47 protein-coding genes (2 of these 47 cut by a window edge) are annotated in these 57,671 nt (G+C 39.7%); 10 read left to right on the top strand and 37 right to left on the bottom strand.

Going from position 1 to position 57,671, the window contains the following annotated elements; all coding sequences use genetic code 11:
* The 17 genes from IM797_RS08875 to IM797_RS08795 form a co-directional block, all read right to left on the bottom strand.
* A protein-coding gene (locus tag IM797_RS08875; protein ID WP_194126765.1) for an OmpA family protein crosses the window boundary here: on the bottom strand, nt 1-737 show its 5' portion. Its footprint begins 2,053 nt before the window's first position; 737 of the gene's 2,790 nt are visible here — the first part of the coding sequence; the start codon lies at nt 735-737; its stop codon lies off the left edge, out of view.
* Nucleotides 738-740: 3 nt separating this feature from the next.
* On the bottom strand, nt 741-1,220 hold the full coding sequence (locus IM797_RS08870; protein WP_194126764.1) for a DUF4280 domain-containing protein: 480 nt from the start codon (nt 1,218-1,220) through the stop codon (nt 741-743).
* A gap of 7 nt (nt 1,221-1,227) precedes the next feature.
* Nucleotides 1,228-2,184 (bottom strand): hypothetical protein, encoded by a 957-nt coding sequence (locus tag IM797_RS08865; protein ID WP_194126763.1) that lies wholly within the window; start codon nt 2,182-2,184, stop codon nt 1,228-1,230.
* A gap of 39 nt (nt 2,185-2,223) precedes the next feature.
* Nucleotides 2,224-2,793, bottom strand: coding sequence for a hypothetical protein (locus IM797_RS08860; RefSeq protein ID WP_194126762.1), 570 nt, complete (start codon nt 2,791-2,793; stop codon nt 2,224-2,226).
* 137 nt (nt 2,794-2,930) lie between these two features.
* Nucleotides 2,931-4,187 (bottom strand): hypothetical protein, encoded by a 1,257-nt coding sequence (locus IM797_RS08855; protein ID WP_194126761.1) that lies wholly within the window; start codon nt 4,185-4,187, stop codon nt 2,931-2,933.
* A 3-nt stretch (nt 4,188-4,190) separates the two neighbouring features.
* Entirely contained in the window at nt 4,191-4,361 is a 171-nt protein-coding gene (locus IM797_RS08850) for a hypothetical protein (protein WP_194126760.1), read from the bottom strand.
* Between the two features lie 2 nt (nt 4,362-4,363).
* Entirely contained in the window at nt 4,364-6,226 is a 1,863-nt protein-coding gene (locus tag IM797_RS08845; RefSeq protein WP_194126759.1) for a type VI secretion system Vgr family protein, read from the bottom strand.
* Between the two features lie 190 nt (nt 6,227-6,416).
* Nucleotides 6,417-6,812: a type VI secretion system tube protein TssD gene (gene tssD, locus IM797_RS08840; protein ID WP_194126758.1), complete on the bottom strand. Its 396-nt coding sequence runs from the start codon at nt 6,810-6,812 to the stop codon at nt 6,417-6,419.
* Between the two features lie 62 nt (nt 6,813-6,874).
* Entirely contained in the window at nt 6,875-7,270 is a 396-nt protein-coding gene (gene tssD, locus IM797_RS08835) for a type VI secretion system tube protein TssD (RefSeq protein ID WP_194126757.1), read from the bottom strand.
* A 304-nt stretch (nt 7,271-7,574) separates the two neighbouring features.
* Complete coding sequence (locus tag IM797_RS08830; RefSeq protein WP_194126756.1) at nt 7,575-8,147, bottom strand: NAD(P)H-dependent oxidoreductase; 573 nt, start codon at nt 8,145-8,147, stop codon at nt 7,575-7,577.
* A gap of 122 nt (nt 8,148-8,269) precedes the next feature.
* On the bottom strand, nt 8,270-9,658 hold the full coding sequence (locus IM797_RS08825; RefSeq protein ID WP_194126755.1) for a DUF5458 family protein: 1,389 nt from the start codon (nt 9,656-9,658) through the stop codon (nt 8,270-8,272).
* Between the two features lie 18 nt (nt 9,659-9,676).
* Complete coding sequence (locus IM797_RS08820) at nt 9,677-10,123, bottom strand: hypothetical protein (protein WP_194126754.1); 447 nt, start codon at nt 10,121-10,123, stop codon at nt 9,677-9,679.
* A 64-nt stretch (nt 10,124-10,187) separates the two neighbouring features.
* On the bottom strand, nt 10,188-12,695 hold the full coding sequence (locus tag IM797_RS08815; protein WP_194126753.1) for an ATP-dependent Clp protease ATP-binding subunit: 2,508 nt from the start codon (nt 12,693-12,695) through the stop codon (nt 10,188-10,190).
* A 5-nt stretch (nt 12,696-12,700) separates the two neighbouring features.
* On the bottom strand, nt 12,701-15,076 hold the full coding sequence (tssR, locus tag IM797_RS08810) for a type VI secretion system protein TssR domain-containing protein (RefSeq protein ID WP_194126752.1): 2,376 nt from the start codon (nt 15,074-15,076) through the stop codon (nt 12,701-12,703).
* 42 nt (nt 15,077-15,118) lie between these two features.
* A complete protein-coding gene (locus IM797_RS08805; RefSeq protein ID WP_194126751.1) occupies nt 15,119-16,096 on the bottom strand; it encodes a PKD domain-containing protein in 978 nt (325 codons plus the stop codon).
* 35 nt (nt 16,097-16,131) lie between these two features.
* Nucleotides 16,132-16,617 (bottom strand): type VI secretion system TssO, encoded by a 486-nt coding sequence (gene tssO, locus IM797_RS08800; protein WP_194126750.1) that lies wholly within the window; start codon nt 16,615-16,617, stop codon nt 16,132-16,134.
* A gap of 9 nt (nt 16,618-16,626) precedes the next feature.
* Entirely contained in the window at nt 16,627-17,148 is a 522-nt protein-coding gene (locus IM797_RS08795) for a type VI secretion system TssO (protein ID WP_194126749.1), read from the bottom strand.
* Nucleotides 17,149-17,328: 180 nt separating this feature from the next.
* On the opposite strand from IM797_RS08795, the gene IM797_RS08790 reads away from it, so the two are divergent.
* Nucleotides 17,329-17,763, top strand: a complete 435-nt coding sequence (locus IM797_RS08790) for a GPW/gp25 family protein (RefSeq protein WP_194126748.1) — start codon at nt 17,329-17,331, stop codon at nt 17,761-17,763.
* 25 nt (nt 17,764-17,788) lie between these two features.
* Complete coding sequence (locus IM797_RS08785; RefSeq protein WP_194126747.1) at nt 17,789-19,657, top strand: type VI secretion system baseplate subunit TssF; 1,869 nt, start codon at nt 17,789-17,791, stop codon at nt 19,655-19,657.
* Here the strand turns inward: IM797_RS08785 and IM797_RS08780 are convergent.
* Complete coding sequence (locus IM797_RS08780) at nt 19,654-20,592, bottom strand: type VI secretion system baseplate subunit TssG (RefSeq protein WP_194126746.1); 939 nt, start codon at nt 20,590-20,592, stop codon at nt 19,654-19,656. The genes IM797_RS08785 and IM797_RS08780 overlap by 4 nt on opposite strands.
* Before the next feature lie 123 nt (nt 20,593-20,715).
* Between IM797_RS08780 and IM797_RS08775 the strand changes: the two genes are divergently transcribed.
* Together IM797_RS08775 and IM797_RS08770 are read left to right on the top strand one after the other, a co-directional pair.
* Complete coding sequence (locus IM797_RS08775) at nt 20,716-21,609, top strand: TssN family type VI secretion system protein (RefSeq protein WP_194126745.1); 894 nt, start codon at nt 20,716-20,718, stop codon at nt 21,607-21,609.
* Between the two features lie 22 nt (nt 21,610-21,631).
* Nucleotides 21,632-22,771, top strand: a complete 1,140-nt coding sequence (locus tag IM797_RS08770; protein WP_194126744.1) for a hypothetical protein — start codon at nt 21,632-21,634, stop codon at nt 22,769-22,771.
* A gap of 28 nt (nt 22,772-22,799) precedes the next feature.
* Here IM797_RS08770 and IM797_RS08765 read toward each other — a convergent pair whose 3' ends face one another.
* From IM797_RS08765 to IM797_RS08755, 3 genes are all read right to left on the bottom strand, one after another.
* Nucleotides 22,800-23,963, bottom strand: coding sequence for a GAF domain-containing sensor histidine kinase (locus IM797_RS08765; RefSeq protein ID WP_228098773.1), 1,164 nt, complete (start codon nt 23,961-23,963; stop codon nt 22,800-22,802).
* Nucleotides 23,964-24,175: 212 nt separating this feature from the next.
* On the bottom strand, nt 24,176-25,090 hold the full coding sequence (locus IM797_RS08760; protein WP_194126743.1) for an AraC family transcriptional regulator: 915 nt from the start codon (nt 25,088-25,090) through the stop codon (nt 24,176-24,178).
* 18 nt (nt 25,091-25,108) lie between these two features.
* Nucleotides 25,109-25,963, bottom strand: coding sequence for an SDR family oxidoreductase (locus tag IM797_RS08755; protein WP_194126742.1), 855 nt, complete (start codon nt 25,961-25,963; stop codon nt 25,109-25,111).
* Between the two features lie 336 nt (nt 25,964-26,299).
* Here IM797_RS08755 and IM797_RS08750 point away from each other — a divergent pair, with 336 nt between their 5' ends.
* Genes IM797_RS08750 through IM797_RS08740 form a run of 3 tightly spaced genes read left to right on the top strand, consistent with a single transcriptional unit; the run spans nt 26,300 to nt 32,655 of the window.
* Entirely contained in the window at nt 26,300-27,829 is a 1,530-nt protein-coding gene (locus IM797_RS08750; RefSeq protein ID WP_194126741.1) for a GAF domain-containing protein, read from the top strand.
* 4 nt (nt 27,830-27,833) lie between these two features.
* A complete protein-coding gene (locus IM797_RS08745; protein ID WP_228098772.1) occupies nt 27,834-32,285 on the top strand; it encodes a chemotaxis protein CheB in 4,452 nt (1,483 codons plus the stop codon).
* Between the two features lies 1 nt (nt 32,286).
* A complete protein-coding gene (locus IM797_RS08740; protein ID WP_194126740.1) occupies nt 32,287-32,655 on the top strand; it encodes a response regulator in 369 nt (122 codons plus the stop codon).
* 168 nt (nt 32,656-32,823) lie between these two features.
* Here IM797_RS08740 and IM797_RS08735 read toward each other — a convergent pair whose 3' ends face one another.
* From IM797_RS08735 to IM797_RS08685, 11 genes are all read right to left on the bottom strand, one after another.
* On the bottom strand, nt 32,824-34,014 hold the full coding sequence (locus tag IM797_RS08735; RefSeq protein ID WP_194126739.1) for an ATP-binding protein: 1,191 nt from the start codon (nt 34,012-34,014) through the stop codon (nt 32,824-32,826).
* Between the two features lie 239 nt (nt 34,015-34,253).
* On the bottom strand, nt 34,254-34,796 hold the full coding sequence (locus tag IM797_RS08730) for a hypothetical protein (RefSeq protein WP_194126738.1): 543 nt from the start codon (nt 34,794-34,796) through the stop codon (nt 34,254-34,256).
* A gap of 63 nt (nt 34,797-34,859) precedes the next feature.
* Entirely contained in the window at nt 34,860-35,231 is a 372-nt protein-coding gene (locus tag IM797_RS08725; RefSeq protein WP_194126737.1) for a hypothetical protein, read from the bottom strand.
* 18 nt (nt 35,232-35,249) lie between these two features.
* Entirely contained in the window at nt 35,250-36,596 is a 1,347-nt protein-coding gene (locus IM797_RS08720; RefSeq protein ID WP_194126736.1) for a DUF4302 domain-containing protein, read from the bottom strand.
* 5 nt (nt 36,597-36,601) lie between these two features.
* The gene (locus IM797_RS08715; RefSeq protein ID WP_194126735.1) at nt 36,602-37,999 is read right to left on the bottom strand and encodes a substrate import-associated zinc metallohydrolase lipoprotein; all 1,398 of its coding nucleotides are present in this window, start codon (nt 37,997-37,999) and stop codon (nt 36,602-36,604) included.
* A gap of 15 nt (nt 38,000-38,014) precedes the next feature.
* On the bottom strand, nt 38,015-39,478 hold the full coding sequence (locus tag IM797_RS08710; RefSeq protein ID WP_194126734.1) for a RagB/SusD family nutrient uptake outer membrane protein: 1,464 nt from the start codon (nt 39,476-39,478) through the stop codon (nt 38,015-38,017).
* Nucleotides 39,479-39,489: 11 nt separating this feature from the next.
* On the bottom strand, nt 39,490-43,119 hold the full coding sequence (locus IM797_RS08705) for a SusC/RagA family TonB-linked outer membrane protein (protein ID WP_194126733.1): 3,630 nt from the start codon (nt 43,117-43,119) through the stop codon (nt 39,490-39,492).
* A gap of 330 nt (nt 43,120-43,449) precedes the next feature.
* A complete protein-coding gene (locus IM797_RS08700) occupies nt 43,450-44,622 on the bottom strand; it encodes a FecR family protein (protein WP_194126732.1) in 1,173 nt (390 codons plus the stop codon).
* A gap of 92 nt (nt 44,623-44,714) precedes the next feature.
* Nucleotides 44,715-45,305 carry an RNA polymerase sigma factor gene (locus IM797_RS08695; protein ID WP_194126731.1) on the bottom strand — a complete coding sequence of 197 codons (591 nt, stop codon included), beginning with the start codon at nt 45,303-45,305 and terminating at the stop codon, nt 44,715-44,717.
* 90 nt (nt 45,306-45,395) lie between these two features.
* Entirely contained in the window at nt 45,396-47,603 is a 2,208-nt protein-coding gene (locus IM797_RS08690; protein WP_194126730.1) for an ATP-binding protein, read from the bottom strand.
* A 59-nt stretch (nt 47,604-47,662) separates the two neighbouring features.
* Nucleotides 47,663-48,976 carry a sorbosone dehydrogenase family protein gene (locus tag IM797_RS08685; RefSeq protein WP_194126729.1) on the bottom strand — a complete coding sequence of 438 codons (1,314 nt, stop codon included), beginning with the start codon at nt 48,974-48,976 and terminating at the stop codon, nt 47,663-47,665.
* Nucleotides 48,977-49,131: 155 nt separating this feature from the next.
* Between IM797_RS08685 and IM797_RS08680 the strand changes: the two genes are divergently transcribed.
* From IM797_RS08680 to IM797_RS08670, 3 genes are all read left to right on the top strand, one after another.
* A complete protein-coding gene (locus IM797_RS08680) occupies nt 49,132-51,033 on the top strand; it encodes a 7TM diverse intracellular signaling domain-containing protein (protein ID WP_194126728.1) in 1,902 nt (633 codons plus the stop codon).
* Nucleotides 51,030-51,659 (top strand): response regulator transcription factor, encoded by a 630-nt coding sequence (locus IM797_RS08675; RefSeq protein WP_194126727.1) that lies wholly within the window; start codon nt 51,030-51,032, stop codon nt 51,657-51,659. The genes IM797_RS08680 and IM797_RS08675 overlap by 4 nt, the downstream gene beginning before the upstream one ends.
* An 81-nt stretch (nt 51,660-51,740) precedes the next feature.
* Nucleotides 51,741-53,717 carry an ATP-binding protein gene (locus tag IM797_RS08670; RefSeq protein ID WP_194126726.1) on the top strand — a complete coding sequence of 659 codons (1,977 nt, stop codon included), beginning with the start codon at nt 51,741-51,743 and terminating at the stop codon, nt 53,715-53,717.
* 69 nt (nt 53,718-53,786) lie between these two features.
* Here the strand turns inward: IM797_RS08670 and IM797_RS08665 are convergent, their stop codons facing one another.
* The 5 genes from IM797_RS08665 to IM797_RS08645 all read right to left on the bottom strand — a co-directional run.
* Complete coding sequence (locus IM797_RS08665; RefSeq protein ID WP_194126725.1) at nt 53,787-54,713, bottom strand: bestrophin family protein; 927 nt, start codon at nt 54,711-54,713, stop codon at nt 53,787-53,789.
* A 19-nt stretch (nt 54,714-54,732) separates the two neighbouring features.
* Nucleotides 54,733-55,224 carry a hypothetical protein gene (locus IM797_RS08660; protein WP_194126724.1) on the bottom strand — a complete coding sequence of 164 codons (492 nt, stop codon included), beginning with the start codon at nt 55,222-55,224 and terminating at the stop codon, nt 54,733-54,735.
* 166 nt (nt 55,225-55,390) lie between these two features.
* Nucleotides 55,391-56,767 carry a HAMP domain-containing sensor histidine kinase gene (locus IM797_RS08655; protein WP_194126723.1) on the bottom strand — a complete coding sequence of 459 codons (1,377 nt, stop codon included), beginning with the start codon at nt 56,765-56,767 and terminating at the stop codon, nt 55,391-55,393.
* Nucleotides 56,761-57,441 (bottom strand): response regulator transcription factor, encoded by a 681-nt coding sequence (locus tag IM797_RS08650; protein WP_194126722.1) that lies wholly within the window; start codon nt 57,439-57,441, stop codon nt 56,761-56,763. The genes IM797_RS08655 and IM797_RS08650 overlap by 7 nt, the downstream gene beginning before the upstream one ends.
* A gap of 196 nt (nt 57,442-57,637) precedes the next feature.
* Nucleotides 57,638-57,671, bottom strand: partial view of a TlpA disulfide reductase family protein gene (locus tag IM797_RS08645; protein WP_194126721.1) — the final stretch only. 1,115 nt of this gene lie beyond the right edge of the window; the window shows 34 of its 1,149 coding nt (coding positions 1,116-1,149); its start codon lies off the right edge, out of view; the stop codon is at nt 57,638-57,640.

Raw genomic sequence — 57,671 nt, 5'->3', positions numbered from 1 at the left:
AAACGGGCATGGGCAGTATCGCCATGACCAAAACTATCCTGAATATACTGCCCGGTTGCAGGATGCACTACGCGAACATAAAATTCCTCCACTGATGCACGGTCATTAATAGATTGGTACCAGGAAAAAGTATTGGGAATTTTCAGGTTGATTTCTCCGTCAATCACATTGACAAAGTAAATTCTCCGGGTTTCTTCATCATCTTTTGGCCATAAACCAAGTGCTGCGCGCAGCTTTCTGAACACCCGGACTTCTACATTATTATAGCCGTTTAAGCCTTCGGTAAACAGTCTGAGCCAAATGAGTTCTCCATATGAAAACTGGTAAGTTTTGCGTACATCCGCACCGCCTTCAACCTTAGACCACCTGCTGTCTATAATTCTGGCAGGCGATTCACCTCTGATTTTCAATCCGGATTTACCATCAAAATTACCACTCCATGTAGCCTCGATCATCCACAAATATGGTCCACATAATTTTCTGGGTATCTTATAGCCGTATTGAAAGTTGCTGGGTAAGGTCTTCTGCAGATCGATGGATCCTTTGGCACTAAAAACAGCCCACTTGATATCTTTCTTCTTATCTTGTTCGTTAGTTCCTGCCTGCCATTCTCCGATTTTGAACCAAACATATTGATCGGGAGCAACGACAACCAACTGACCGGGCACAGATCCTTTAGCAGAATTGTACACCTTACCTTCACCGGTCCAAACGATTTTTTTAATTCCCTTTGCCATACGTTATGCTTTAACACTTACTTCAAGGCCTTCAGAATTATCGGCAGGTTCAGCTAATGACTCAGACATTGGGTTGAGCTGCGATTGTACATCCTTATCGGCGTTATTAAAATTTTGTTTTGAAGGTTCCGTTTTTTGACCATGCTGAACGATCTGAATGCAATCTGTAGCACCACTGGGACAAGTAGCTTTGCTATCTTCAAGCAGCATCTGTCCGCCATTGGCCAGGATGGAATCTTCATAAAAACCAGACCATTTCGTGACCACTGCATTGCAGGGGTTATTGTTCATTTTTGAGCAGGAACCAAACATATTCTTCTCAAAAGTTTTTCCAATATCTTTGGTAGTGGCTATCGGTTTCTCGCTGCCGTCTTTATCGTTTGCATATTCTTTGGTATGCGTCTTTACCTTTAGTTTATCGGGAGCTGAGCCGAATTTACACATGCATTGTGCTCCCTGAACTACAATATGTTTCTCTGCCATGTCTTGTCTATTTTAGTAAACGATCCCAAAATCCTTTTCCAGATTGTCCATCAAGGATCACCATTTCTGATACCGGTAAACCGGTAACATTGGTATCTAATATAAAATCATGATCAAATTCGTTCCCTTCTTCCGGGATCAGCACTATTTTTACCTGTACACTTTTTTTCTGCAGTTCCTGGTAAGTAAAATCTGAAACAACGGAGATGATTCGCTTAAATTTGGGATGTAAAAGGTAAACGCCTTTGTAATCACCTGTGATTTTGCTGTCCAGGTACAATTCCTCCTCTTCCATGGCCAATATTGGGCCCTCGTGCAGCAGTTCAATTCCTCCAAAATCATTTGTTTCTGCGCTCAATTTTTCCCTGGTTAAATAGCCTTCTGTCTTAAAATCCCGCGCTATCGGAAATTTATAGGTCGATTCAGCAACCTGGTCCGGGCCATATTCTTTATAAATTGGCTTAAAAAATATCTGGATAAACCAATCGTTGTTTAAAAATGCAAGCTGTATACAATCGGCGTTGGCAAGCTGTTGTTCCATCCGACCGATATAATCCTCAACAACACTCCCTTCAAAATTATTCAGGACGTTATCTTTGATACCTGGCCATCTTTTTAGGATTTCCTGATGGTTGTAAATGCTTTCAAAGCCGCCATTTTGGTCAACTGTAATAACTAAGGGGTAAAATACCTGCCCCGCCGCATAAGCAAGGCGGTCAGCTACCAGATCAGGTAAGATTTCGTTAACAAAAACACCGCCGATGCGCTCGATCTGAAATAAGGCCTGCCCTGCCGGACCGGGTTTTAACCTGGTAATCTGCAACACATATTTCACCTCATTACTTTTTCCTTCCGCCGAGTTAAAAGTAAGTACAACTCCATATTTAATACACAGTTCAGCCGGCCATTCTAAACGAAGGGCATTGATACCTGAATAGTGTATTGTTTTATTTGAAATGTCCATAGGTTTGCCTCCGTTATCAAATCAACCAATTCTAAATCGCTACCTGCTTGCCTTGCGTGTCGGTGCAGGCCGCTTCAGTCGTTCCAATACATCACCACTGTTGCCATCTAATATACAAACATGCTGAACACGATCTCCGGCTGGCAAATCTTCAATCCAGATCACCGTCCAGACATTTTTTTTAAACCGGTCGCTAAAAGCCCGCTGCAAATCTCCATCCTGATGAAAATCAACCCCATTTCTTTTACCAAAGGCAATGATATCGTTCAGGGTAAATTTGTAACCCAAATCCTTATCGACGGATTTGGTCAGGTTGCCCTGCGCATCGTAATATTTCCAGATGCCAACTTCCAGTTCGATCGAAAAAAATTGATTGTATTCATGGATATTTCCATTGTTGTAATAGGAAATCAGCTCGTGAAATCCATCTTTATGTTCGATCCGTTCTACAAAAAGCTGCGCAGCATTTCGGGTAAAGGGCTCTGCATCTACATTGGGCTTAGGAATATAATATTCTCTCACATAAGATCCATCTTCCAGTGTCCTTCCCTCATAATCCGGATTTGCGATCATCCGCTTTTCATAATTATCAACATCAAACTTTTTCATTTGTGGTTCTTTTTCCTGTGCAGTTTTATTTTTTTTATTGGGTATAGTATCTTGTTGCCTTACCTGTCCCGATTTGGTTTGCCGGCAGGAACATGACAAAACCAACAGGCAAAGCATCAAATTTATTTGAAGAACTTTTATAACATTTCCCATAACCGCTCCCATTGCCACTTGTATAACTGCTTGGCCTTTATGGCAGTTTTACCGTAATAATCCATAATGTTATCTGTAGTAAATTCTTTAAAAACATATTTGCTGTTGTTGAGGAAAGTGTGTGAAAGCGCTATACTATGACACATTTCATGGGCAACAGTGCTCTCATCAATGCTCGGCGGAGTTTTCAGTATTTTATTTGTTCTGACAATATCAGCAATCACAATGCTCGGCTTTTCCAGTCCCTTCTTTTTCGGAATTTCCTGGGTTTGCCCCATCACATAACCCGTACTTCCACAGGACTTACTTTCAAGAATCATCGGAACGAAAAATATTTTTCTGTAATTGTTGTATTTAGATGCGAGATAGTTCTTTTTCTGTTGCTGATACAGATATTTCTCCAGAATGTAAAATGCAGAATCCTTAGGATCCTCGCTATATTTATCGAGTGCATCCAGAATTTCCTTTTCGCTGGAGGCTGAAATGTTTTCAGTTTTGATCTCAGCTTTGATGTAGGCTTGTCTCAGATACTTTCGCAAGGCAACTTTTTCATTCGTAATACTCATCATCGATTGCTTAGTTCCAATCCTGACATTCACAAAACAGACTTTTATAAAACGATGAAATTTGGTATGATTTCGTTTCACAATGAGCTGGCCAACGAGATACTTTTCACCCTCCTTCAAGGCATAAACCTCAATAAATTCATCTTTTTCGAAATAATCTTTACACTTGACCGTGATTGCACTGTCTAGTGTCAATTTCCCTTTTGTTAGGGGCAGCTCCTTATCTATGGCGACATCAAAAAAGGCTTCATTATACTTAAATTCGAACTTTTCAGGTTCCTCTTCTACTTCGACAATGAGTTTTAGCTTGGCCGAATATTCGGGAAGCAAGGTCATATAAGGGATGGCATAGATGTAGGGCGCGTCTTTATTAGTGGTTTTCCAGGGAACAGAAAAACGTCTGAACTCGCCGAAAACCAGATTGTCATATGCTTTAGTGCTTTGAATAAATTTAGGGTTACAGTAATCGTAATCACCATTTGCTTTTTTCGGGGTCTCGTAATAGCCGATAATGTTTTTATACCATACATCGCCTTTATTTCCGGAATCACCGAGCCTGACCCAATCGAAACCAAACTCGCCATTGTATTTGCTATGTGGACGAAAATGCACCAGACACTTCGGTTCGATCTCTATTAATGTTGGCGTATACTCTTTAAATTGAACATTTGCCATAACCTATTTATTTCCTTCGCCAACAATTTGTTTGTTACTTGCCAAAACTAAATTTTGATACATAGCTTCGACATTTAGCTGATCAGCCATTTTCTCTAATTTTTGCTCCACAACCAGGTTATAATCCGAGCGAACCTTAATTTTCATATTGTTTGATTGTTTTGTAATGGCCATAACTAGAATAATTTTGATTTCTCTGCACTGTTTATTTCCACGGTTTTGCCGCTTTGCAGGGTCATGTTTTCCTTTTGACTAAAAATGGAGATTTCACTGGCGAGCTCGTTTGAAGTTTCTGACTGCCTTACAAAATCCTTGGTTACGTACTCTGATCTTTTATCTGAACTTTCCTGGATGTCTCCGGTTGCGCTAAGCGAATAATTATTGCCTACTGTTGTACCCAGATCTTTATTTACAGAGGTAGTCTGGTTATTGCCGACAGAAACCGATTGATCTTTGCCCACTTTCATATCCATATTTTCTGCTACATTGATCTGCATGTTCTTACAGTTTAAAGTCATGTTTTCCAGCGCAGTGACGGTAATATTATTGCCCTTGGTGTCAATATGGATAATATTGCTGTTGATATCGGTAATCTTAATCCCCTGGGTATTCGGATCATCGTCAAACTCGATCAGGTGACCGCTTCTGGTCATAATACTTTTCAGGTGATTTTTAATTAAGGGACTGCTATCCACGTTTGCACTATGGTAAACACTTCCCATTACTACCGGACGAGCGATGTTTCCTTCTTCAAAGGCAACCATTACCTGATCGTCAATCTCTGGTATTGCAAAATATCCGCGGTTATTTCCCCGGTCACCGGTACCTGCACTCGGACTAACCACGCGTAACCACTCGGTTACATCATTGGTTAAGCATTTCCACTTAAATTGCACCTTAATGCGGCCTTGGCCCTGTGGATCGTTATTATCAATCACGTCTGCCAATTGCATATCAGGTTGTGGCTTTTCGAAATTTCTAACCAATAAGCGCTCTGTGCTTGATATTTTTCCTTCGAAGGTATGGTGATACTTACCATTTTCATCGATGTGGTGTTTAATGCTGGTGATCAGAAACTTGCCCAGGCTTTCAGTTGTAAAAGCAAGTTCTTTACGGAGGCTCATGGTAATTTCAGCAATACTGCCAATACTAAGTTCGGCATTATCGCCCCTGCCCGTCACTTTTAAAAGTTCACTGGTATTCGCTTTTTCTTCATTTTCTACCAGATTTTTAATGTCGTCATCATTATCCACCCTGATCAATGCAGGTTGATTGAAGATTTTACTATAGGTTAGATTTGAAGCCTGAATGGCATGTGATAAATCTGGCGTGCCACTGGCTTTACCTGTACTTTCGCCCTGCAAAATGTCATTTTGCTTTGAATTGTAAGAGAAGCGCCTGTTTTTGATGGGTGCAATTTCCATAGCATACTGCATTTCCTGGACATCTCTTCCATAAAACAAAGCCACTTCTTTTTGTTCGTTGGGTTTTCCGAAGTTGAGTTGCTTTCCATCATAGTAAAGCCATTCATGATATTCGGCAGAAAGCCGGTTAAGAAATGCAAAATCACTTTCTCTATACTGAATGATATAATCTATAGATGCACTTCGCGAGGCATTGGTCACAACCTTTAAATCATTGGCCGGTGTATCTTTTGTGGCCAATTTCACAATTTCATTCAGGTCTTTATCTAAGTAAGAGCCTAAATCTGGTCCACGGTCAATTAAAATCGTAGGACTATACCCACTTACAATTAAAACCCCATGGTAACCATGGTTCTGTGACAGCTCAACTTTAGACACCAAACCCACAAAATGCTGCATACCACCTGGCAAATGGCCAAAAGATGCAGTTAAGGTTTTGCCTACAAAATCACGACTATCATCTAAACTGATCAGACCTGGCGCACCCATCTGATCATGGTTAAAACGTAATTCGAAATAATGATGATCGTTAAAAGCTTGTTGCAGGCTAAAGGAAGCAAAATGAGTAATTTCCTTATCCTCTATATTGATTTCTGTAACTAGTTTCTTTTCCATATTGATTATAAACCTTGGTCATCGTTTTTTATCACAATATGTTTGGGATGATTAAACATAATTTGAGTTTAATTGAGCTCAGGTGATAGTGGGCAGCAAAAACCATAGCGATAAAATATAGCATCGCAAACTAAAAGCAACTGGCATAAGCCAGTCGCTTCAATTGATTTTGTGCCTGATGTTGATTAAATTAACCCTTAGGCCAGTCATTTTCGTGTTCTGCGTTACCCAGCTTTAGCTTGCGCGCAGATACTACAAAACTTAAAGTCATTGGCGTATTGTCGTTTACGGCAATGCCTTCGTTATATTGGATGATGTAACCATCTTCGAAAGACAGTTCTTTCATTTTTGAATCCTCTTCACCTTTTTTGAAAACCAATGTTCCGGAAAGAGGCTTATATTGATTGTTAACCATAGATTCGATCACTGAAGTATCTTCAGTAGATTCGATTTCGATGTGGATGGTACCACCATAAACACCTGATGAAGGACGGCCTTTTGCGTCAACATCTCTGTTTAATGAAAAGCTGCACTGTAGTACATCAAATTCTTTTGATCCTAAGTTTAAACGGGTTTTAAATGCCATGATAATTTTTTTTAATGTTGAAAGAATAGATAATTTGTTGGCGCATTGCGATGAGTCTTGTATTAGACTTTTGGCCAATCATTAAGATGCTCAGCGTTACCTAATTTAAGCTTTCTGGCAGAAATCTGGAACTTGAGTGTCATCGGGTGATCGCCTACAATGTTTATTCCTTCGGAATATTTAACAATGTAGCCATCTTCGAAATTAACTTCTTTCATTTTGGCATCTTCCTCTGTTTTCTTGATCAGAAGGGTTCCTGTAATCGGTTTGTACTGATTGTTTACCATCGCCTCGATGATTGAGGTGTCTTCAGTTGATTCGATCTCAATATCGATCGTACCGCCGTAAACTCCGGAAGAGGGTCTTCCCTTAGCATCTACATCGCGGTTTAACGCATAGGCACAGTGAAGCACATCGTACTCCTTGCCCGAAAAATTTAATCTAGCTTTGAAAGCCATAGTTTTAAAATTTAAAGGTTAATAAATGAATTAATGTAGCATCCGCCACGCAATTAACGTTAACCAAATATCAGGCCAACTATGTCATATCTAACTCATATATAAGGAATAGCCAGGCTGTAAAAACAGGAATAAACTCAAGAATGATCCAAAAAGCTTTGTTAAACGGATTATTTTGTGGAAAAGATGTGGAAAAGTACAAAGTAGTTTTTTTATTCAAAAATTAAGCGTTACAACACCTTTATTGTAGTGATTCCCAACACTATGTAGCTTTTTGCCGCAGAAGCGGATAACGGAAATGGATTTAGATCAACAGGGAACCAAATTTTTCCATTTTGACCAGCCACTTTTGACTGTAATGATTTTCCAGTGAATGCAATTGCCCTATGGTATTGGTGAGCACCGGACTCATTTTACATTTTTCAAAAACAGCTTTTTTGATGGAGAGATAAGTTGTTTTCTTATTTGCTTTCCATTCTTTTAAGGTTGCCTCGTCCAGGATAGACACAATTCTCGCTGAACGGCCACTGAAATTGTTATTTACATGCTGCTGCTGGGCTGTAAAAATTTGGTCGGGCATAAACAGCCGGTCAAAAAAGCCTTTAATTTTTGCTGGAATGTGATCTACATATACCGGGCAAAAAAGCACAACATGGTTACTTTGCCTGATCGCCGTTAATGCTTTTTGCAAATCAGGTTCCAATTCGGCAATTTGTCTGTTGTTAAACAGTTTGTTCGAATTAAAGATCAGGTCAATGATGGCCAGCTCCTTTACGGTTGCGCCAGCACTTTCTGCACCTTGCTTATAGGCATTAATCAGGAAATTTGTAGATGCGTTTTTCTCAATATCGCCATTCAGGATAAGTACTTGCTTCATTCTTTTTGATTAATCTGATCGGGCGGATGTATTACAAAACTACAAAGATTTTATTATTGTCATGTATAATCCACAAAAAAACCCAACGCAGGGTTGGGTTTCTATGTTCAGCTATTCAAAAACTATTGCTGATCATAATTGGTATTCCAGGTGGTATTCTCATCTTCACCCTTATGTCCATCCAGCTTTACAACAAAGCTTTTAGCTGGAAAATAAGGCGTGATGTGAATATCTAAATGGATTCTGTCTTTTTGGGTTTCATCTCTTTCAAAGCGCATAATCTTAAACCTTTCGATTAAACGATCTGCTCCCTGAATGCCATCCAGGAATTTAACGATCTGCCCGCGTAAATCCTGCTCCGTTTTAGAGGTCCAGTTTTCGAATGCCCGCCTGTTTAAGAAGTCAAACAATACTTTAGTAATGTAATCAAATACACGCACTACAGAATAAGTTTGTAAACCGATGTTATCACCGTTAAACAAGGTTTTAGCTGAAAAAGCCATTACTTTTCCGTATTCATTAACCATAGGAACGAGGCCAACTCTTTCCAGATGAGAAATTTCACTTTTCTTCAGGTCAAATTTCACACCGTCAACCTCATTGATTGCACCGTGTTTTTTACCTGCAGTTACCTGAGACATCAAAGTATGGTACATTTTACCGGCAAGTGCGGCTGAGCCTGGTACTGTGAGGTCATCTTCTTCTCCAACTTCAGCAACTTTACCACGGCCGATTAACCAGTTACAGGTCATAATCACATTAGATCTGAATGGATCAGCACCTGTAAAATCTGCGGCCGTAAATAAATCGAGTACATCATCCGGTTGATCAAGATCTGCAAAATCTGTGATCAGCATGGCTTTGTTGTTGTGTGCAATTTTACCCCATTTTTCTAATACCTTGTTGGAACCCATGTAACCAGGCACTACCATTAATGAATAGTTTTTACGCAGATCTAGACGGTCATAATTCTGTTTTAGCTCATCATCAACGTATTCAATAAAACGGGGATTGTCTAAATCTTTAATCTGATCCATGGAGGCGTTTAGCAGCACCACATTTTTAAGTTTATCCGCTTCGGTATTTTTATAAAACAAATGGACAGACCTGTAGGCTTGCTCCAGCTCCCTGGTACTTTCCAGCGCGGTTCCAATATTTTTGTTTAGATTTTCTTCAGCAAGGTTCAGTTTTTCGGTGCTTTGTTCAACCATATCTGCAACAGATGTAGAAGATTCGAGCACATCGATCCAAAGCTGAATTTTCTTTTTCAGTTCTTCACGTTCTTTCTTTTTTTCATCACCGGTTAAAAAGATCTGCTTCCTGGCTTTCCTTTCGGGGTTCAAATTTTGAAGGCCGTCAACTGTGGCTTCTAACAAATCGAAACCGCCAACTTTAGCCAGCTTTTCTAAATTATCTTTAAGTGAGGTTTTTGCTATCGTTTTGCCTTCGGCTGGTTTAAAACCTGCTTCAGACGTATTTTGGTCTGTTTTTAATTCTTGAGGATTTGACATGTCTGCTCAGCGGTTAGGTTATTTATTCTGCTCCAATTCATCAACAAAGTTCTTTAAAGCGCTAATGAAAGCCGACTTAGTTTCTTCGTCGTCAAGCGTAGCCTTTAAGGTTTTGTTAGATTTTAATTGTTTGATTACATTCAGTGACATCTCTCGCTCAATGTTAACATTGGTAAGGTAATTACTTTGATTGATGATATTTTTTACACCGAAATCTCCCAGATCGTTAAAATTGATCGTTTCATTAACAGTACTTCCGTCTTGCTTTTCGAAGGATACTTTTACGTTTGGTTTATAATGCTGGAATACTTCCTTCACCGTTTTTAGTCCTTCGACCTTCTCCGGTTTTATTGGTTCGTTATCGGTAAGTTTTTGTACAAATAGCGTTTTGTTATAGGCAATTTCTGCGAAAGCTTCTGAAGCGTCAACTTTTCGTTCATTACCTCCAATTTCATAGTTAAACATAGTATGTTGATTTAGGGTTATGGTTAATTTTTATAATAATATCATAGTTAACGTTTTAACTCAATTATTGTTCCAATATTACACCTTCGGGCTGAATAATGTTCCATTCTAACTGATCTGTATCCTGGTGTTTGCTGACTTTAATCTTAGATCCTTTCTTTAACTCACCAGAAATGATGTACTTAGAAATTGGTCTGCGTAACAGATTCCTGATGACGGCCGACAATTGCCTTGCTCCATACTTGGGCGTAAATCCATCTAAAGCGATCATTTTCTTGGCATCTTCTGCGATCTCAAATTCGATCCCCATTTTATTCAGAGACTGGATCAGGCTATTTAACTGAATTTCGAAAATGCGCACCACATTGCTTTCATTAATTGGTGCAAAAGGAACAATTTCTGAAATTCTGGCTAAAAATTCAGGGCGGAAATGCCCGGCCATAACTTCCATCAATTGATTCGAAGCAGGGATCACACCTTTTCCAATCTGTTCTGCGATCCACTCACTACCAATATTTGAGGTAAAAAGAATCAATGAGTTGCTAAAATCACCTTCTTTACCTAAACGGTCGTGCATGTGCCCCTCATCCAGAATCTGAAGAAAGGTATCGAAAACTGAGGGATGTGCTTTTTCAATTTCATCAAACAACAGCACTGAATATGGCTGCTGCCTGATTTTATTGACCAGCAAGCCGCCTTCTTCGTAGCCCACATAACCTGGAGGAGCTCCATAAAGTAATGCGGCACTGTGTTCTTCTTTAAACTCCGACATATCGAAGCGGATCATCGCCTTTTCATCGTTAAATAAAAATTCGGCTATGGATTTGGCCAGTTCGGTCTTACCTGTACCTGTTGGTCCCAGTAGGAAGAATGAACCGATAGGCTGACCTTTTTTGTTCAGCCCACTCCGCGATTCCAATATCGCATCTGAAACTGCTTTAAGCGCCTGATCTTGTCCTACTACACGCTTTTTCAGGTATTGCTCCATGTTCAACAGTTTCTCCTTCTCACCGGCTTGCAGTTTTCCCATTGGGATACCTGTTTTATAAGCAACGATAGAAGCAATGTCCTGTTTGGTAATCCGATCGCTCTTTTCTGCAGCATATTTCTTCAACTCCTGAAGGCTACGATCTATATATTCACGGTATTCATCCGCAATTTCAAAGGCATCGGTCTGTGTTTCATCCGTTAAACGGCCCAGCAAAACCGGGCTCAATTTATTCTGAAGTAAGGAGAACAGCCATTTATAATCGGCGAATTGCTCGGCTTCTGATTGTGCTTCGTTGCCCTTTAATGCTTCTAAATCCGCCTCTAAGCCATCAATAACCTGATCAGAGGTGTCGTTCATCATTTTCATAGCAGCCATGGTCCTGTCCAGCAAATCAAAAGCAGAATCCGGGAGTCTCCGGTCTTTCATATAGCGTTTAGCCAAGCGAACACATTCGCCCAATGCATCCGGATCAATGCTTAAGGTATGATGCTCCTCATACTTTACAGCCAGTTTCTGAAGCATTTTTATGGTGCTCTCCTCATTTGGTTCATTCACCTGAAGCACTTCAAAGCGCCTGCTAAAAGCTTGTTCCGGTTCAATGATTTTGCGGTATTCATCAATGGTCGTTGCCCCAATTACCGTTATTTCTCCACGCGCAAGTTCTGGTTTTAATAGATTGCCAATACCTGCACCCAATGGCCCTTTGCTATCCAATAAGGTATGAATCTCATCAATAAAAAGCACCGCCTTTTCAAATTGCTTAATTTCCTTAATGATATTTTTTAAGCGGTCTTCTATTTCTCCTTTGTAGGACGCACCGGCAATGAGCGACCCTAAATCGAGCTCAAAAAGCTGAACCGGCTTTAACCGGTCAGGCACATTCTGGTTTACAATATCAATAGCAAAACCATCAACCAGTGCCGTTTTACCTACACCGGCATCTCCTGTAAGGATCACATTTGGTTTCGTTCTGCGACAAAGGATCTCCATCATCATACGGGTCTCTTTATCCCTGCCGATGATCGGATCTGTTTTACCGTCCCTAACCATCTGTAATCTGTCCATACAGTACTTATGCAGTGCATTACCTGTACTTTTTTGTGCCGCAGCGGCACCTGCTTTATTTGGAGAAACGACACTTGAAATTTCCTCATCTTTTAAATAGAGGTCTAAAATTTCACGTTCTTTGATCGGGAAAGATTTCAACTGATCTGGTTGAAATCCGACACCTGGTTTTGCCAATGCCGCCAATACACAAACCGGTGTAATTAAATCTAAACCCAGTTTAATGCGAATATGATCTGCCTCTTCAAAAATAACAGCAATTTCCGCCGCACCGCTAACCGTATCGCTAAAACTTGCCGATTTTGCCTGCTCATCAATACGGACCTCTGCCCATTCGCTGATGTATTCTTCATCTTTTCCGATTGATGTAATGAAGGCGCGTAAACCGACGTCCTTATGCATCAATCCTTTGAGCAAATGAGCGGCAGAAAACACTTCATTTCTATATTCTTTTGCGAGCGACTGTGCAATGTGCAATGCCGTTTTTACCGATTCGCTTAAATTTGTAATTGCCATATGCCTCAATTGGTTTTTGGCAAAACTGCCTGGTTAAAATTATTTTCGGTGATGTAATAATAGTTTTTGCCGTTAGATACAAACTGCTGCTCAATCTGTGTGGCCCTTTTAATTTGCTGTACGGATTGATTTAATAGATTAATATAGTTTTCAAATTGATCCAACGGCATTTTTGAAGGTCTGTTTAAATCACCTACGGTGTACTGTGTAAGAAACTCATTATTCAAAGGCAGGCCGGTCACCAACTTGATGTAGCTGGCTAAAGTCATGGCTTTTACCGCTCCTGATGAAACTTTCATGCCAAGCAACTGGTTAGGTACCTTTAAATAATTTTTAACCAGCTTGCTCCGGAAAGAAGATTGATCTGCCTGGAGATTTTGTCCAAGCATTGTAGAAAAGATGTCTACGATCTGTTTGTACTCCATGTTATTTAAAACAATAGCATATTGTAAAGTACTGTGGTTATTTTTCACTAGATCAGCAGGTAAGTTTGCTGTGCTATAATATTTGAAGGCATTGTGTGGCATACGGTCGGCTACCTCTTCGCCTGCAGGTCCAGACAGTAAGCCTTCTACATCTGGTGAAAGATTTTTACGGGATATGCCCGTCAGCCGGAATGCACTGTCCAATGAACTCACCTGATTATAAATATCCATTTTGGTTTCTTTTACAAAGCGCCGCAGGGCAATGGTCATGCTCTGATTTGGATTTACTGTTCCCTTGGTAGGAAAAACAATACCACCTTGTATTAAGCTGTTTTTAGGATAATCCAGGTAGTAAGAAATTGAATCCTGCAGACTTGTATTGTAAGGCTGGAAGCTCTTTAAACCTTCTCCCTTAACCATTGTATTTTTTCTGTATTCGGCAGCGCGGATGGCGGATTCTGAAATCAGCTTACGAGACTGGATGACGAAATCATTGAATGAGGCATTATAATCACTGTACACTTGTAAGGCTAAAATCCGGGCATCAGCAAGCGCAACCTGCTCGCTCAATTCATTGATCAGATAGTTGTTGGTACCATTAATATTTCCGGTACTACCAACAAGCACAATTAAATTGGTTTCATTCTTTTTAGCCTTAAACAAATTTAAACCGGTTTTAAGTGCCTGGAAAACCGGCGCTTCAACCACCTGACCATTACATCTCGTTGTATTCTTTGCCTGATCTGAGAAGAAGGTCATGATCTGCCTGTAATCATTCTGAATGGGGCTAACAAAAATTCCTTTGACTGAACATCCGGTTTCGCCACGGTACACGACACCACCATAGCTCACTTTGGTTCCTCTCCCAAAATCACCCATGATACTTTCAAAAGATGCAATGGTATTGGTCATCCCGGAAAAATATTTGGTCATCGAGCTTCCCCCATCTACTATAAAGACAACATTGACCTTGCTTTTATTTTTACGCAGGTTCAAATAATCCTCATAAGAAAGTGCAGAACCATTAATAGTTAATATTTTATTGTCTTTTTTATTGTAAACATCAGTGGCAACTCCTACAGCATAAGTACCCGCATCATCAGAAATCACTGGTACGCTTCTTAAGATCAGGTTTTCTGCTGGTAATAAAGGATCTACGGAAAACATCGTTCCCCTGTTGATTCCATGTCCAATGACTGTTGAGGTCGAATCGTCATTGTCGTAACTGCCTGGCTTAACTGAAGTGATGTAAAGCCGATCTCCCCAGCTGTGTACTGCCTCGGCTGAAACCCATCCATAAATACTTTTCAGGGCATTATCTGTGACCAGCTGATCGTCAGAACCGATTAAATACTTTTTTCCATCTTCTGATTTCTTATAGATATAAGCAATTTCGTGGAGCCTAACTTTACCGCGCCTGTCTTTAAGCTCCGGTGTGTTGTAAACTAGGATAGAATCGCTGCCATCGAAATAAAATTTCGGTTCGGTCAGCGCATTTTTACCATTGACAATCCCGATGGCTTTTTCTGCATAACCCGTTTTTTGGTTAGAGAATGACCGTTGCCACAACAGCAATTTAGATTTGGCTATCCAACCGTAACTGATGGCACTTTTTTTATCAGTTATTTTCCGTCCCCGGATCATTCCCGCTTTGTACTTAACCAGTTTCAGGTAACCATTTTCTTCTTTAGAAACATAAAAAGGTTCCATAAAACTTAATTTTTTCATGATCAGACTTCCACCCGGAGAGGTAGTAGTATAGTTATCTTCCTGGTCGGAAAAAACGATCCAGGGCAGATTGCTACCACTGGTTGCATCGTTAACATTAATGGTTTCTGCTGGCTTCTCGTAAGATTTAGGCATGTATTTCACTTTTTTGCCAAATGATGCCGGAGATTGAGCATGGGCATAAGACGCTCCTAAAAACAGGATGATTAAGGCATAATATTTTTTCATAGTCTTGGTAGATGAACTGTAAAACGAAGTTAGGATCTGAGTTTATTTGGTTTTTGCTGCGGCATCGCTAGTTGACGATGTTTCTGCCTGGACCGTTCCTGAATGTTGTTTGATATTCAACAGGCTTGCACAGTTAGAATTTGGCTTAATGGTCAACTGGGCCTCATCGATTGCGATTTCGCCTCCAAAAGTTAATCCCATGCAGTAAGAATAAATGTCAGTCTGCTTCTTCTTGCCATTCATTTCTATATTTACCGTTACTTTTTCGTTGCTGCACATGTATTTGTTAACGAGGTAATAGTAATTGGCATTGAAATCGGCACCATTTGCTATGGCTTGCAGCCTGGCCCGGATATCATCAATGGTTTTGCGTTCTCCATCGCCTGGAGCAACAAGATCAGATACGATGTCGGCATTGGGATCGGAAATCAAAATGGTTAAGAAAGCTGGTTTATGGCTTTTTTCTGTTCTGAGACGGACCACATATTTTCCGGGGGCGCGGTAAGTGTACAAGGCTGTTTTTCCTTTCACATCTACACGCCCGGTTTCACCGAAAGACCATTCGAAGTCCTTCCCTTGTCCATCTCCTTCTAAACGGATCTCTTCGTTAACCAGGCCAGCGGTAGGTCCACTGATGGTTAATGCAGTATCTACCACTGTCCGCACGGTATCCCTTACCGTTACCGGAAATTCCTGACGCAGTTCTCCGTCTACAGTTAAACGTACAATATAGGTATCGGGCTTAGTGTAATGGTAAGAGCCGGTTTTTGAGGTTGCTTTTTCACCGTTTCCAAATTCCCATAACCATTTGGTGGCTTTTGGTGTGTTGTCGGTAAAAACTAAATCTTCATTTAAATAAATTTCATCTTTAACGATTTTCGCATCGATTGCTCTTTTTTCGAACAATGAACTCTTAAACAAGAAAATCAGGCCGGTTAAGAGCAGTACAGCCAGCAGGATGTAGAGAATAACGTAGCCTTGCGAATTGGAATTAACTTGCTTGGTGTTTGTGTCGGACATAGTTAGCGTTTTTAATAGGTTGATTTTTAAGGGTTTTATCTTGAATATATGGTTTGCTGCAATTGATGCCTGTTGGTAATGCAGTCTTCCAATTGCTTTTTATATAATTCGATATCGGTGATGTTTCTATTTTGTTCTTGACGGTCGTAAAACAACCTGTCGTACAATTGAGCAGTCTGCACAAAGATTTTATACCGCGAATCTGATGCTTTGCGGTCAAATGCGGTTTTAATTGAGCCTAATGAAAGTTGAATGTCGTTTTTTAAAAAAACAGCCTGCACATTTGGATTGTATCTGGTAATCTGCCTGAAAGTGGTATCAACTATAGGCATGGTTTCTTTCACCATATTTTCGAATACCTCGTTCTCGTTAATCTTAACTTCGAGTTCTTCTTTAGAAATTTCATGTCCTGAATTGCCGCTATAAAACATTCCAAAGCTTAACAGCCCAACAGTAAAAACAAACAGCGCCACAAAAAACAAGAACTGTTCTCGCCTTTCTTTTATACTTAATTTGATCATAATCCTTAATTATCGGCCATAAATACCGTTTCTAATCCTGTTGACTGCAGATCTGTTTACCCTTTGGCAATCGTAGACCTGCTCTTTATACCGTTGTATATCTCCCCTTGATTTGAGGAGGGAGTCTTGCAAATCGGCCATGGCACCCACATTATTGTTCAACTTTTGATACAAATCAAAACTTAGACTGGGATTGGCTTTCTTAGAAATCAAATCTTTTATCCTGTTATTGGCGGTTTGGATATCATTAAGCAAAATGCTTTGTTTGCTCATTTCATTTGCATTATAATCCCGGTATTGGGCAAGCTCTTTAAAGCGGACAAGGATGAGGTCGAAATTTGTATTGATATCTTTTCTTAAATAAGATAGTTTTTCTGTTTCCTTCACTTTTTTATCGAGCAGAATATACTCATAATTAGAAGCAGCGAAAAAAAGATAAATACAAAAAATGGAGAATAAACTGAGGAATGCAAAGTTTAAAATAAACTTAAGGTAAGCATTCCTGATTTCGATGGCATTAATTGGTTTCATAACGGTTTTAATGGTCTTATATGGTAGTATATCAGCATTCAATTCAATAATCAACCCCACTTACAATCGCACAAAATTCTTTAAATTAACATTGCACTACGACAATTTCTTTTATTTGTTGTTTAGTTATTAAAACGAAATAATTTGTTTTACTTTTAGCAAACTCTAAGCCAAACATGTATGTCTGAGAATTTTTTCAACAAACCGTTTAGATTTAACTCCATCTTTTCAGGCACTGGCCTTCAGTCTACTGACCTGGGAAAATCTATTTCCAATAACATAGAACTTGTCATTTTTACCCGTTATGGAGAGCATAGATATCAGCACGATTTTGGCTGCGAAATCTGGGATCTGGATTTTGAATTAATTGTAAGTGAAAGCATCTGGGAGGAAAAATTCCGCAAGTCGCTGCTCAAATCAATTACCGATTATGAGTTTCGGATTTACAATACCTCAGTAGAGGTTCACATCACCGAAGTTGAAAATGTCTATCCTTTGCGGAACATCACAGAGATCAAGAAAAAGGTGGATATTAGCGTCAGAGGACTCATAAAAACCACCGGTGAAAAATATTTTTTCCATACCGCTTTATTTCTAAGCCCCCTGTCTACTTAACTGAAGCGCCTTAATTATCCTATATATGAAGCCACTTTTTTATTCATCAAAAGATGAAATCCGGAATAGAATTTTAAAAAATGCTCAAGATTTTTGGAATATAAAAGATAGTAACGATTTTGATCCACTTGTCAAGCTGATTATTGAGGCCTTAAGCAATGAGCTTTTCAATGTGTCCAACGATGTTAAAAATCTTGAAAATAGAATCTTCGATAAAATCAGCCGTATTTTAGCACCCGATCATTTAACTTCACCTTTACCTGCACATGCCATTATCCATGCCAGGCCTATAGAGGAAGAAGATTACCTGTCGCCATATACCCAGTTTGCTTTTAGGAAAAATATTCTGGAGGAAAACGATCAGTTTAAGAAAACCGATATCTTTTTTAGCCCTTTGCATACCGTAAAAGTTCAAAATGCAGCTGTAAAATACATTGCGAGCGGAAATACCCTTTTTAATGTAGAACAACTTAGTAAACAACCCATTTTAAATACTTTACCTGGCTTTTCGATAGAGAAAAACACCATTTATATTGGTTTTAGTGGTATAAAAAACTGGATGGATTTTAATAAGCTGAACTTATTTTTCGATTGGAAAAACTATTCAGTGCCAGGAGACACTTATGATTTGTTATCCTTGGGAAAATGGTTTTATAAGGACAATGAACTCAGAGCTTATACGGATAGATTTATGGACGACCCGGTAACTGGTAAGGTGCAGGCCCCATTTCATCACAAACAATTGCTTAACCTGATCAAGGCCGACGTATTACAGTTTTACAGCAATCGCTTCATCACCCTGGGTGACCTGAATGATTTTAACATTGATGAGCGTAAAGAATTACCGGCTGTTTTTGAGCAAATTTTTCAGCCGGCCAGTTTAAGCCAGATTGATGAAAAAATAAAATGGCTTAAGGTGATTTTTCCGGCAGCCATAAACCAGGAAATGCTGAACGAACTTCACATTTACATGAATGCATTTCCCGTAGTGAATAAAAAATTGAGCCAGATCAAACACCGGCTCAAAACCATGAATAACATCATTCCGATTAAGACTGAAGCATGGGATCAGATGCTTACGGTAGAAAACCTGAAAGACAATAAGGGAAACAGTTATCATGAAATCCCATACACCAACGAGAATGAAAATGGCGATGGGTCCTTTTCGATCAGATATGGTGGTACAGAACGCTTTGACAACAGAAATGCTAAAGAATTGGTTGATTATCTTTTTGAACTGTTAAGAGATGAGAAAGCAGCATTTTCTGCCTATGGACAGGACTTTTTAAGCACTACACTAAAAAACTTAGAACAGAACATTGCCCTGATCGAACAAAAAAGCCATTCGGCACTTACTGGGATCAAGGAGTTACCCAGTTATATTGTATTGAAGCCGATTGATGATGCAAATATTTTATTTCTGGACATCTGGATTACGCAAGCCGAAGAGGCCAACCGTATTAATGCAGGTAGCCGGTTGGTAATATATGAAAATAACAGAGTCCATGCTGAAAGTATTTCCTTACTAAGCCAGACAAAAGGTGGCCGGTCCCGATTAAACGCATCCAACAGGGTTCAGGCTTATAAATATGGGCTAACTACTGCCGATCGGATTATTACCAAAGCAGATGTCATTAATTTTTGCCGCTATGAATTGGGCGACAAACTCAAAGACATCATCATAGCCAAAGGTCTGATCCTGGACCACAATCCAAATGCTGGCTTTATTAAAACTACAGATATCATTATTGAGCCTGCAGAAAATCTTAGACTTGACGCACAAGATTGGGAAGAGCTATTGAGTCTTACTCTGGCTAAATTAAAATTAAGAAGTACGATGCATATCCATTACCGTATGCTATTAAAGACACCTGTTTATAAAACGACTGTTTAAATATAAACCGTGTAACCCAAATAGGCATTTTCTCCATCTGCGCTCAATAGGGTTTCCTGAAATTCGGAAGCTGTAAGTAAGGTCACGTTAACCTCAGCGTCAACAGGTATTAAGTAACTGATGGCCATGTCCAATATGGCCCTGTCCTTGTGTCCTGGAATAAAACTTACCAGTTCTTTGGGGGAGGTGGGCCCGATTTGAATGTTAAACAATTCATCCTCAGGAATAAAACGATCTCCAATGATGGTATCGATCCCCAGGGAACTGGAACCCAAATGCATCTGCAGGTCATCTGCGATTTTTACTGGGGAAAGGTTGGCTATACCGGCTGATATGGTGACAGGCAAGCTAAATAATGCCGTAAGAACCTTTGCTAAAAAATCGACATCGTTCCTTTTCTGCTGAATTTCCGGGAGTAAATGCATCCAAATGATACTTTGTTCTTTACTTAACAACTTAAATTCTTCCCATCCGGGTTCGAATATCTTGCTTAGATCGGTATAGGTTGTTTTTTTATCGAGCATATTTTCATACAACTCGGTCATGATCCTGACATGATTAATTTCGACATCAAACGGGGTGAAAAATAACCGGGCTTGCCGCTCTTCTTCTCTCCGATCTCTGATGTCCTTAATCATAGACTCTTCATCCATCCCTGCGCTACCTGTAGGTGGCCTGTGGAAAAGTCCTTCGGGCAGCATATCATACAGCCCTTCTCTATTGGTATGTATGCGGATACGGTCCTGCCTTCTCTTTTCAGAATGATACACATGTGCACTTTCTATATCTTTTGCAAAAGCGCGTTTATCCGGACCAAGGGGAACGATTTCGATGCGATCTGCTTCAACCACATCGCGCTCGATCAAATCGGCGACATGAGCTACAGCCTTATAATCTGTAAAGAGTTCGTTATTAATCAAAGTTTCTTTTTTCATCTAAACTTTAAGGTTGCATTTTTGTTATGTATTAAATTTAAAAATATTGAAAAAAATATCGATTATAATCAAATATTAAAGATACTATATTTGCACAACCTCACATCACACCTATAAAAATTAATGGACGTCAAATCATTTTTCATTCGCTTTCTCCTATTTCCGCTGATCGTCTTGGTCTCAACGGCAGTACTTTCTATCATCAACAAGAAAAACCAGTTTATTAATAACAAGAGACTTATTGTAAGTGTTCTGCTGATCGGCATTATTTTAGCAATCCCAGGCTTCCTGGGCTTTCTCAATTTTAATTTTATGCCCTGGGGCTACATCATCTGCTGTATTTTCTACCTGTTAATGGGCACTGTATTCACTTATTTGCTGACGAAATATTATCCAAAAGAATTGTTAGAGCGTAAAGTCTTTATCTTTTTCGCCACCTTAATTTCAGCACTTTTATCAGTCTACCTCTTCCAACTGGCTTTTAACTGGTTAAGTTCGGTAAACTTTGGCTGGTTTGGCGCAGGCAGTATCACCTGTTTCTTTGTACCGCTTATTTTTTGGTGGGCCTATGTGTCGCTTCTTGGCATTCCTTCAGAAATCTATAAGATCTGGAAGTATCCGGATATGCCGCTTGACATCAATATGGATCATGTCGACTTCAACAAACTTTTGGTGCTTGAGTTGGAGTTGTATAGAAAAAGCAGCGATCCGGAACCACTTAAGGTAAAAGTTAAGGCCCTGGAAAATATGAACTTTGGCATTTGGTTTCATAAGTTTATTGACGATTATAATCTGAAATTTACCAATAACCCAATCGCCTTTAAAAGCGATGATCAGGAGAATTACAAGTGGATTTTCTTCATTAAAACCTCTTTTTTTAAACGCAATATTTTTATAGATCCCGATCTTGACATCATAGAAAATGGCATTACCGAGAAAATGACCATCTATGCCAAACGGGTATCAGAAAACGTAAATAAATCTGATGAGGTTGGAGAAAGTGCTATATTTATCTAATCTACCTTAAAAAACGTCTGCCATGATAAAACCGTTAAAATATAAATCCATCAACTGGATTAATGGGATGAAGCTTTCCAGTGATCATTTTACTGCAAGTGACCTCTATTTGCAAGATTTTGTCCGGAATGCAATATCACTACATTTAAACAATAGCAATTATGGGTTTTTGCCACCTTTTGCTGGTTATAAAAGCTCACATGATATTGAAATTACTGAAAAGGCGACCAATCATATCGAGGTTAGAGTCAGGTATTGTAATGCCATCACTCCTGAGGGGTGTCACATCGACATTGAACAATCTGATCTGATGGACATGTTGGTGCACAACCACTATTTTGGCCAATCAGAACCTCGGAATTACCTTATTTTATTGGTGGTTAATCCATTTCACCGCACACCCACAGGTACGCCAAATCCCGAAGAAAGTCCGATCCGCTATCCTGAACTGGCGAAAAGCTATTCGATTGTAGTCTTACCAGAAACTGAACTGGCTTCGCAAGCGGCAGACAGTTATTTTTTGACCATTGGCCAGGTTTACTATGAAAATGGAAGGCTATCTATCAACCACAGCTATATCCCGCCAAGTTCTACCATCACCAGTCACCCGGCATTGATCAGGTATTATGAAACTTTCAGTGTATTATTGAACGATTTACAACTCGCAGCTTTCAAAATTATTGATAAAACTGCCGGGCGTGATAACATTACACCGATAGGTAAGAATATTCGTTTCATATCTGAAAAAATTGTCGATTATATTTCAGGCTTATTTTATGCATACAGAAATATTGCACACCGCGAATCGCCAGTGGTTTTGGTTGGTTATTTCTCCAGTTTAGCGCATATTTTTTTCACTGCCATCAAACTGATTGACACCCGGGAACGCGAAGAATTGCTTAAATATTTTTACGAGTGGAAAGATGTTACTCCTGGAAATTTTGAAGAGCTTTTGGCAAAAACCATTGAGCTGGTTTACGACCATAAACAAATCAACAACAGTATGGTCATGGTTAACGAATTTATGACTGTATTGCTGGCCTTGTGGAATAAATTGGGCGGATTAGAATATATCGGCCAACGCAAAGAAAACATTGTAGTTGCCGAGCAACAAGTGGTGCAGCAGGTACAAGCAAGAAAAACCTGGACGTTATTAGACTAAGACAGGCAATTGATTGTATGTATCCGGATTAACGGCAATCAAACATCAGGCTGAAAGTGATTTTTCCATCATTGGATTCCGCATTCAGGATACCATGATGTGCCTTTGCAATTTCTGATGCAATATAGAGTCCAAGACCTAAACCCTTTTTCGATGAATTCACTGAATTTCTAAAAAATGGTTGAAAAAGACGAGATAAAGTTGACTGATCTATGTGTGGTCCCTCGTTGGTTACTGACAATTGAAAAACACCATTGCCCGATGTGGCCTCCACCAAAACAGGGGTACCATCCGGGCTATGTGTTAAGGCATTTCCAAGCAAATTTGAAAACAACTGGGCTATTCGTGCCTGATCGCAGTTGACAACACTTTGCAGGTCTAAATTTAGGTCAATAATACGTCCAGGCCAGACCGATTGTAGCTCGGTTGTAACCTGTGTCAATAAATCAGCAAGACCTGAAACACTTTGTATGTTCAATTGAATTCCGCCACCAAGTTTTCCACGGGCAAAATCAAGTACATTTTCGATCAGGCCATTCATCCGTAGGGAACTATCTTTGATGATGTTAGCAAGCTTCTTACCGCGCTCATCTAAAGGTAGCCTCAGCAATAGCTGGGCACTATTGGATATTGCACCAAGTGGATTTCGAAGATCATGTCCCAAAATGGCTATAAAATTATCCCGAAGCTCCGCATTGTCCTGTTCTTCTTTCAACTTATTTTCCGCAGCATCTATCTTTTCTATAGCACTCAGGTGAAAAGAAATCAGTTCTGCATACAATTTAAACATATTGATAACCTCGGTAGTATTTACTTGATTCGGATGAGGGTCGATCGCACATAAAGTACCAAAAAAGCGGCCATCCTTTTGAATGATGGGTACTGAGATATAACTTTGAAAACCGTATTGGGCCGGAGTATGATGGTGCATATAAACCGGATCTTCGGCTACATGATCAATGACAACAATTTTTTCATCCAGCCGGATTTCATGGCAAATGGTTGTTTTCAATTCCAATTCTCCACCTGGAACCAGGCCGAAGGAAATGCGGTCCAGAACAGCACAAGCAATCCATTTCTCTTCAGTTACACGTGCAACAGCTGCAAAGCCCATCCCTGTCCTTTTACAAATAGAATCCAGGATATCGTAGATTACAGGTATACCTGCAATGGCATTAAGATCCGCTTGCAAGCTTTTTGGAGTTGGTACCAATTGATTAGTAGAAATAGTGAAATGCCAATTTACAAAAATAATTTCAACTTCTTATAAAACTTAACCATTACTACCTTAAAGTTACATAACTAAAGTTAAACAAAATCAGCGCATATTTAAAATACTGTTTATCGGATCAGGCTGAAAAACCTAGCAGCTGTACGACCACTAATTAAACTTGGCTGAACAGTTCAATTGTAGCAAGCGCGAAATTCCAGAGGCGTCTGGTTCGTTTTAGTTTTAAAAAGTTTGCTAAATGATTGTGAATGTTCAAAACCCAGACTGTAAGCAATCTCGGAAACAGACAGACTGGTAGTAGAGAGTTTTGTTTTAGCTTTCTCGATCAGCTTGTCGTGAATGAACTGCTGGGTACTTTGCCCGGTTAGCATTTTCAATAATGTACTTAGATAATTGGCCGAGATATTCAATTGATCAGCAACGGACTGAACGCTTGGCAATCCACTTTCAATTAACTTATTACCAGAAAACTGCTCATTCAGCAAGGATTCCAGCTTATGCAATACCTGGTGATTTGTAATTTTACGGGTAAGGAACTGCCGGTGGTAAAAACGATCGCCCTGAATCAGCAAGTGTTCCAACTGATTGATGATTAAGGACTGGCTAAACCGATCCATATTGGACTGGTATTCTTTTTCTATGTTATGGAATATCTCGGCAATCACGACCTCTTCCTTTTCGGAAAGGAACAGGGCTTCGTTCACCTTGTACTGGAAGAAATCGTAGTTTTTAATTTCATTTGCCAGGGTCGTATTCCAGAGAAAATCCGGATGCAGCAATAGCAACCATCCAGATTGCCGGACGTTGACATTGGCTTTGATCTCGACATGCAACAACTGCTGAGGTGCAAAAAACGACAATACGCCAGAGTTAAAATCATAAGGCTGCTGGCCATAATTGAATTTGGCATGGACATTTCGCTTTAAGGCGAAGATATAAAAATCCTGTACCCATTTAAGTTCCTCCACGCCTTCGGGATAACTAACCTTACTATAGTCAATCACGCTGATGAGCGGATGTTCTGGTTGAGGTAAATTATAATAAGTATGCAGGTCTTGAAGCGACTTAAAGCGAAATGTATTACCCATGATCTAATATACTAAATTTTAATACGTAATTGCTGTTGATTCGGCAAGTTCTGCATGATCAATCAGCGCTTGTTCAATAACACTGAGCTTTGCTTTCACAAAATCTGAAGCACCAAGGCCCATAAAGAAATGAACCGGAGGCTGTTCTTGTTTGCTTAATGCGATAAAAACTGTAGCGGCCTTTTTGGAATCATTGGGCTGATTGCCATTGATCTCATCCAGATGTTGTGCTTCTTGTTCCCTCACATTGGCGTAGGCCGATATGGGATGAGCAGGGACCATGGCAGAATCTTTTTCCAAAAAGTTAGTCCTGAAGTAGCCCGGATAAATAAGCGTGGTATGTATTCCGAAGGGCGCTAATTCAACAGCCAGAGCCTCTGTATATCCTGCCATCGCAAATTTGGTGGCGCAGTAGATTCCGAAGGCTGGAAAATTACCAACGAAACCGCCTATAGAAGCAATATTAAAGATGTGTCCTGAACCTTGCGCTCTTAAATGGGGCGCTACATTGCGGATCACATGTAATGGTCCGAATACATTGACATCGAAATTTTTCTGTACCTCTTCGGGTGTTAGTTCTTCTATGGCGCCAATCTGGCTGTATCCCGCGTTATTGACCACCACATCAATTCGTCCGAATCTGGTAATTGCTTGCTGGACGGCATTTTTAACATCAGCATTACTGGTTACGTCCATCATCAGCGGCAGGAAGTTCTCCTGCTCACCAATCAGGTTAATGAGCGCTAGTTTGTTTCTGGAGGTTGCAGCTACCAGGTAACCTTCCCCAATTAATCGCTGAACCAAATCAGCACCTAATCCTTTGGATGCCCCGGTAACGAACCATACTTTGTCATTTTGTTTTTCAGTTGTCATAGCTTGAAATTTAATGATACAAAATTGCCCCCTTAAATGGCTTATTGATGTAGTCAATAACTGGTTTATTGTAGCCAAATCTCAGATGTTTTTTATGCAGGCCATCTCCCTGAATTTCATGCAAATCGTCATTCTGCGATTATTTTGGTCGCCGCTACTTTATGCTCAGGATCGTTCTTTAGCAGGCTCCCAATGCATTTAAAAAAAAATTCAGTTGGCATAAAAGCATTTTTGTTACTTAAAAAAAGCTTCGTTTTACATATTTTGCAAAAAAATTACTGATAACTGACGGCTCATAAAACTAATTGGTACATTTTTTTGTAGAGAAATATGATTATGGCTGAAATAAAAAATTACGATTCTGAATTTTGCGGAAGTATTCCGATCCATCACATAAACAGGATACAGGATCATGGCTATCTTGTGGTCCTGGATTTGCAGAACTTTACAATGATACAAGTGAGCGAAAACTGCTCAGAACTGTTAAATTTGGAGTTGAAAGATTGTATCGGTAAGCCATTTGCCAATTTTTGTTCTAAGCCGGATTTTGAAAAATTACAACACATCGCCGCTAAAAAACCAAAAGACAAAGTTCATTTAACACTATTTATCAACAAGAATGGTGTCCAGTTATCAGTACTTTGTCTACTACATTTTGTCGATGATCTGGTGATCATAGAAATAGAGCAACATACCAAGGGAACAGATCGTACTTTTTTTGACGTGTTCCAGGAGGTGAAACAATTTACAAGTCTGTTGGACCATGCCCATAACCTGGCTGAAGTAGCTGAGGTTACCGTCCATGAACTTCGTAGGATATCGGGTTTCGATGGCGTGTTGATGTATCAATTTGATGAAAACTGGAACGGCACAGTGATCGCGGAAGAAAAAGACCATAGACTAGAAGCTTATCTGGGACAGACATTTCCAGCTTCTGACATCCCTAAACAAGCCAGGCAGTTGTATTTAAAAAACCCATACCGACTTATACCCAATAGGGATTATATCCCTGTTGCCCTATACCCGATACTCAACCCAGTTAAAAATTCCTTTATTGATCTCTCGCACTGCAATTTGCGCGGCGTTCCAGGGGTACATCTCGAGTATATGAAAAATATGGGAATCATGGCATCTATGTCGATCCGGATCATCAAGGACGAACAACTTTGGGGATTGATTTCCTGCCACCACATGACCAAACTGTACCTGGATCAGGAAATCTGTTCGATTTTTGAATGGCTGTCAACCGTAATTTCCAACAGAATATCTATACTGATTGATCAAAAGAAGTCTGTACACATCGCCCAAATGCATTTTGACCGCAGCGCTTTGATTGACCAGATTTATGCAAAAAATGACATCATTGGCGGGCTTTTCCGGGAGGACGACACCAATGTGTTAGATATGTTTGATGCCGGTGGTGCGATCATATATTTAAATGGGAATATTGAAACCATTGGCCAGGTGCCGAAATCCAATTCAATTGAGGACATACACCTGTGGCTTCAGGGCAAAAACATCACAAGAATTCATTCAACCAGCTACTTCACAGCCGATTTCGATGATGCAAGTGTATTTTCAAACATCGGCAGTGGTGTTCTGGTGATTCCAATTGACAACGACAAAGGTGATTACCTGGTTTGCCTGAGACCGGAGGTTGTAGAAACGATCAACTGGGGCGGAGATCCTGATCAGGCCATCAAGTTTGATGCTGACGGAAAGAATTACCATCCAAGGAATTCGTTTAAGCTCTGGAAACAGGAGATTCGAAACCATTCCAAACCATGGAAAAACGAGGAATTGGAACTCGCAGAAACCTTACGGAGCTTCCTTTTTGAATTCAGAACAAAACAATTATATATTTAATTTGATGGGGAAGAAAGCGAATGGAACAGCAAACGGAGCATTGAAACCAATGCCTAACGACAGGTATATTGTTGCAATTGGCGCTTCTGCCGGGGGATTGGAAGCCATTCATGAATTTTTTGACAATATGCCTGGCAGCAACAGCTTTTCCTATATTGTTATACAACACCTGTCGCCAGACTATAAAAGTCTGCTTGTTGAGCTGGTTTCAAAACATACCCACATGAAGGTTTTTGAAGCAGGTAATGACATGATGATCCAACAGGATTGCATTTACATCATCCCAAATAACAAAACGATGACTGTGCGTCACGGAAAACTCAGGTTGGCCGATAAATCCATCGTTAAGGCACCCAATACAGCCATAGATATCTTTTTACAGAGTCTGGCGCAGGATAAAAAAGACAAAGCCATAGCCGTAATCCTTTCGGGTACCGGAACGGATGGAACAAAAGGAATAGAGGCCATTAAGGAAAGTGGTGGCATGGTGATGGTTCAGGATCCGGCTACCGCCAAGTTTGATGGCATGCCTAACAGCGCCATTGCATCGGGTTATGCAGACTACATTACGGCACCTTCATTGATGAGTATTGACCTGTTCAATTTTATTGATGAAGAACCGATCAAAATTCTGGAAGATGGAAAAGTGGATGAGTTGCTGCTTGACGAGATTTTTACGCTGGTACATAGGTTTAGTGGCAACGACTTTAATTTATATAAAACCCCGACCATCATCAGACGTATAGGACGAAGGATGAACGAAAAGGGAACAACAACACTCCATGCCTACGTGGACTTGCTGCGTACCGACCCCGAGGAAGTAAGGGTTCTTGGGCAGGATTTTCTGATTGGGGTAACCAAATTTTTCAGGGACGAGCAGGCCTTTGAACTGCTGTCCAGCAAAATTTTGCCCGACCTGATAGATCGTAAGAACAATGGCGAAACCTTGAAGATCTGGGTATGTGCCTGTAGCACCGGACAAGAGGCTTATTCTATTGCGGTATTGGTTTACGAATATCTGCAAAATTCAGGTCGTGACCTTGATGTAAAGATTTTTGCTACCGACATAGATGATAAGAGTATAGAAATTGCTTCAAGAAACCAGTTTCCTTTAGCTAGCGCGAAAGAGATACCGCAAGCGCTTTTCGAAAAATATTTTTTGCAGGAAGGTAAATATTTTGGAGTATTGCCCCAAATCCGGAAGCAGCTGGTTTTTGCAAAGCATGACGTCATCAAATCACCACCTTTTATCAAAAATGATTTGGTAACCTGCCGCAATATGCTCATCTATGTGAATCCTTTGCTACAGCAAAAGATATTGTCTACCTTTCACTTCTCACTTGTACAAGGTGGTTACTTATTATTAGGCAGCAGCGAAACGGCAGTAGCTTTAAAACAAGGACTTACGGAACTTGATTCCAAATGGAAATTATATCAGAAATCGGGACAAATCAGTTATTCTACATTCAATACCTACACGAATGTGGGCCATATCCCCCAGCCACAGGAGAAAAAAAAGGTTGCGGTTTCTGAACCACCGTTAACCACAATCGAGAAAGATTTCAATACATTCATTACCGAAGAATTGGGTTACGTAGGGATTTTTATAGACAAGGACTATATGATCAAAGATGTGGTCGGCAATTACAAAAAATTCCTTTCGCTGCCGGAGAAAAAAATTGAACTGAATTTATTGAAAATGGTACCGCGTGAAGTGGGCCTTGTATTAAATGCTTCTCTGCGGAAAGCCTGGAAGGAAAATAAAAAAACGCATTTAAACCGCATCAGAATCAAAAGCGATGAAAACGAGGTATTTCTAAATATCTCCATTCAACCCCCAGGCCATGGTCATGAAATGCAATACACCATGATTGTATTGGGAGAAAGCTTGATGGAATCAGTATCACAACAAGCTGGACTAACCTTCTCAGAGGTTCCGGGCGAATTGCACAGTGAATATATATATGAACTCGAAGCAGAGCTGAGCGAGACAAGAAACAACCTGCAAATGGCTGTGGAGGAAATGGAAACAACCAATGAAGAATTGCAGTCTACCAACGAGGAACTGCTCTCCTCCAATGAAGAATTACAGTCAAGCAATGAAGAGTTGCAATCCCTGAATGAGGAATTGCATACGCTAAATACGGAACACCAGATGAAAATTAAGGAACTGGTGGAATTGAACGATGACCTGGATAACTATTTTAGAAGTGCAGAAATTGGTCAGATCTTTTTGGACAGCAGATTGTATATCCGTAAATTCAATCCTGCAGCGGTAAGTATGGTGAATTTGATTGAGCCCGATATCGGACGTTCAATCGAACAAATATCCAACAACATCAAATCTGAAAATTTCATTTCAGATATCCGGACTGTCCTTTTGAATCATGCGGTTATTGAAAAAGAAGTGTTACTCAAAAATGGCAACAGAAGTCTGATGCGGGTCATGCCATATCTGCGCAAGGATAAAACCATAGATGGCGTGGTGATCACCTTTGTGGATATCTCACAGGTGACGGAACTGAACAACATGATCAATGGCGTATTTAATGCCAGTACCAACGGGATTCTGGCCTTCTCGGCAGAGCGAAATGCAGACAATATCATCATTGACTTCAGGTGTATAGCTTACAACAATGCGGCCAAAGCATTTTTGAACAAGAAAGCAGAAGAACTCTCGAATGTTTCATTGCAAAAACAATTGCCCGAATTGTCAAAAGGCAGCCTGTTCAATAAATTTATTAACGTGGTTGAGAAGCAAAACGTTCTGCAAACAGAAATGCAATTGCCCGACCTGAACTGGTTTCACCTGGTGGTTGTTAAAATGTCGGATGGGTTTGTGGCCACCTTAACCAATATAACCGAAAGAAAGGCCGCAGAGCAGAAGTTGAGGAAAAATTATAACGAACTGATTACTGCGAGGGAAAATTTAAAGGAACTGAATCGGGATTTGGAAGGAAAAGTGAGCGAACGGACACGCAGACTCTCGGAAAGTGAGGAAAGGTTCAACCAGGTGTCGCATGCCACCAACGATACCATCTGGGACTGGAACCTGGTGAACAATATCATCTGGAGGAGTGAGAATTTCTCGACAATGTTTGGATATAGCTTAAACGGACAGACCTCAAATATTGATTTTTGGTTTGAAAACATACATCCTGATGATCGGGAGCGCGTAAAGAAAGGCGTAAATGAAGCGATCAACAATAAAGACGAACAATGGTCTGCGGAGTACAGATTCAGAAAATCGGATGGAACATATGTCATCATCCTGGATCGGGGCAGCATATTGCTAGATGATTTGCAGATGCCTTACCGCATGGTAGGATCTATTGTGGACATAACCAGGCTCATGGAATTGCAGGAGCTTGTTCAAAAGCAACAAGAGGAATTTTTTGCCGTGTTCAAAAATGCCCCTGCACTAATCAGTATCCGCAAAGGGCCATTACTTGTATTTGAATTTGCAAACCAGGCATTTGAAGCATTTTATGGGCTAAAGGATTACATTGGCAAATCCATTGAGGAACTTAACGTACCACATTACAATCCGGAATTTGCAGAAATTGAGCGGGGAGTGATGGAAAGTGGACAATCCTATATAGGCAAGGCAGTTTATATCCACAAGGTAGATCGATTGACCAATGCAAATACAGATAAATGGTTCGATGTGATTTTCACACCACTCTATGCCGAAGACAATACCATTAACGGGATTGCATTTTTTGGGTTTGATGTGACAGACCTGATTTTGGCTCAGCAGGCTACAAAAGACCTCATGCAGAAAAAGGATGAGTTTATGAGTATCGCCAGTCATGAATTAAAAACCCCGATTACCAGTATAAAGGGGTCCTTGCAAATCGCTATGCGACTGATGCAAAAAGAGGAATCTGATGCCAGGACATTCGGTTTTATAGATAAGGCCAATAGGCAGGTAGGCAAACTGACCACCCTTGTGGACGATTTGCTGGATGTTACCAAAATACAGGCCGGCAAGATGGAATTTAATTTTTCCGATTTCAGCATCAGCGAACTGTTGCTGGAATGCATAGACGATGTACAGCGAATGGATGGCCACCAGATTGTATTGAAAAAAATAGACGATGTGCTGGTTAACGCTGATAAATTACGGCTGGAGCAGGTGATCGGAAATTTACTATCCAATGCGATCAAATACTCTCCAAATGAAAAGCTAGTAGAAATTTATACCCAGGTTGAAGGCGATACCATTAAAGTAACGGTAAAAGATTTTGGAATTGGCATCCCAAAAGATAAAAAGGAAATGGTTTTTGACCGGTTTTTCAGGGTTCAGGAATCATCTTATGTTTTTGCCGGGCTGGGATTGGGATTGTACATTTCATCTGAAATCGTCAGGCGGCATGGTGGTACAATTGGGGTAGAAAGTGAAGAACAAAAAGGATCTGAATTCTGGTTTAGAATCCCGTTGAAGAATAGTTAACATGGCAAACAAAACAAAGAAGATTATAATTTTTGATGATGATCAGGATATTTTATCCATCTGTCAATTCGTGCTTGAAGATAAAGGATGGGAAGTTTCTGTATTTACAGACTGCCGGGACATAGAAGAGCGAGTCGCTTCCATAAATCCGGATGTCATTCTGATGGACAACTGGATACCTGTCGATGGTGGTATTGTGGCCACAAATACCCTTAAGGCATCAGAGCACTTGAAACACATTCCTGTGATTTATTTTTCGGCAAACAGTGATATAGAAAGGCTCGCCAGGGAAGCCCGTGCAGATGGCTTTCTGTCAAAACCTTTTGAATTGGATGATCTGGAGCAAAAGGTAACATCGGCCTTAGGTTAGGGACTTCTTATATTACCATACATCCGTCTGATTGCCAAAAAATTTTACGTAACTTTCTGTCGATCGGAGAGTTTATACAGCATTCAAACCCAGTCTTATTTACCAAAGCATTTAAGAAAGAGTTTGGTAAGACCCCGAGCCAATACCTGCAAGAGCGAAATACGTAATCTATATATGTTGTATAAATCCGCCCCATATATACCCGTCAAATAATTTCGCTGGATGTCTTCCTATTACATAGCCTTTATCGATAGCTAAATTTCCAGAAATGGCTTTCAAATTTCTCAGGTCGGCCTCTGTCGCAGTCTCTTTCACCTCAAAGCAAATTTCACCATTAAGGATAAAATCAATTTCCTTTCCTGTTTTTAATTGATAATAGGCAATGTCACCATGATGTAACAATTGGTTAAATACAGCATTCTCAAATAACGCTCCACTCCCCGCCTCAGCGGAGGCAGAAGCAATTCCATTATCCAAAAAGTAAATTTTTCTTGCTTTTGTGATTTCTCTATCCGGACTCTTGGATAGCACAGGAATCGTCCTAATCAAATAGCTTTGCTCTAGCAAATCCAAATAATTTTCTACAGTTGGCCTGGATATTCCAGTCAGGCTGGTCAACTTGGAGACATCTAGTTTAGTTCCAATGCGCACCGCTAACAACCTCATCAATTTATAAAGATTGGCTGGATTACGGATATCCGAGAGTAAAGCAATATCAAAATTGATATAAGAACTGATGATATCCTGAATCATATCACTTTTTTCTGCAATTGAAGTTGCCAAAACTACCTCAGGGAAGCCCCCGTAGTTGATATAGGTCTCATAGTAATTCTTTAAACGCTCGTATTCTGACTTGACAAATAGCCCTTGCTTTTCCAGTGGAAGCGGAGCGATTATTATACCATTAAAAGAAAGCAATTCATTGAAGCTAAGCGGATATACTTCAAAGAGCTTTTTCCGTCCCGCTAAAGACTCAGAGAACATGTTCTTCATGTAGTATGCACTTGAGCCTGTCACAATGAACTTGATATCATAAGTATCATAAAGATATTTTAGTACGCTCGGTAAATTGGGCACCAGTTGAATTTCGTCAATGGCTATCAATACTTTTTCTTTAAAATTTGCGCCCTGTTGCGTAAGCGCGTAAATGATAGTTTCGTAATTTGGCTCTGAAAACAGTGTACGATTATCCATGCGTTCCAGGTCAAAATAGTATTTCTGTGTAATGACAGTATCTTGCATTAACTGCTTTACCAGTGTTGTTTTACCTGTTCGTCTCATCCCTGTCAGCACGGTAATTTGCTTGGTATTTAGATGTTGTGACAATGCAGCATATATATTACGGCTATAGAAATTCATTACTATTTTTAAAGTATACCTCAAAAATAGTAAAACTATTTAATATTATAATATTTTATAACAAAGGAATTCTATTCACAAAAAGCACAATTCAGGATATAAAATCACCACAAAGCTTATTGCATGTTTTTTTTAACGCATAGCAATGTCGGTGTACTAAAGATAGATAACTATGAGATGCCTAAAATGAAAAAACCGATCTTTAAGGATCGGTTTTTTTTAGGTATGGCAATCAATTTTTATATTGGCTCAATCGTATATGCCGCGATACTTACGCCTTCAACGATTTTATAGACAGTCGCTTGAATATGGGGAGGAGAATAATAACCATCAGGTACAAATGTAGTGTAACTACTATCCACATAATGTGCACAATTTACCCATTTTGAATTACTGCTAGCGGAAGCAACATTGCTTTCGGCCTCATATAAAATGGCTAACATTGCTTTTTGTTGTGGAGTAAAATTTTGTATATAATCTCTTTCCACGTAAGTAAGAGCGCTCCAAGCCGGTGTTCCAACAACTTGAGCCATTAACTCATTGTACAATATAGTTCCAGATTCAACTGCTGGCTGTAACAAATCCGCAGCCTGAATCTCGTCTAAATTTTGAATTTGCGTTTGAGTCAATTCGCTAAATGGTTCCAGATCTAATGATAAAGCTGGTGAGCTGATGTTAATTTTTGTATTATCGATAACTGTTAAGTCGTTACGGCTTAAAGATGATTTCTCGCTAATGATCTGTTCTCTTTTACAGCCATTAATAATTATCAAGGAAAACAAGAGCGTGAGATTGATTAATTTCTTAATTTTTTCTTAATTTTTTTGTTTTTTTTTAATGGTTTATTAATAGTTTAATGGTATTGCCATACCTAAATCCTTTGGGTGAATTAAATTCAAAATGATTTTAACTTGTTTTCGATTTGTACTTATGATTATAAAATCAGTTTCATATGAAATGTCTTTAATCTGATTTATTTTAATTTTTTTATTAAAAAAACGCTTTACAACAATTTTATCTTCATCGATAAGGATATAGTTTTTCTCCCTGTCAAAGAGGAGAAGCAAAGCATAAACTGATCCTACAACAAGACAGAGAACATGTCTCCAGGTCAACTCAGGAGAACCAAATAACATGATGAGGCCCAATACCAGCCACAATAAACCTGTAAAATAGGAGCCTTTGAACTGGCTCCTATTGTATCTTATCATTTGCATAAATCTATTTCTTTGACATTATAAAACTCCGTATATAAATGAGGTAGCATCTGCGGTTCTATATAAACCACCCAGTACTTCAGTGCTCACTGCTGTGCTGGTTACCCAATCGATCTTGAACGGACCCGTTAACATATAATTGGTCAAAGGTAAAAGTTCTGCAGCCCTGGTTGTCCAGTTGTTGCTGTAAACTGGTGAAGTACCTAAGGTAATCACATCCCCAGTCCTGGTATACGTATAATCTGCAGTCGCATTAAATAGTGATGTTCCAGAATTGTAAGAAACATACACCTGTAATGATGAATTACTGGTTAACGTAATGGTGGTATAATTGACTACCCTTTTTGAAGCGATAATATTATTTAACATCGCATTATACACGGCAGTGAAACCTGAAGTGACACCAGTTGGCAAACCTGTACCTGGTATGGTAATTTTCCTGTAGGTAAACGTAGAAGGGAAACCAAACAATAAATTAAGCGGGGTTAATGGAGTTGGGCTTGATTTAAGCACATATTCTTTGCCTGCAACATCATAAAGCGCTAAGGTACTGGCATCTTTCCAGGCCAAACGCACAAATGTAATACCCTGATAAACAAAAGGACTACCTACAAAATCGGCTCCATTTAAAGTAAAGGCAAACTTACCGGTACCAGATGCAGGCGTAACCCCATCTTCCAGCAGACCGGTTAAGGTAGCTCTTTTTCCTGATCCTAAAGTACTGGTTCCATTTAAGCTAAACCCTACTTTTAACAGTGAAGTACCCGAAGTTACTTCGATGTAGGGAAATTTCACCGCGGTAAAATAGTTTTTCACTTTGTTGATGGCAGTTTTATAACCACCAGCAGTATATACAGCTTTTTGTTCGGCAGTAGCTTTAACCATTTTTAACAGCTGCCGATATTGTTTCCCGATGAAAACAAGACTATCCGCAGATGATCTGACGTAGGTAAACTCTACATCGCTTTTAAATCCGGTCGGCTGTGTTCCACCAAAAACAGTTGAGGTAGGATCGGCCAGCATCGAAATGTAATTGTAGGTGTCGAAAATTAAATCGGCTCCTAAACCTGTTTTTACCCGGTAAGTTGAATTGACACTCTTAATTGAGGCATCATCTGTTAAATCAGCGTACATACTTACATTTTGCTGATTGTCAAAGTTCATGTAAAATCCAAAACCTCCACCTGCTGAGGTGGATAAAGTGGCATTCCAGCCATTGGCAGCAGAAGTTAGTGTGCTATTGACCAAAGCAATCGATGCGGACATCCGCTCTTCGGGCGATTGATCAAAATCAGCCACAAAGGATGATTTCTTGCACCCTGAAACCATCAGGAATGCGATAAAAATATATACTATCTTTTTCATGATTTCTATAAAGTTTGGCCTAGTGATCCATAAAAATTATTAGTTGGCGTGCCGCTTACATAAAACCCACCAAAACTGTTATAATTGGCATTGTCAATGGTCGCTGGCATCCAATCGGCAATAAAAGTCTTACCTGTTAAATAAGCCTGTAAAGAACTGGTAAAGCCGGCGGTAAATAGTGCGGCATTGGCATAAGTTCCTGTGGTACCTGCCTGGGCAACCTTAGTGAAGACCACTGCGCCTGTAACAGCATTGATGGTATAGGTAAAGGTATAATCAGCATTGTATTGCGTTCCTGCTGCAGTACCCGCTGTTGCGGTAAATGGCACCCTAACCGTTAATGCAGTTGTAGATTCAAACCGCAACTGAACATTGTCCATGTGATATTTTGCTGTTGTATTCGCAGCCAATACCGTCGCTTTAAAATTATTATAAGCTGTAGCATAATCTGTAGAGATCGCATTGGTGGTATAAATCGGATCCTCTAAATTTGTAGTCATTGTTTTAAACAAATTCTGGCCAACCCAATACGGGAACGAAGCTGCAGGATATTTATAAGTTTGTCTAACCACCTGCTGTACTTCGCGCTGTAAAGCCCTGAAATCAATGCCAAGACTAACAGTAAAGTACTGAACGACACTCGCCTCTTTAGCCTTTAATGCAAGCTTACCAGCTGCTGTTGACGCATTTGCACGGGCATCAAACCAAGCCTGTCCAAAAACCAGCAAGGTAGAAGTGGTTTCTGCAAAATCCTCTCCTGGCTGACTGGTTGCATATGAGGTTACATAACCTAAATCTCTGGCTGTAGCATCGGCTACAGTTGTCCAGGTCGCATTGTAGCTGGCTTTGGTGATGGTCTGAAAATCAGTCGGCATGGCAACCAACTGATTTAGAATGTGCGTAAACTCATGGTGAATGGTTTTTAACTTGGGTATAACCAGGTTAGGATCATTGATATCAAAGTTATTCAGTGTATAAATCGTTACTCTTCTACCTGCACCAGCTGTGGCCAGGATCATTGATCCATCAGTATTATAAGCACCAGAACCGTAAAGCACCCATTCTTTAGGTAGTTTTTCTTTGACGAATGTGGTACCCGCAATTTTCTTATAGGGTGCAACAAAGCCTTCCAATACCATTTGCATCTGTGGCCTTACTTTGTTCAGATCAACCGGACTCACATTTTTATCATAATCTTTATAATAATCGCTATAGCGATAAATTACATCAATATTGTAAGTGTCCAGGAAATTAGCTCTTAACCAGATATCAAGATCAGAATTTGAGTAAGGACTGTCAATGTATTTCGTTAAATCGATACTTACAGAATCCTCTTTTTTACAAGATTGGACTACAAAAACAAAAGTCAGTGCAGCAAATATTTTAAATATGTTTCTTTTCATAATCTGTCTAATTAATTATCGTGGGTTTAACGCAACACCAGAAAGTGCAGCTTCTTCAGGTAATTGAAACAATCTTCTGTTGTCATCTGGCCCCAGCTCGATAAAGGTCTCATTACCTGTTGGATCAAAAACATTGTGTTTAACTGTAATTCGGTGGCGCAAAATGTCCATCCAGCGGATTCCTTCCTGTAAAAAGATGGCTTTCTTGGTTTCCAAAATCATTTTAATTACTGCTTCCTGTGGATCGGTAATGCCATAAAAAGCTTTGATTTTCTCTAAATTGGTGGCGTCACTTGTCGCGTAATTTTTAACAGTTGCACTCAACATCGTATTGATGTCTTTGATGGACTTGTCAAATTGATTTAAGCGTGCATAGGCTTCAGCGCGATTCATTAATGCTTCATCGGTGGTAAACAATGGCGACATGATATATGGCTGACCCGTATTAGCTACCTGATTGGTCACATAGAAAAACTCTGCATATTTACCTGTTGTATAGTTCGGTACCGTAGTATAGGCAATTTTAAATGCATAAGCTTTACCTGTAATGTTGTAACCTGCTGCAAACATTTTAACCAATTGCTGTCCATAGCCATATCTGGGATAATTCCTTTGATAATTGGCGTATTGATTCGCCAGTAATAAGTTGAATTTTTTATCGTCTTTAGTCAAGGCAACTTTATAATCAGCATAAGCCATGGCATCTAAAGTACTGTTGATCGGTCTGATGATCGTAGCAAAATCTTCGGTAGAGATGGCCGATGTATGGTCAATCACCTTTTGCCAATCGCCTTTAAATAAATAAAAACGCGCGGCAAATGCATGTGCAGCAGCCGGGGTAAAGTGAAATTTTGGAACCGTATACGCAGATGGAGACAATAAGGCCAAACCTTCTGTCAGGTCCTTTTCTACCTGCTCATATACCGATTTTATGGTACCTCTATCGTACTGTTTAATCACTTGCGTTTCAGGTTCAGTTACATAAGGAATGCCTGGCGCATCATTTGGACCGCCAATAACATAAGCTTTAGAGAACAAAGTAACCAGCATAAAATGCGCATAGGCTCTTGCTACAAGCGCCTCTCCCTTATAAGGTAAAGCAGCTGTTCCAAAATTATTTTGTTTAATCGCATCAAGCGCCTGATTGGCCGCAGCGATACCCCGGTAACAACCGTTCCAGTAATTGACTGCTGTACTGGTAGAAGACCCGGCTACATCTTGCCAAAAATAAGGCCTGCTGGTGATATCTGTAACGGTACCTATTCCAGGCCCTTTATCCTCTGCATTATCAGAGGCACCTTCAGTAAAGGTTAAATAATCATAGGCAGGATAAGCCGTACCCACCAATTGGGCCACTTTAGCTACTGAATTAATTTCAGTTCTGTTATCCGGATTGGTATCTAAATACTTATTACAAGATGGAGTTACGAGTAAGAGCGCAGATCCAAATACAAAATATATTATTTTATCAAATTTCATAATCGTTTTATTTAAAATCCAACCTTTAATGAGATGGTGTATTGTTTCGGTATTGGTAAGGCTACACCACCATTACCAAAAAATTCTGGATCAGCACCATTTAATCTTTTATCAGAATACAATAAAGCGATGTTATTGCCTACAAAAGAAACCGAAGCATTAGACATATTTAATTTCGAGGTAAAGGTTTTAGGCAAATCATAAGTAAATGATATTTGCTTAAACCGGATAAAATCACCTTTTGCAACTCTTTCTGTAGAGTAATTGTATCTATTATAGGCATAATCAGGTGAAATTACAGTGCCTGAAACGTTCGTAATCACTTTACTAGCAGTAACCGGATCCATGATCGATGGAACTGAGGTAAACGCCTCATCTCCAGGCTGCATCCAACGATTAACCATAGATTTAGTCATCGAATAAATATCCGGGTAACTGGAAGAAAATTCTGGAGCCAAACGAACTACGTTGCCAGCAGCAAAAGTGAACAATGCAGACAGACTGAAGTTCTTATATTTAAATTGATTGTAATAACCACCAGTAAAAGTTGGGTCTGTTGGCCCTTCGTATTTTAGGTAATCAATAGTGGTGCTTTGCAAATCCACGTAAGGGCTTTTAACCCCATTATTATCAATAAAATACGGAAATCCATAATCATGATCTAAACCTGCGAATTGAAGAGAATACAAGCCACCTCTAGGACGCCCCAAAATCGATCCACCTACATCACTCACTAAATCCAGGATTCTTGGTTTATTTTGTAATTCGGTAATTTTATTTCTGTTAAAAGCCATGTTCACAGATGTTCTCCACTTGAAATCGCCTTGTTGAACAGGTACCCCTCCAAGTGTTAACTCTAATCCTTCAGCCTTCATTTTACCATAGTTTGCTGTTTTTGCATATTGCCCTCCAATACCTGAAGTATTGATGGTACCAATCAGATCGAAAATATTCCGGGTGTACAAATCGGCTGTAAAATTCATTCTGTCCTTCAAGAATGTTAAATCAAAACCTAAGTTCGCTTCTTTCAGCTTTTCCCATGTTAATTCTGAATTGGCTAAGCTGGAAATATAAGTCAGCGTTTCTTTTTCAGTCTCATATGGTCTTCTTGACAATTGGTTGTAGTAAACAGCAGCTGAATTTTTGGCATTTCCAATATTGGCAACTAAACCATAGGTCCCTCTGATCCGTGCAGAGGATATGATGTCATTTTTAGGCCAAAATTCCTCCTGATCAATATTCCAGGCACCGGAAACGTTCCAGGTTGGCAACCATCTGGCCGTTCGGCTTTTACCCATTAAATTTGAACCATCATAACGGGTTGTGGCATTAAAGCTATACTTATCTTTATAAGAGTATGCCGCTCTTAAGGCGAAGGCCGTAAAGCGGTCTGCTCCTGTTCCCATACCAAAATATGGGGCAGCTGATTCTTGTGCTTTTTTGAAATAAAGGTAATTGGCATTCACAATACCGCCATTGTCATATTGATACCCGGCACCATCAAAGTTAGAGGTCTGACGGTCTGTGTACCGTACTTCCATGGAACCAAAAACGTTCAGCCGGTGATTGGTATTGAAAGTGTGATCAAATTCTAAGTTCTGTCTGAAATAATAATTTTTCAAATTATCATAAGTCACATTATAAAAACCACCTTCAGGCAGGATCACAACAGGTTGTTTGGTTAAATCATCTGGGTTCGTATATAAAAAAGGATTGTCACCAACCGTAGTCGCATCTTTCGCTGCACGGAAAGCCAGTGCCATGTTAGAATTTTCTAAAATGTATGCCTGACGCTCGGTTTTCGCAAAACGATAAGCTCCATCAATAGAATAAGTCAAATTTGGAATAATTTTATACTTAATTCCTCCCTGCACTTTAAAATCTATCTGACCTAATTTTAAATAGTTATTTTCTAATTCATTTAAGATATTAAATGGTGCATAATTTCTGTTAAAGAATTCCAGACTTCCATCTTCATTATAAACCGTCATTGCCCTGCTGGTATTTAAGGCATAGGAATATGGATTGATGTCAAAGTCCCTCGAAAATGTGCCATACACTGGATCGGAGTTACGGGTTAAGGTACCTGGGGCACGTTGATCCCTCACCGACCCATTGACAATAAATTCACCGCTAAACTTAGGGCTCATTTTAAAGTTTGCTCTAAAATTGCCTGTGAAACGATCTACGTTATTTCCAATGGTCTGACCGCTATCATGCAGATATGAGGTGGAGGCATAGGTTTGAAATTTCTCGGTTCCGGAAGACATACTCACAGAATGTTCCTGCATCAATGAATTTTTAAACAAAACATCAAACCAATCCGTATTGGCATTGGCATATCTGTTTAAAAACTGCGCCCGATCTGTACCTGTATTTTTTAACGCATAGGTATCTGTTGCCGGGTTATAATCATATAACGCATTATACATCTTAAAAAATGGCCCCCCGTTTGCGCCTCTTGAGGCTGTGGTATGCTGGAAATAGCCTTTGCTGTACATTTCCATCATGACCGACATCTGGTCAGCAGAATTCAAAACATCAAAGCCGTCATAATTTGGCTTTAAATAGGTAGTAAAATTACCCGAATAATTGATTTTAGGTGTTCCACCAGATTGTCTTCCTTTTTTAGTAGTCACGACAATTACGCCGTTCATTGCCCTTGCACCATACATTGCTGTAGCTGCAGCATCCTTTAAAATGTTAAAAGATTCAATATCATCAGGGTTTAAACCAGCGACAGATGATCCGATCAGGGTATTCGCATCACCTGTAGACAAAGCGTCATTGGAGATGTTGACCACATCTTCTAAGATGATTCCATCCACAACCCAAAGCGGCTTGTTATCACCTGTGATGGACGTTGCACCACGAACACGGATTTTAGGAGCCGCACCAAAAGTACCAGAAACGTTCTGAACCGAAACCCCTGCTACCTGACCCTCTAACATACGGCTGATATCTGGCACACCGTTACGCTGTGCATCTTCAGCTTTTACAACCGTATTGGCACCGGTGAATAGTTTTCTGTCCAGTTGCTGGTAACCGGTAGAAACCACATTTACTTCTTTCAACTGGGCTGCATCCTCTTCTAAGGTGACATTCAGCACACTTTTAGATCCGACTTCAACTTCCAGTGTCTTAAAGCCAATATAACTAAAAACCAATGTTGCCCCTTCTTTTACCGAGATGGAATACTCTCCTGTTGCACTTGTGGAAACTGCTTTGAGCTCACCTTTTTCGCGTACACTTACCCCTGGTAAAACTTCGCCATTTTTATCTCTGACTTTACCAGAAACCTTTACCACAGCAAAATAGGCGACTACTTTATCGAAAATCGATTTTTCCATCGGTTTAATGACAATAGTTTTATCGCCAATAATGTAAGTCAAGTCCTTACCGTAAAGAATTTGATCCATGACTTGTTCAATGGTCGAATTCTTAAAATTCGCATGAAATGTCATGGTGCTTTTAATTTTGTTGGTAGACAATAAAACATCATAACCAGATTGTTTTCTGATTTCGTTGAACATCTTTTCCAATGTTACATTTTTCTCTTTCAATGTAACCAATTGGCCGAATGAAGCTGCACTCACCTGCATGAGGGAAGCAAGCAATATGACCGTGATTAACTTCATCATCAATAGCAATTTAGGTATGTAGCGTCGATACGCACATAAAATTGTAATATAAATTTTGTACATTTAGTAGTCTGTTTTTGCGAGACGTAAGATTTGTTAAGCGCATAAAATGCGTGTCGCGGTTAATCCCAAGAAATAATTGATTTTTAATCGATTCCGGTGTACCAGAATAGCCAGACAGATAAATTAAAGGGGTGTTAGCGCACTCCTTTATTATTTTACTGGCATTTGGCTCAGAAGTTTTGTTGTCGAAGTTTGGTCATAGTCGGTTTGGTTTAAGTTAAAATTGTTTATGTTTTCTTTTGAAAGACAAAGGTTAGTTATTGTAATTTATTCTTTATAAACGATCAGCTTGTTGCCTTTAAGATCGAAGCTTACTTCTCCTGTTTGTTCAAACTTTTGCAATACCTGAGAGATTTTTTCAAACCTGCTCATGGTACCGTAATACACCACGTTTTTAGCTTCCTGATCAGCATATTCAACCTGAATATTATACCATCTGGAAATTTTACGCATGATACTTTCCTGCTTTTCATTGTTGAACTTAAAATACCCATTTTTCCATGCAACAGATTCATCCGTATCTACAGTACTTACTTTGATTCCATTGGCAGACAAAACGGCCTGTTCACCGGGCTTCAAAACTTCGGTTGCAGATAAGTTCTTAGCATCGGCAACACGAATACTTCCCTCTAACAAAGTTGTTCTGGTGATTTGTTCGTCTGCATAACTATTTACATTAAAATGTGTCCCTAAAACTTCAAGCATTTGTTTTTCCGTTTCTACAATAAAAGGATGCGCAGCATTCTTCGCTACTTCAAAATAGGCTTCACCCCTTAACTTTACCTTACGGGTTTTAGCTACACCAATATTCAGGGGATACACTAAAGAAGATGCTGCATTTAACCAGACTGTTGAGCCATCTGGTAAACGTATTTGCCATTCACCACCATTAGGTGTAGAGATGGTATTCATTTTGGAATCATCTGTTATATTATCTACATTTTCAACGTTATAAACCAACTGCCCTTCGGCTGTTTTTGAAATTGATAATCCAGCTTGTTTGATCAGATCTCCATTGGCAGCATCGTTCAAAGAAATTTCCTTGCCATCTGCTAAAGTTAAAGTAGCCCTGTTCTTTCCTGGTTTTATAACTTGATCAAAAGCAACGCTATTTGATAAAATGGACTGGCGCCCGATGTAAAAGTAAGCTGCACTGGCCATACTAAAAATAAGTGTTGCTGCTACCGCAATTTTCGGCCATAATTTGACTGCCGGTTTTAGCTGAGGCTGAGACAAAATGTATTTCAAAGTGTTTTTTGAGCTTTCCGCATTTACTTTGACATATTCATCGGCATTCAACCGATCCCAATCTGCACCCACTGTTTGCAAAAGTAAATTACTATCCTCTGCTAAAGCAGTCTGCCATTCTTGTTCTTCAACGGAACTAAGTTGCCGTGCTTTATGTTGCTGATATAGATAGATTAGCCTTTGCTCTTCCATGTGAATTGTAGTGGTGTTTGGTTTAAAATTGAAAGGTCGTTTATTGGTAGACGAACGGGATGCTGAACTTGGGTAATGGAAAATAAAAAAAATTATAACAATTTTAACAAGATGATCAGAATGGCAATGTCCGTATTTTTTCTGATTTGCTCCCGCAGGAATTTCTTTGCCAGTTTAAGATGCGTTTGAACGGTAGCAGGACTCAGGTCCAACTGTACTGCGATATCATCATTTTTTAAACCCTTTTGCTGCGAAAGCTCATAAACTAACTTCTGTTGCCTTGGAAGCTGATCAATGGCATCTTTTAACACTTTATTGGTATCATTCAACATAATTTGCTCTTCAGTCTCGTTATGCGCTTCGGTCCAGCTACTACTTAACTTGTGGTCTGCCCGCGCTACGAGTTTCTGTTGACGCAGCAAGTCAAGCGCCCGGTTTCTCGCAATTGATTTGAGATAGCCATCTAAGTTTACGATCGTTTTAAGCTGATAACCCATGCTCCATAACTTAAGCATAGATTCCTGAACAACTTCCTCCGAAAGTATTTCGGAATGAAGTATAGGTAAACAGAAGGTATATATTTTATGCTGGTAAAATTCATAGACTATTTTAAATGCCCGCTCATCCCCTTCAGCAATTTTCGCCAACAGGTCGCTTTCTTTGTTAAGAGGTATAATGGCCATTTTCACTATCTTTACGTTGCCTTGGGATCAATGTAAATAACTAATCGGAATAAAGCAAATTATCAAGATAGAATTCAACTTCCCGGATTTTTACTGATTGAAGCAGACAAAGAACTTGGAACCTTTTCCTGGCTCACTTTCTACCCAAATCCGTCCTTTATGCTTATCCACAATGCGCTTTACAATAGCAAGCCCCACACCAGAACCTTCAATATGCTGAGTGTTTTGCATCCGTTTAAATAAGTCAAATACAAAAGGGAGGTCTTGTGTGTCAATACCGAGACCGTTGTCATGAATCACATAGCAAATTTCATCTCCTGTGGCTGATCCGGAAATATGAACCTGAGAAGGGCTGGATTCCTGGCTATATTTCAACGCATTACCAATCAGATTCGAAAACACCTGTTGTATCATAAAAGAATCCCCCTGAAGTGTTGGCGTATCACCGATATTAATCAATGCCTCAGGGCCGTATATCAGTTGGAATTCAGCGACCATTTCTCTGATGATTGCAGCCATAGGAATTTGCTTGTAACAGATTTCAAGTTTGCCAATTCTGGAATATTCCAGAATTTCCTGAATCATCACATGCATTTTATCCGCAGTCCTTGTAATCCTGTCCAGAAATGATGCAGTTCTTTCGTCTATTTCACTACGTTTTAACAACTGCACATAATTTTTAATAACTGCAATTGGATTTTTTAAATCGTGTGAAATGGTATAACTAAAAGTGTCCAACTCTTCATAGGCATGCCTTAACCGCTCATTCAGCATTCGGATTGCTCCGGCTTTCTGATTGATTGCGTATAAGATTTCTTCTTTCAAGCGCACTGCTGATCTCAATTCTTCAGGCTTCCAATATTCGGATTTTCCAGAGACCGTTTGAGCCCATGCTTCGAAGGAATGACGCGGGGAAATATGGGTAAAACCGGAAAAATCTATTGCTACCGGTTTTTCTGGATTACCTGCCCATTGGATCGTCATTAACTTTTCTGGCTTGAACCAAATGATGAATTCCTTAAGTTCCCTGGACAGCATGCAAACCAAGATTCCACTTGCTGTAACTGTATATTTTTTTGATTCAGGAAAAACCTGAGACAGGTGATCAGTATGCCAGATGGCTTCTTTTTGATGTATGGTAAGCCAATCTATAAGTTGATCTATCAACCTGTCATCAGGCGTTTTCCCCACCTTAGTACGCCTCCCCTCATAAGCAACTACCACACCTGTGGCTTGCGTTATCCGCAGCAAATTATCAGTCTGATCATTGACCAATCCATCGTCTATATGCTCATGTTCATTTAAAGATTTGACCAGTTTTTCCATCCTGCCATTAAAATCTTCCTGAATCTGGTAATCGGCTTCGTCCTGTCTGAATTCAAGTGCAGAAGAAAGAATCTGTCCGATTAGTTTAGCTGAAGACCTGGCCTTATAGGGTATAAAACGGGGCGTATACTGATGGCAGGCAATGAGCCCCCAAAGTTCTTGTTTATAAATCAGTGAGATGCTAAAACTTGAAGCTACGCCCATATTCTTCAGATACTGTATGTGCATAGGGCTCACAGCTCTCAATTGCGAATGCGTCAGGTCAATCGGCCCCAAGTTGGCATTAGCACCTAATATTTTAGCAGGCTGCGTATTGACATCGGCAATTAGCCTGGTCAGATTTAGCTTGTATAGTTCACGTGCTTGCTTTGGAATATCTGAGGCTGGGTAATGTAGGCCCAGCCAGGAATTCAAATCCTCATTTTTCGCTTCTGCAACAACTTCTCCATGACCATCCTCCGCGAAACGATATACCATGACCCGATCGTATCCAATGATTTTTTTGACCTGCTGAGCGCTGTTAAACAAGAGTGTTTGTAAATCTTTATCGCCAAGCATTTCAGAAATCGAACTGCCAATCAGTCCACTGATATCCTGGCCAGCACTAATTTCAGCAGGCTCAAACTCCAGCATAAAATAGTCTGCAGATTTTGAAATAATCAGGTTCAACGCCAGCCCGGAAATGGTCATCCGGTAGGGATTAATTTGCTCAAAATTATTCGTCCTACCCAATATGATCAGTTGCTCCAATCCCAAAGGATTTTCAACACCAATATTTTTAGCCAGGAAGCTAAGTGGCTTTCCAATCAAATCGACTTGATAACCCAATATAAACGCGTCCAGATTATCACTATGAAAACGAATAAACAGTGCGTCATCCAGTCCGATGATAAAGCCGTGGGACTGCACTTGTCCGGGAATATGAATGGGTTCGTTATCGCAAGTGTTAAGATCGATCTGAAAATCTGGCATAAGTGTAACATCTAAAATCTGTTAAAGATATAGAGTTTTTTCTTAAACAAAAGAACACTTTATGATTTAACTGAGACTCTCCAAATGACATTACTTACATCATCAGCAACGAGTAAAGATCCATCTTTAGCGACCGCAACACCTACCGGGCGGCCATATACTTCTCCTTTGCCTTCATCAGCAATAAATCCACTTAGGAAATCTTCCAGTTCTCCCGCTTTTTTACCATCTTTAAAAGGAACAAATGCTACTTTATAACCGGACAATGCAGAACGGTTCCAGGAACCATGTTGCCCAATGAAAACTCCATTATGGTATTTTGCAGGAAATTGCTGGGCAGTATAAAATGTAAGTCCAAGCGAAGCGGTATGGGCACCCACAGCAATATCTGGAACAATAGCCAATTTAACAAGATCTGCCCCTTGTCCTTTCAATCTTGGATCCAGATGTTGTCCATAATAAGAATAAGGCCAGCCGTAAAACCCACCTTTTTTAACGCTGGTAATGTAATCCGGAACCAGTTCATCACCCAGTTCATCGCGTTCATTTACCGCCGTCCACAAAACACCGCTATTGCCAGGTGCCCAGGCTAAACCTACAGGATTACGCAGCCCGCTTGCATAAACTACCTCTCCGGTGCCATCTGGATTAATCTCCAGGATATTAGCCCGGCGTTTCTCATGCTCTATGCCATGCTCGGCTACATTACTACCCGAACCGACCGTTATGTAAATTTTAGAATTTGAAGAATTCGCGATGAGATTTCTTGTCCAGTGGTTATTGTATCCTCCGGCGGGTAAATTCAGAATCTGCTTTCCTGGCTGCGTTATTTTAGTGGCCCCACTGACATAAGGATACTGCCATAAACCATCTGTATTGGCTACATAAAAGAAATTTCCAATGATCAGAACGCCATAAGGCTGGTTTAAATTAGCCAGAAATTCAGATTGCAGTTCTGGTTTACCATCGTTATTATTGTCTCTGAAAAGCAGAATCGTATTTGCACTTTCTCCACCCTGCTCAGATTTCGATTTGCCTGAAATGGCGGCTGCTAATTTTTCGGCTGTGCCACGTTCTGAATTGGCCAATGCCACAAGCACATCTCCATTTGGAGCAATATAGATGTTACGTGGACTTTTGATGTTTTCTGCGAATTTAGTGACCACAAAACCTGCAGGCGCGACTGGGGTTTTACCAGCAGGCCAACCAATGACTTTACTAAATTTATTCTTGGAGGCACTCGGCTCTGGCAATTTAATTTGCTGATCTCCGGGTGTTTTGACACTATCCGCTTGTATCTGGGATGTCTTATTATTGGACTGACAAGCTATAGCAAAAGGCAGCAACAATACGATTGGGAATAATTTTTTCATAGTATGATAGGGTTGATTTATGATGAACAAATATTTTAACCTATTTGTTTAGTGTCTTATAATAGAAGAAGTGATGAATTGATAATTACCCAACATTGGGTACCGCCGTTTAATTGTTTATATTCGACATTTGGATAAGTAAAAATGGCTACTCAGTGATCGGTAAATTATTTAAATGGGCAGGTCTTAGTATCGCCGCTGTCATCTTACTGACTTTTCAAACACTGGCACAGGTACAGCCGGATACACTATTTATAAAGAATGACAAGAACTATGATATCAGCAAGCATTTGTATTATTTCAACACAGCTGTCGACAATTCCCTGGCTGATATCTCTAAATTATTAGCCACCAGTTCATTTAAAAAACTAGCTCCGAATCACACCATCAACGCCACAGCTACAAGAGATTTTTACTGGCTTACTTTCACTGTAAAAAATCAACAAGATACAGATGACGTGTTTTATCTGCAATTACACCAACCCTGGCTTAAGCTAGCTAAAATGTATCGAAAAACTGATAATGGCTTTGTGATGATGGGCCAATCTGGAATGAAGCTAAATTTCGGTGCCCGCCCCTATAGCCACTACGACATCGTATTTCCCCTGGCCCTGCACAATGAAAGTTCCAGTACCTATCTGGTCTTTATTGACAACAGGGGATACAACCTGAATATATTACCAACTTTAAAAGGCGACCGGGCTTTTAGCGCCGAGGAAAAAAATGAGTACATGTTTCTTGGCATTTTTACCGGCGTAATGTTTTTCAGCATTTTGATCAATATTTTCCTATACCTCTCTTTAAAAGAAAAAATTCACTTCCTGTATGTCCAATACGTACTTTCTATGATGTATTGGATGTATTGCAGCATATCTTTCGATTTTCAATACATATACCCCAACCTTCCCTCTTTTGCTTACATATCAGAATACATTGCTTCAGGCCTGGCCTTAATTACGATGGCCAATCTGATTACTTCTTTTTTACAGGTCACGCGTGAGAATAGTCGGTTTAAATGGGCAATGGATTTATTAAAATATCTTTTTTGCTTACTGATCATGGCCTGCCTGGTCATCAATTACTGGTTTGGGCATGACATCGCCCTAAAAGTACTATTTCTGCGCATTTTTGTTGGCGCAGTCATTTTACTTACCCTCTTGTTTTATATTATTGCGATTGAAAAGATCTTTCAAAAGTTCAAATTGGCCTGGTTATATGTAATTGGTGGGGCCTTTTTAATTTTCGGCGTGATCAAACATTGCGTATACATCCTGAGTGGCAATCTAAACAGCAGCATGCAGTCAATACCAAACGACTCACAAATTGGCCTGGCCTTCGAAGCCCTGGTCATTTTTATGGGCATTGTTTACCGCTACAACTTATACAAGGATGAAAAAGAAAAGCTCCTGCTTGAGCTGACTTTGAATCAAAAAGAAACCCTGCAAAAAATCGTAGCTGCCCAGGAAGATGAACGCAAACGTATTGCACAAGATATCCATGACGATGTCGGATCTACATTGGGTACGCTTATGTTACACATCAGCAACGTTCCTGAAAACCGAAATCCCCTGGAGACAGAGGCACATTATAAAAAAAGTATTGACATCGGACGAAAAGCCATAAATGATTTAAGGTCCATATCACATGATTTATTACCTAAAGATTTTGCTGAACTCGGTATCTTTTATATTCTGAAAAAACGTGTTGATGAACTGAACATCATCAGCAACATTCGTTTCACCCTAATTACTGAAGGGGAAGATCATAGCATTGAGAATATCTTCTCCATTACCATATACCGCATCATCAATGAATTGATAAACAATACCCTCAAACACTCCCAGGCAAATCTGGCAACCATACAACTTTTGATCACGGATACAGAAATCATGGTGATGCTGGAAGACAATGGCATAGGCGGCAGTACAGCCAAGAGTACAAAGGGCATCGGGATGAAAAACATCTATTCCAGAACTGAATTTTTAAATGGTAAAATCAACATTGACGACAGTCCGGCAGGAACATCAGTCATTATAGAAATCCCTATTGAAACATGAAAACGAAAATAATTATAGCCGATGACCATTTACTATTTACCGATGGAGTGGAGCAAATCTTAAATAGTGTCCCCAATTTTGAGGTTGTTGCCAAAGCTGCCAATGGCAAACTCCTGATGCAAGCATTGAATGTGATCACCCCAGATCTGGTATTGCTGGATATCAATATGCCCTTTATGAACGGCCTCGAAGCCGCTAAAAAAATCAAGCAACGCTTACCGGAGGTAAAAATCGTGTTTCTAAGTATGTATTTTGACAACAAAGTCATTGCTACGGCTAAAGAAGATGGTGTAAAGGGCTTTCTATTAAAAGACATTACTGCACCCTTATTGAAAGAAAAGATAATCCTGATTGCAAACGGGGGTACCAGTTTCGATTTTCCTTTTCAACATGAACAAACTGCACCGACCTGGCAGCAAGACAGTTTCGCAAACGAATTGAAGCTATCTGCCCGGGAAATTGAGATCATTAAATTAATTAAATTGGGAATGAGCAGTAAGCAGATATCTACAGCGTTATTTCTAAGCACTTATACCATAGAAACGCACCGTAAGAATATTTATAGAAAACTGAACATCCAAGGCATTGCCGGACTGATTCAATTTGCAAATGAACACAACATCTGAGACAATTGCTGTCAGGAGATTTTATAGTAACCTAAAATTCAGTGTAGTTTTCGTTATATTTGATTTATCCTATTGTGTACCATGAATCAGTTACCTCCATACGAAGAACGCGGCGAAAAGTTACAGGAATTGACAGCACACCTACAATCACTGATTGCTTCGCTTGACGATATTGTTTTTGAAGTGGATGGAAATCATGTAATTAGAAATGTCTGGGCCTCTGATCCAAGTATGCTTTTTATGCCCAAAGAAGATTTCCTTTGTAAAAGTATAACCGAAGTTTTAGGCCCTAATGCAGATATATTTACAGCCCCATTAAATGAAGCCATAAAAACCGGCAATGTTCAGGAGCTCATTTACAAACACTTAAATCCTGCTGTGAATAAGTGGTTTAAGGCAAGAATAAAACCCGTTTCTATTCATGCGGATTTGGAAAACTACATTCTCGTATTTAGTATTCAGGACATCAGTACCCAGAAAATTTCTGAACTGGCGTTAGAAGAAACCAAAAATCAGTTGGAGATGCGGAATGACCTGCTTGATTTAAGTCAGAAATTAAGCATCACTGCTGGCTGGGAATACGATCTGGTTTCAGGGAATATATTCTGGACAAAGCAAGCATATGCCTTGTTTGACGTTGAAGAGGATTATTTGTTATCCCTGGAGAGCCTAGAATCATTTCTTGGCGCTGAGGGCTGGGCACAGTTAAATCAAAGTGCCGGAACTGCCATTAAACAATTTCGACCATACAACCTGGAATTGAGTTTTACCAGTGCCAAAGGCATAAAAAAATGGGTTGAAGCTATTGCCATTCCCGTTTCAAGCGGGAATAGGGTAATCATGATGCGTGGTGCCTTAATGGACATCACGCTCAAAAAAGAAAACGAACTGGCCCTAATTGAGGCAAAAAATACGGCAGAAAAAGCATCTCAGACTAAGTCTGAATTCCTTTCTGTCATGAGTCATGAAATCAGGACGCCCTTAAACGGCATCATTGGCATTGCCAACTTACTGAAAATGAACCACACCATAGATCAGGAAGATTATATTGGTAATTTGATTTTTTCTGCTGACCACCTCATGCAGCTGATCAATGAGATTCTTGACCTCACGAAAATGGAAAATGAAAAGCTGGAACTGATGCTTACCGAAGTGGATCTGTTCAAATTGGTAAAGAACATCAAGAACCAGTTTAAATCGATGGCTGAGTCTAAGGGAATTCTACTCAAAACCTATCTCGATGACGATATTCCACAATGGATTATTGCTGATCCGATACGGCTTAACCAGATGTTAAACAATCTGATTAGCAATGCCATTAAATTTACTGAAAAGGGTGAAGTTACCCTGCTGATCAAACAAACCTCCTCAACACCAACAACTGTATGTCTAAACTTCAAAGTGCAAGATACCGGCCGTGGCATTCCAGCTGAATTACAGGCCCATGTATTTGAAAGCTTTAAGCAAATACAACAAGCCGCCAACCGAGAACATTCAGGAACGGGTCTTGGCCTAACAATCACCCAGAAACTGGCAGAACTACACGGCAGTAAGGTATTTTTAGAGAGTCAGATCAACAAAGGGTCAGAATTCAGCTTCGAGATCTGTTTTGAAATTGCAGCGAAGCAAGATCAGGAAGATCTTGTACCAGTTGTTTTTTCCTCAATGGAGAAAAAACTTAAAGGCCTGAAGGTCTTATTAGTTGAAGACAACATGATTAACAGTATGGTTGCAAAAAAGCAATTGGAATATTTTGGCGTATTTGCAGACTGTGCCAGTGATGGCAAGGCGGCATTGAGGCTGATGGAAACCAATCCTTATCATGTAGCACTTTTAGATTTACACATGCCGGGCATTGATGGATATGCCCTGGCGCAAATTGTCAGAAAACAATACCCAAATATTCATTTGATCATCTTTACAGCAGACATCATGCTGGACGTGAAACAACGGTTTGCAAAAATAAATGTCTATGACTTTCTGAATAAACCATTTGCACCTGAAAAGATGTATCAGGTTTTACTTAAAGTAGCCAAAGACAGAGGTGTATTAAATTAAAAGCAAAAATACTCAAGGGTCAGTAACTATGAATAACCAACCCTCAAGTATAACATCTTTTTACAACAACTAGAGCACATAGAAAACTTTAGATTTTTGACTGGCCGGACCAGTAACTTTTTCCTCTTGTTTATAATTCTCTTTGAGCATCTGACTCACGTCGCGCTCAATAATCTTACAAATTGCGGTAGTTGGTGTATCTGTTGGCTTATTTTCGAATGGATCTTGCAAGTGGATCGCCATCTTTTCAATTAGGAAAAACGAACTGGCAATTGAAATCACCAAAGGAATCTCTATTACCCCAAAAAACTCGATCAAACCAAATGGCAATAACAGAATGAACAGCACCAGGGAGAAATGGATGTAATGGCTATACGTTGCCGGGAAAACTGTATTTTTTATGCGTTCACAACCACCCATTTCATTAGAAAATGCAGTCAGTGTTTTATCAATCTGAATTTGTTGAAATTCATTAAGCCAGCCTAATTTATAAGCATTTCTGATGTCTATGGCCTGTAGCTCCTGCAAGGCAAGCGGTATGCTACTGTAATTTTTAATGTATTCCATATCTGAAGGGCTGATCAACCTGCTGATGCCCGACAAAGGATTTTGACCACGCAAATGTTTACTTAAACTGATACACCAGGCCACCTGTCTTTTTGCCAGCCTGGTACAAAATGCTTTTTCGTCTTCAGTATCCGGACAAGAGACAAAAGTGATCAGCTGTCGTGTTAAAGTTCTGGTGTCATTTACAATTGCCCCCCAAATGGTCCTGGCTTCCCACCACCTGTCGTATGCCTGGTTTGATTTAAAAGCCAGCAGTAAGGAAATCACAGTACCCAAAATGGTCGGCACAGCAATTGGTATGGAAATCCTTGTAAAATGAAAGGTATTGTATAATATGGCAATCATTCCGGCATATAACGTAACGAAAATGATCTCTTTTACAATTTTCCCAAAAATGTATTTTACGGGTATATTTTCTTTTAATAACATCGTGGTAGGTTTAAATTAATTAATAAACTTCAGCAGCCATATTAATTTCGGCATAACGCCTAGACGCTACATCAGAAACGGCCTTTTTAACTTCGATGAGTGCAACCAATGGCAAACCCAATTTTGCAGTGAGATTAAATGGATCAACACTCGACTTGTTAAGCGGTGCATAAACACAGTCCTGGGTTTGAAGGATATGTGAAACCTCATTTTCTTCAATGAAATTTCTAAACATCACCATTGTACTACCAAAAAAGAATTCAATTTTGATGAGGTTGAGTTGAGAAAATTCCTGCTTCAACTCCCTTAGTTTGGTATAAAAATCATCTGATATGTAATCATATTCCCTGGATCTCCTGGAAAGCATGAGTAAATCATTGATGGAGTCAGATACTTTAAACAAATGAACGAACACGAAGTTCAATTGTTCTTTGTGAAATTGAGCGCAAAGATTAGGAATACAGTTTAAAGATGCAGGACTAAAATCCGTAGGAATTAAAATGGTTTTCATAAAGTGCTTTTTAAATGTTTACAATAACAATTATTACTAACACAATTTTACCGCTCAGTTATTAGAACGGCATAAGAATACCATTAGGCTCAGATTATAATTTCAGTGTTTTATTGAAGTATTAACAACCCCGGGTTTTAAAAACCCCTTACTTATTAAAATTTGATTAGAATGATCGGGCTATGGGTAAAATGATCCGCATCTCCGTTCCGATCTTTTCTTCAGAAATAATCCCAATTGACCCTTTATGAATACGAATGATGTTCAAGGTTAAAGGCAGCCCAATTCCATACCCCTCAAAATCAGCTGTATTTGATGCCCTGAAAAATGGTTCAAAGATATGTTGTTGTTCATTTTTAGGTATACCAATGCCCTGATCTTTTACATTCAGACTGATCCGCTCCAGATCACAGGAAATTCTGATTTCTACCGGCCGGTTGTTGGAGTACTTACAGGCATTTAAAACAATATTACTTAATGCCAATTGCAGCAAATTGATGTTACCTTCCGTATATAGCGAATTATCATTGTCTGGAAGGGTGTCAAAATTAATGTGGACCTTGGTATCCGGATCTATCTTTTTAACAGAATCAGCAACCATTAAAACCAGCTCATCGACCCTGATCAACTGCCAGTTTTGCTTTTTACCATCAAAACCAGTCTGGGCCAGAGCAAGCAGGCTCGTGGTGATATGTCCCAACTTTTCAGCATGGGAAAGAATAATTTTTGCAGATGCTACCGCTTTTGGTGGAAGATCATTTTGCGAAAGCAAAAGTTCAGTCTCACTGGTAATGATGCTCATTGGTGTTTTAAGCTCATGAGAGGCATTGCTCACAAAATTGTTCTGTGTTTCAAAAGCCGTTTCCAAACGATTGAGCATATTGTTGAAGGTTTGGATAAGCTCTGAGATCTCATCTTTCCCTTTTTTTTCCTCCAACCGCATGTGCAGATTATCAGCCGAAATTTTCTTCACGCTTTGAATCACTTTATTAACGGGCTTAACCGTATAAAAAGAAAATACCTTTCCAATTACATAGGTCAGGAAAACCGCGATAAAGAATATAATGAACAATACCCTTTTCAGGGTGGCTAATTCATTAAAACCGGACGGATTGGAAGCCGAAATAATGACAATGTAATCGCCATGACTAGTCTTAAATGATGATCCTGCATAAAAATCGTTTCCATTATTGTACCTGGCTCGCTTTTTACTAAGAATGGTCTTATAGAACGAGTGTGGTAAATGCAAATCCTTTTCAAACTGCACTACAGCACTGTCTCCCTGTTTGATGATGTACTCCCTTTCATGCTCCAGCTTTTCCAGGTAACGGCTTCTGATCTCCTGGTAGGATGAAGACTTTTCATCCGGATACAGGTTGATCTCGGCGGCGATATTTACCCGGGCTTCCAATCTTTTAAAAAAATCGTCAAAATTAAACTTGGAGACGAAATAAAAGATAGCAGCATTGATTAAAATGAGGCCGGCCGTGGCGATCGAAAAAAAAAGCCGGGTGATTTTAGACTGTATTCCCTTTCCTAACATTCTGTCCTCATGATATAACCCATACCAAAAACCGTATGGATAAGTTTAGCACGATCACTGTGATCAATCTTTTTTCTCAAATAGTTGATGTAAACATCTACCACGTTTGTTCCCATGTTAAAATCAATATCCCAGACATTCTCAAGGATCTGTACTCTTGAAAGCACTTTATTTTGATTTTTTGCCAGATACTCCAGCAACCGGTATTCAGTAGAGGTTAAGCTTACGGCGGTTTTATTACGAGAAACTGTTTTTGAAGCGGTATTAATCTCGAGATCCAACACCGAGATCACATCTGAAAGCAGAACATCACGATTACTTCTGCGGGCAAGCGTTCGTATCCGGGCTTCAAGCTCTGCAAACTTGAAAGGCTTTACCATATAATCATCTGCTCCACTGTCCAATCCGGTTACAATATTCTCTGTGGTTGCCAATGCCGTAAGCATCAGGATCGGGACACTCGCATTTAACTTCCTAATGGCTTTACAAACCTGGATTCCATTCATTCCAGGCAGCATGATATCAAGAATAATGAGATCAAAATGATGATTAATGGCCATTTCAAGACCAGTTTGTCCATCAACGGCTACGCTAACCTCCATGTTTGCATCACTCAATCCCCGAACAATGACTGAAATCAAATCATGGGTATCCTCTATAAGTAAGATTTTCATTCTTTCATTTTTGGTAAAGGGCTCTGTTATTAGTTAGCTGAATTGAAACAATCAAAGCTTTGCGACAGCCAATTTCAAAAATAAAGACTTTAGACCAAAAAACCGTCCCCCATGAAGCCTGTTTTTACATAAGCGTGAATAAGTAAGGGATAAAAAGCAAGCCTGCCAAACAATTTATGCTGGCAGGCCTGACACATTATTTAAACAACTCTTGCAGCCGGGTCTTCAAC

The sequence above is a fragment of the Pedobacter sp. MC2016-24 genome (assembly GCF_015223055.1).
In the GTDB taxonomy this organism is placed as follows: Bacteria; Bacteroidota; Bacteroidia; order Sphingobacteriales; family Sphingobacteriaceae; genus Pedobacter.
Note: the sequence above shows the minus strand (reverse complement) of the source record. Positions and strands in the feature narration are given on the sequence as shown.

Excerpts from the sequence above, each read along its gene's own strand:
- IM797_RS08665 (WP_194126725.1), bottom strand. The coding sequence starts at position 54,713 with ATGTTATTAAAAGAAAATATACCCGTAAAATACATTTTTGGGAAAATT.
- IM797_RS08760 (WP_194126743.1), bottom strand. The coding sequence starts at position 25,090 with ATGGGTAATACATTTCGCTTTAAGTCGCTTCAAGACCTGCATACTTAT.
- tssD (WP_194126757.1), bottom strand. The coding sequence starts at position 7,270 with ATGGCTTTCAAAGCTAGATTAAATTTTTCGGGCAAGGAGTACGATGTG.
- IM797_RS08700 (WP_194126732.1), bottom strand. The coding sequence starts at position 44,622 with ATGGAAGAGCAAAGGCTAATCTATCTATATCAGCAACATAAAGCACGG.
- IM797_RS08815 (WP_194126753.1), bottom strand. The coding sequence starts at position 12,695 with ATGGCAATTACAAATTTAAGCGAATCGGTAAAAACGGCATTGCACATT.
- IM797_RS08670 (WP_194126726.1), top strand. The coding sequence starts at position 51,741 with ATGAATCAGTTACCTCCATACGAAGAACGCGGCGAAAAGTTACAGGAA.
- IM797_RS08775 (WP_194126745.1), top strand. The coding sequence starts at position 20,716 with ATGGACGTCAAATCATTTTTCATTCGCTTTCTCCTATTTCCGCTGATC.
- IM797_RS08755 (WP_194126742.1), bottom strand. The coding sequence starts at position 25,963 with ATGACAACTGAAAAACAAAATGACAAAGTATGGTTCGTTACCGGGGCA.
- IM797_RS08770 (WP_194126744.1), top strand. The coding sequence starts at position 21,632 with ATGATAAAACCGTTAAAATATAAATCCATCAACTGGATTAATGGGATG.
- IM797_RS08655 (WP_194126723.1), bottom strand. The coding sequence starts at position 56,767 with ATGTTAGGAAAGGGAATACAGTCTAAAATCACCCGGCTTTTTTTTTCG.
- IM797_RS08720 (WP_194126736.1), bottom strand. The coding sequence starts at position 36,596 with ATGAAAAAGATAGTATATATTTTTATCGCATTCCTGATGGTTTCAGGG.
- IM797_RS08675 (WP_194126727.1), top strand. The coding sequence starts at position 51,030 with ATGAAAACGAAAATAATTATAGCCGATGACCATTTACTATTTACCGAT.
- IM797_RS08780 (WP_194126746.1), bottom strand. The coding sequence starts at position 20,592 with ATGAAAAAAGAAACTTTGATTAATAACGAACTCTTTACAGATTATAAG.
- IM797_RS08690 (WP_194126730.1), bottom strand. The coding sequence starts at position 47,603 with ATGCCAGATTTTCAGATCGATCTTAACACTTGCGATAACGAACCCATT.
- IM797_RS08790 (WP_194126748.1), top strand. The coding sequence starts at position 17,329 with ATGTCTGAGAATTTTTTCAACAAACCGTTTAGATTTAACTCCATCTTT.
- IM797_RS08785 (WP_194126747.1), top strand. The coding sequence starts at position 17,789 with ATGAAGCCACTTTTTTATTCATCAAAAGATGAAATCCGGAATAGAATT.
- IM797_RS08805 (WP_194126751.1), bottom strand. The coding sequence starts at position 16,096 with ATGTCCGACACAAACACCAAGCAAGTTAATTCCAATTCGCAAGGCTAC.
- IM797_RS08850 (WP_194126760.1), bottom strand. The coding sequence starts at position 4,361 with ATGGCCATTACAAAACAATCAAACAATATGAAAATTAAGGTTCGCTCG.
- IM797_RS08705 (WP_194126733.1), bottom strand. The coding sequence starts at position 43,119 with ATGATGAAGTTAATCACGGTCATATTGCTTGCTTCCCTCATGCAGGTG.
- IM797_RS08820 (WP_194126754.1), bottom strand. The coding sequence starts at position 10,123 with ATGTTTAACTATGAAATTGGAGGTAATGAACGAAAAGTTGACGCTTCA.
- IM797_RS08735 (WP_194126739.1), bottom strand. The coding sequence starts at position 34,014 with ATGAATTTCTATAGCCGTAATATATATGCTGCATTGTCACAACATCTA.
- IM797_RS08845 (WP_194126759.1), bottom strand. The coding sequence starts at position 6,226 with ATGGAAAAGAAACTAGTTACAGAAATCAATATAGAGGATAAGGAAATT.
- IM797_RS08660 (WP_194126724.1), bottom strand. The coding sequence starts at position 55,224 with ATGAAAACCATTTTAATTCCTACGGATTTTAGTCCTGCATCTTTAAAC.
- IM797_RS08825 (WP_194126755.1), bottom strand. The coding sequence starts at position 9,658 with ATGTCAAATCCTCAAGAATTAAAAACAGACCAAAATACGTCTGAAGCA.
- IM797_RS08710 (WP_194126734.1), bottom strand. The coding sequence starts at position 39,478 with ATGAAATTTGATAAAATAATATATTTTGTATTTGGATCTGCGCTCTTA.
- IM797_RS08870 (WP_194126764.1), bottom strand. The coding sequence starts at position 1,220 with ATGGCAGAGAAACATATTGTAGTTCAGGGAGCACAATGCATGTGTAAA.
- IM797_RS08745 (WP_228098772.1), top strand. The coding sequence starts at position 27,834 with ATGGGGAAGAAAGCGAATGGAACAGCAAACGGAGCATTGAAACCAATG.
- IM797_RS08860 (WP_194126762.1), bottom strand. The coding sequence starts at position 2,793 with ATGAAAAAGTTTGATGTTGATAATTATGAAAAGCGGATGATCGCAAAT.
- IM797_RS08685 (WP_194126729.1), bottom strand. The coding sequence starts at position 48,976 with ATGAAAAAATTATTCCCAATCGTATTGTTGCTGCCTTTTGCTATAGCT.
- IM797_RS08855 (WP_194126761.1), bottom strand. The coding sequence starts at position 4,187 with ATGGCAAATGTTCAATTTAAAGAGTATACGCCAACATTAATAGAGATC.
- IM797_RS08865 (WP_194126763.1), bottom strand. The coding sequence starts at position 2,184 with ATGGACATTTCAAATAAAACAATACACTATTCAGGTATCAATGCCCTT.
- tssD (WP_194126758.1), bottom strand. The coding sequence starts at position 6,812 with ATGGCATTTAAAACCCGTTTAAACTTAGGATCAAAAGAATTTGATGTA.
- IM797_RS08715 (WP_194126735.1), bottom strand. The coding sequence starts at position 37,999 with ATGAAAAGAAACATATTTAAAATATTTGCTGCACTGACTTTTGTTTTT.
- IM797_RS08740 (WP_194126740.1), top strand. The coding sequence starts at position 32,287 with ATGGCAAACAAAACAAAGAAGATTATAATTTTTGATGATGATCAGGAT.
- tssR (WP_194126752.1), bottom strand. The coding sequence starts at position 15,076 with ATGAAAAAATATTATGCCTTAATCATCCTGTTTTTAGGAGCGTCTTAT.
- IM797_RS08725 (WP_194126737.1), bottom strand. The coding sequence starts at position 35,231 with ATGCAAATGATAAGATACAATAGGAGCCAGTTCAAAGGCTCCTATTTT.
- IM797_RS08830 (WP_194126756.1), bottom strand. The coding sequence starts at position 8,147 with ATGAAGCAAGTACTTATCCTGAATGGCGATATTGAGAAAAACGCATCT.
- IM797_RS08650 (WP_194126722.1), bottom strand. The coding sequence starts at position 57,441 with ATGAAAATCTTACTTATAGAGGATACCCATGATTTGATTTCAGTCATT.
- IM797_RS08695 (WP_194126731.1), bottom strand. The coding sequence starts at position 45,305 with ATGGCCATTATACCTCTTAACAAAGAAAGCGACCTGTTGGCGAAAATT.
- IM797_RS08795 (WP_194126749.1), bottom strand. The coding sequence starts at position 17,148 with ATGAAACCAATTAATGCCATCGAAATCAGGAATGCTTACCTTAAGTTT.
- IM797_RS08750 (WP_194126741.1), top strand. The coding sequence starts at position 26,300 with ATGGCTGAAATAAAAAATTACGATTCTGAATTTTGCGGAAGTATTCCG.
- tssO (WP_194126750.1), bottom strand. The coding sequence starts at position 16,617 with ATGATCAAATTAAGTATAAAAGAAAGGCGAGAACAGTTCTTGTTTTTT.